Origin of the sequence: Alteribacter keqinensis (assembly GCF_003710255.1) — a bacterium.
GTDB classification, from domain to species: Bacteria; Bacillota; Bacilli; order Bacillales; family Salisediminibacteriaceae; genus Alteribacter; species Alteribacter keqinensis.
Window position 1 is genome coordinate 1 of record NZ_RHIB01000004.1, and the last position, 56608, is coordinate 56608.

Sequence of the window (56608 nt, forward strand, 5' to 3'; positions counted from 1 at the left end):
AGCATGGCAACATGCGGAGCTGAGAGATACTAATCGATCGAGGGCTTATCCAGAAAACGATGTTGTTTCAGTCTTCTAATGAAACTCATAAAGAAGTCGAAGCTGTTATCCAGTTTTGAGAGAGCATTCCTTTCTCTAACTTAAAATTTGTCCAGTGACGATAGCGAAGAGGTCACACCCGTTCCCATGCCGAACACGGAAGTTAAGCTCTTCAGCGCCGATGGTAGTTGGGGGCTCTCCCCCTGTGAGAGTAGGACGCCGCTGGGCAATAAGAAAAAGCACCCGTTTTTAAAGCGGGTGCTTTTTTGTGCTGTTTGGGGAGGATGTAAAAGCAGGCCGTGGACCGGGTTTCCTGAACAATCGCGCCTTTATCCTGACAAATTTTTATTTATCCTGAAAACCTGGTCTCTGTAAAAAAGAAGGCGGCCTGGGCGGCTGCCAGGATCATTATTTTCCATTCATACCCCTCCTTATCCAAACCATCCGCTGTTTAAATATAAAAAATCTACTGCCTGATAACAAAATGTCACACCGAAAAACAATAAGAGGACACCGGCCGCGATGTTAATAAGATAAATTGTTCTATCATTTATACTTGTCCTTAATCCATGAACCAAAGATGCAATAAGAAGGTTCCAGAGGAGTACGCCAAGCAGGATATAAAAACTGTCGATGAGCACAACTGCTGTTGTGTGGTTCTGACTCAGGTTAGTTAAAGTGGATCCGTAAATGCCAAACCAAAACATTAAATTTAACGGATTCAAAATAGCGATGCCAAAACCGATAAAATAGCTTTTTAAACAGGTAACATCCGTTTCAGAACGCTCAGCCAATGAAGAAGAAACAGGCTTGCTAAATGACTGAAAACCTAAAAACAAAAGCATCGCAGCTCCTGTGATCATCATCCCTCCCTGGAGGAGAGGGTGGGTGAACAGCGTAGCAGCTCCTGCATAGATAACGCTCATAAAGACAAAATCTGCCGACAGTCCTCCAAGTCCAACAGCAATTGCTCCGCAGAATCCAAGAAAAAGTCCCTTTTTAAGCATCTCCAGACTGACCGGCCCGATTGGAGCAGCGAGACTTATTCCCAGCAGGATAAAATAAAACCAGCTTTCACTCATGAAACGGCCTCCAGTATCGTATTCATTATTAAGAGTACATGCTTTAGGGTAATGAAATAGAATAACAGACTTTAAAGTCTGTCAAAATTTTAAAGGAAGAGGGGAAGAATAATTGAAAGAAACATACCTGTTTACTCGTCAGCAAATGAAGAATCAAGAGCTTGTTCCCTCCTGGATTACAAAGGAATTCGCTACATTTGAAAAATTAGTATCGGAACCTTCCTTTCCTTGTTATTTTGGAAAGCATGGATTGATCCAGGATGAATTGCGGTACTCTTATATTGAAAAGGACAATTGGGCCCATCTGCCTGATACTATGCGCTCTTTTCTTAGTCTTTTGAAAAGGGATCCCTCTGTAAGAAGAGGTCTGTTTTTATTTGCAGAGCAAGGGGAAAACGAGACAATAGAAGAGTTTCGTAAAGAGTTTTGGGACATTTTGCAATATCTTCACAAAGAAGATCATAAACCATGGCCGGAGCACATTCCAGAAGATCCTGATCATCACTTGTGGACATTTTGTTTCGATGGTGAGCCTATTTTTGCTTTTGGAAATGCCCCGGCATACGTTCAGAGAAAGACGAGAAACCTGGGGAATGCTCTGGTAATAGGCTTTCAGCCTCGATTGATCTTTGAAGGTCTTGAAGGGACGGAGCCAAACGGCATTAATTCGAGGGAAGCTGTAAGAAAGCGGGTAGAAGTTTGGGATCAACTTCCCAAACATCCTGATATCAGTCATTACGGTGATGAAACACATCATGAGTGGAAGCAGTTCTTTATTGGAGATGATTGTGAGCCGATTAAAAGTAAATGCCCTTTTCATCATATCCAGAAAAACAAATCAAGTATATGGTAAGGGTATTTCTTAACCCTTTTATTACTGAGAAAAAGGGTTTCAGAGGTCTTTTGAAGTAATTAACAAGTTAAAGATCAGCTTGAGAATCCTTAAGACAGGGTATAACGACTTCTTGCTTTCATTTATCGCAATGAAGGGAAGGGGAAAAAAGAAAGTAAACAGAAGCGAAATTTACAACTGAAGAAGGGGTTTAGGGGGATGTACGACGCATTCATAGAAGCAGTTACAGCAGGTACGTTGATAAAAATGAGTTTTGCGGCTCTGGCAGGGTTGATTATCGGGCTGGAGAGAGAGTTGAAAGGAAAACCACTTGGCTTAAAGACGTGTTTAATTGTTTCAGTTACAGCATGCTTACTCACCATTGTTTCCTATGAGTCAGCGATGCTGTATTCAGAAGCGTATTCGAGACCGATGGATCCGGGTCGGATTCCTTCATATATTATCAGTGGTATCGGCTTTCTCGGAGCCGGGGTCATCCTGCGGAGAAACAACGATGTTATCTCCGGACTGACTACTGCTGCTCTTGTACTGGCATCTGCAGGCCTTGGGATAACAATAGGGGTCGGTTTTTATATGGAAGCCATCTTCGGGGTCTTTTTCCTGATTCTCGGCGTTCGGATTCTTCCTGACTTTCTTGAGTGGGTCGGGCTGAAGAAACTGAATGAAATCGAAGTAAGAACGAAGATTGTGGTGAAAAGCGGGACCGACTTAACGAACCTGCTTAAGAATATTAAACAGAAGGAGATGGGTCTCAGGCGGGTCAAAGTAAAGGAAGAAGGAGAAAAGACAGTACTGACTTGTATCATCGTAACAGATAAAAAAATGTACACCACGGATGTGTTCTATACATTAAAGTCACTGGATTTTGTAGAGCAGGTGGAAGTGGAAAACGTTACGTAATGAAACGGTACAAAGATATGGCCTTACATCTTGGCTGTGTTAAAGAGCATTGTTGATTTATTAAGAATGTTGATTCCAGCGAATGCGCGACACTCCTGCGGGAGAAATGAGCGTTTACATTACGAATGAGCTTCGGTTTGCTTCTACGCAGAAAGTTGCGAAGCATAACTGACAGAGGAAGAAACAGGGCCACCTCTTATGCAGGCAAGTGCCCCTGCAATGAGTGGAATTAACATAGCAAATATAAAAAAGCGGTATTCAGTCGTGAACGAATGATTGAATATCGCTTTTATGTGGAATATGGATAAAAGGAAGAAAAAAGTCGTTGTTATGACGGCTTTTTATTCTTAAGGAACACGGTTCTTCGTATTTTCAGAATGAATGGAAAAAATGAAGGCAATAATGGGGAAGGCAGGAGCACAGTTATTTTAATGCGGAAATTGTCATTATACATATAGATTTGTCTCCTGAAACTGCACGTAAAATTTCTGAGCAAAACGATTGCAAACGAAGGGAAAATGGGTATAATAAAATTAAAGTCAAAGATAGTCAAAGTCAAACTATCTGCAGGCTGCAAACCCATGTCACAAGTGCAAGGAGGCTGATGCGATGCGCAATATATCAGATGTAATTGAACATTATCTGAAGGAAGTCATTGATCAAAGTGAGGACGAAATCATCGAGATTAAACGGAGTGAACTGGCCGAGCATTTTCAATGCGTCCCCTCGCAGATCAACTACGTAATCAGTACCCGTTTCACACTTGAAAAAGGGTATATCGTAGAAAGTAAACGGGGCGGGGGCGGTTACATCCGCATTACAAAAGTCCAGATTGATAACCAGAAGGAGCTCTTTGATCATGCAGTATCCATGATCGGGAACAGAATTGCCCAAAGCCCCGCCTCCAACATGGTAAGGCGGCTCATGGAAGAAGAAGCGGTAACAAAGCGTGAAGCGAACCTGATCCTCAGTGCGTTGGACAGAACCGTGCTGGTGCTGCCTCTCCCGGCGAGGGATGAAGTAAGGGCAGCGATATTAAAAGCAATGATCACATCTTTAAAGTACAGGTAAATTAACCTATAGAATCAGGAGGGGTGGCTATGCTCTGTCAGGAATGCAAAGAGCGGCAGGCTACACTGCATTTTACAAAGATCATTAATGGCGAAAAAACGGAAATTCATATTTGTGATGTTTGTGCGAAAGAAAAAGGCGAGCATATCCCGGGTTCGAAGAGTTTTTCCATTCACCAGCTCTTATCGGGTCTGCTTGATTTTGACCAGACGGTTTCACCGGTACATTCAACAGGCCACACACCAAGCAGGGAAGCTTTATCCTGTCCTTCCTGCAGCATGACCTATGAAAAATTTGCCAAGGTCGGCAGATTTGGTTGTGCGGAATGTTACAAGGCATTTCAGTCAAAGCTCGATCCTATTTTTAAACGGATTCACAGCGGGAATGTCGTGCACGGCGGGAAAGTGCCGAAACGTATCGGACAGGATCTGCATTTGCATAAAGAAATCGAGAAGCTTAAGCAGGAACTTAAGGTATTGATTGCGAAAGAAGAATTTGAACAGGCTGCTGAACTTCGGGACCGCATCCGGTCTCTCGAAAAATCGCTGGCGGAAAAGAAGGAGGGATAGACCGTGTCACTGCAGCAATTTATCAGTCAGGCTATCAGCCCCTGGATGAAAAAGGAGGGCCCGAACTCCGATATTGTCTTAAGCAGCAGGGTTCGGCTGGCCCGTAATATCCAGAACGTTCCGTTTCCGATGCTTGCAGCTACTGAAGAATTATCAGCTCTTTCCGATAAAATTAACACCCATTACAGCAGACAGAGTCATCATCGTTTCGGGACGATTGAGCTTTTAAAAACAGAAGATATGAAGCAAAACGAAAAGCGTGTCCTTGTTGAAAAGCATCTGATCAGTCCTGCGCTGTCGGATGAATCCAGAGCAGGTGCAGTTCTTCTCAGTGAAGATGAATCTTTAAGTGTCATGATTAACGAGGAGGATCACATCCGAATCCAGTGTCTGCTCTCAGGTTTTCAGCTCACGGAAGCTTTAAAGCTGGCCAATGAAGTTGATGACTGGCTTGAAGATAAGCTGGATTTCGCCTTTGATGAAAAGCGGGGCTATCTGACGAGCTGTCCGACCAATGTAGGAACTGGTCTTCGTGCCTCAGTTATGATGCACCTTCCCGCACTCGTGATTACCCGACAGATGAACCGGATACTTCCGGCGGTAAATCAGCTTGGCCTGGTCGTCAGAGGGATTTACGGTGAAGGCAGTGAAGCACAGGGGAATCTCTTCCAGATTTCCAATCAGATTACGCTGGGGAAAACGGAAGAAGATATTGTCCAGGATTTGCAGAGTGTCGTACTTCAGCTGATCCAGCAGGAACGGGCAGCGAGAAAAACACTCATGGAACAGTCAAGAATTCAAATGGAAGACCGTGTATACCGTTCATACGGTGTACTGGCATACAGCAGAACGATGGAATCAAAGGAAGCAACAAAACGGCTGTCAGATGTAAGGCTCGGGATTGATATGGGAATCATCAAAGACGTAAGTGCGAATATATTAAATGAACTTATGATTCTCATACAGCCGGGGTTTTTACAGCAATATGCCGGTGAAGTGTTATCTCCCGAACAGCGGGATCATAGAAGAGCCATGTTAATTCGCGATCGATTGCATTTGGAGACAAAAAAGAACAACTAATAACCGGAGGTGGAGGAATATGATGTTTGGACGATTTACAGAGAGAGCACAAAAAGTACTAGCACTGGCACAGGAAGAGGCAACAAGACTGGGACATAACAATATCGGCACAGAGCATATTCTGCTCGGACTTGTACGTGAAGGGGAAGGAATTGCTGCCAAGGCATTATCTGCTCTTGGCCTGAGCCCTGAAAAGATTCAGACAGAAGTAGAGCAGCTGATTGGAAGAGGAGAAGAAGGATCAAAGACGATTCATTATACTCCACGGGCAAAAAAAGTCATTGAATTATCAATGGACGAAGCAAGAAAGCTTGGCCACTCTTATGTAGGCACAGAGCACATCCTCCTCGGATTAATCCGTGAGGGTGAGGGTGTAGCAGCCCGTGTACTCAATAATCTCGGTGTAAGTCTTAATAAAGCACGCCAGCAGGTGCTGCAGCTTCTCGGAAGCAGTGAATCTTCCAACAGCCAGCAACAGAGCGGCGGGGCCGGAGCAAACGTAAATACGCCAACCCTCGACAGCCTGGCACGTGATTTAACAGCTATTGCAAAAGAAGAGCAGATTGACCCGGTAATCGGGCGTTCAAAAGAAATCGAGCGTGTGATCCAGGTTCTGAGCCGCCGTACGAAAAACAACCCGGTTCTGATTGGAGAGCCTGGTGTTGGTAAAACGGCGATTGCGGAAGGACTGGCGCAGCAGATTGTGAATAATGAAGTGCCGGAAACACTCCGTAACAAACGTGTAATGACTTTGGATATGGGAACCGTTGTGGCCGGTACAAAATACCGTGGGGAATTTGAAGACCGCTTGAAGAAAGTGATGGAAGAAATCCGTCAGGCCAACAACGTAATCCTGTTTATCGATGAGCTGCACACGCTGATTGGAGCCGGGGGAGCAGAAGGTGCCATTGATGCATCAAACATCCTCAAGCCGTCCCTTGCCCGGGGTGAACTTCAGTGTATCGGAGCGACAACCCTCGATGAGTATCGCAAATATATCGAAAAGGATGCAGCTCTGGAACGTCGTTTCCAGCCAATCCGCGTTGAAGAGCCGACAAATGACCAATCAATTCAGATTCTGAAAGGACTGCGTGACCGGTATGAAGCTCACCACAGAGTAACGATTACGGATGACGCCATCGATGCGGCTGTCAAGCTGTCAGACCGCTATATCGCAGATCGTTTCCTTCCCGATAAAGCCATTGACCTGATTGATGAAGCAGCTTCAAAAGTGCGCCTTCGTTCCTATACGGCGCCGCCTAACCTAAAAGAGCTGGAGCAGAAACTTGAAGAGACACGTAAGGAAAAAGATGCTGCTGTACAAAGCCAGGAATTTGAAAAAGCCGCATCCCTTCGTGACAGCGAACAGCGTGTAAGAGAAGAGCTTGAAGCCATGAAGAAAGAATGGAAGGAAAAGCAGGGTCAGGAGGACTCTGAAGTGACCACAGAGGATATTGCCCTTGTTGTAGCAAGCTGGACAGGAATTCCTGTAAGCAAGCTTGCTGAAGAAGAGACAGAGCGACTCCTGAAGATGGAGGAGATCCTTCACAACCGTGTGATCGGCCAGGAGGAAGCAGTTAAGGCTGTGTCCAAGGCGATTCGCCGTGCAAGAGCAGGATTGAAAGATCCAAAACGTCCGATCGGGTCGTTTATCTTCCTCGGACCTACAGGCGTAGGTAAAACCGAACTGGCAAGAGCAGTGGCCGAATCTCTGTTCGGTGATGAAGATTCCATCATCCGGATCGATATGTCCGAGTTTATGGAGAAGCACACCACTTCCCGGCTTGTAGGTTCACCACCGGGATATGTGGGGCACGAAGAAGGCGGACAGCTTACTGAAAAGGTACGCCGCAAACCGTATTCGGTTATTCTTCTAGACGAAATTGAGAAAGCGCACCCTGAAGTGTTTAACATTCTTCTTCAAGTGCTTGAAGACGGGTTCCTTACTGACTCCAAAGGGCGTCGTGTCGACTTCCGTAATACGGCGATCATCATGACTTCCAACGTTGGTGCCAGCACTCTCCGTCAATCGAAGAGCATGGGCTTCACAGCAGAACGTGACGGCCAGAACTATAAAGATATGAAAGGCAAAGTGATCAGTGAACTGAAGAAGAGCTTCCGTCCCGAGTTCTTAAACCGTATCGATGAAACGATTGTGTTCCACTCTCTTGATAGAGAACATATCAAAGAAATCGTGACACTTATGGCTGACCAGCTTACAAAGCGTCTGAATGAGCAGGAAATCGGATTTGAAATTTCCGATGAAGCGAAACTGAAAATTGCCGATGAAGGCTACGACCCTGACTACGGAGCCCGTCCACTGCGACGTGCACTCCAAAAGCAGGTTGAAGACCGTCTGTCGGAAGAACTGCTCAGAGGAAACATTCATAAAGGGCAAAACGTTAAGCTCGATGTAAAAGACGGCGATTATGTCGTAGAAAAGGTTGGCTCTGGAAGTAAGGCAAAATAAATACACAGCCTTTTATGCCGGGGAAGTCTGTTTTGAGGACTCCCCGGTTTTTTTCCATACATATTCCCTCTGCCGGTTTTACCCTGAGAAAAGGGTACCTGGTAACGCCGGATCCTTATTCTGTGCGCCCTTATACCTTGTTGAAAGAAAAACATGATAAAATAAAAGTAATACATACAGAATTAAAGGACGGGGAAAAATATGGCAAAGCGAAAGACGAAATACGTTTGTCAGGATTGTGGTTACGAATCAACGAAATGGATGGGAAAATGCCCTGGCTGTCAGAACTGGAACACGATGGTGGAGGAATTTGAAGAAAAGCAGACAGCGGCTAATTCAAGAAGTTTCGTGACCAGTGCCAGGGGCGGCGTATCCAAGCCTGAGCCGATTACAAAAATTGAAAGAAAGCAGGAGGCCCGGATCAGCACCAATATGAAAGAGCTGAACCGCGTTCTCGGCGGCGGAATTGTACCAGGTTCTCTTGTCCTTGTGGGGGGAGACCCGGGTATCGGAAAATCAACACTTCTCCTTCAGGTTTCGTCACAAATGGCAAAGCAGGAAGAGCGGGTTCTCTACATATCCGGTGAGGAAAGCGTGAAGCAGACAAAGCTTCGTGCCGACCGTCTTGGAGTAGCAGAAGATAATTTGTTTGTTCTTGCCGAAACCGATGTGGAATATATTGAAAAAGTAATCGAAGAAATGAATCCTACCCTTGTAATCATTGACTCCATACAGACCGTCTATCTTGACGGAGTCACGAGTGCACCGGGAAGTGTTTCCCAGGTCAGGGAATGTACGGCAGCCTTTATGAAGATTGCAAAAACGAAGGGGATTGCTATATTCCTCGTCGGCCACGTAACGAAGCAGGGAGCAATCGCAGGACCACGGCTTCTTGAGCATATGGTAGACTCCGTTCTCTATTTCGAAGGAGAACGTCACCATACTTTCCGCATATTACGGGCGGTAAAAAACCGGTTTGGTTCGACAAATGAAATGGGCATCTTTGAAATGAAAGAAGAGGGGCTCACAGAAGTGCTCAATCCTTCTGAGATTTTCCTGCAGGAACGGACGGCAGGTTCGGCAGGCTCCACTGTTGTTCCCTCCATGGAAGGGACACGGACTGTCCTGGTAGAGATTCAGTCACTCATTTCACCAACTAGTTTCGGTAATCCAAGAAGGATGGCCACAGGGCTCGATCATAACCGGATCTCACTCCTGATGGCAGTGCTCGAAAAGCGCGTGGGAATGCTGCTGCAGAACCACGATGCGTATGTGAAGGTAGCAGGCGGAGTGCGGCTTGATGAGCCTGCTATTGACCTGGCTGTAACGGTAGCTATTGCATCAAGCTTCAGGGACGTGCCTACAAGGCCTGCGGATGTTGTTATCGGTGAGGTCGGTCTCACAGGCGAAGTGCGCAGGGTGGCAAGGCTTGAACAGCGGATTATCGAAGCTGCAAAGCTCGGCTTTGAAAGAGCCATTATTCCTAAGAAAAACATAGGCGGCTGGACCGTTCCCGATGGGATTGAAATTATCGGAGTAAATACAGTAAACGAAGCGTTAGAACAATGTTTAGGAGGTGCATCTTCAGGTGGATCCACGTTCAAACTATGACACGAATTTTATCAGCAATGTCCTGCAGCTTGTCGCTCCGGGGACTCCTCTGAGGGAGGGGATAGATAACGTTTTAAGAGCAAAAACAGGAGGACTGATTGTTCTCGGATATAATAATGAAATGGTGCATATTGTAGATGGAGGTTTCTTTATTAACTGCGAGTTTTCACCTGCGTACTTGTATGAGCTTGCGAAGATGGACGGTGCCATCATTTTAAGCGAAGACGGAAGACGGCTCCTTTATGCCAATACACAGCTTGTTCCAAACAATGCAATTGATTCCACAGAAACAGGGATTCGTCACCGGACCGCACAGCGTGTGGCCCGTCAGACGGGGAACCTGGTGATTTCCATCTCCCAAAGACGAAACGTAATCACCCTGTATCAAGGTGAATACCGTTATTCGTTAAAAGACATCGGTGTTATTTTGACTAAGGCAAACCAGGCTATTCAGACATTGGAAAAATACAAAAGTGTTCTCGACCAGAGTGTGACGAATCTCGGAGCTCTGGAATTTGAAGAACTGGTAACGATACAAGAGGTATCTCAGGTGATGCACCGGGTGGAGATGGTTCTCCGGATAAAAAGCGAAATTCTGAACTATGTCAATGAACTGGGGAACGAAGGCCGTCTGATTTCCATGCAGCTTGAAGAACTTGTCTCCAACACTGAAAAAGAAGCCGTCCTTCTTATCAAGGATTACATGAAAGAGCGAACGAGCGATCCGATTCAGATTTTAAGGCAGCTTAAGAAGCTTTCGAGTGATGAATTGCTGGACGATCAGATTATCGTGAAACTTTTGGGCTATAGTAAAAGTCCGAATCTCTCGGAATTTGCCGTTTGTCCAAGGGGCTATCGTATTCTCCATAAGATCCCGCGGATACCTCCGCTTGTTGTCGAGAATTTGATTCAAAAGTTTGAAGATCTTCCCCATATTATGCGTGCTTCAACTGAAGAACTGGATGAAGTGGAAGGAATCGGGGAAGCCAGAGCACGTAAAATCAAGGAAGGCTTGACGAGGATTCAGGAACAGCTGTTTATCGACCGCCATATTTAAGGTGTCTAATAAAATCACACCTTGACGAATATCCTTTATTGACGATATAATTATTTGTTTTGCTTTCATTGACAACAAAAAGGCCCTTTGATATTGTTAATTTATTGCAATTTATAAGTATGTAAGTTTTTGTGATTTTTTTAGAATAACGTTTCAAATTTTGTGACTTGTCTATAATGGTTAAAGGAGGTGAAGGCGATGCTTAGACGAGTAGTTCAGTTGTTTATTATCATTGTCGGTGGCGCGGTCGGATTTATATTTATACCTGATTTGTTGGAATTGCTAAATATTGGAAATGTTGCGTGGCTTGAAAGCCCGTATATTGGCGCAATTATAGGTGCACTCATTTTATTTTTAGCGACCTATTGGTTTACAGATGATCTTGTCGGCCTGATCAGGCTTGTAGAGGAATCGTTGGTAAAGGCACCGGTCACTGATTTATTGTTTGGTACGATGGGTCTTATTGTAGGTTTAATAGTAGCCTTCTTAATCGGCCTGCCTCTTGATGCACTCGGAATTCCGATTCTGAGTACGTATCTGCCTCTTTTTGCTACGTTTTTCCTGGGTTATCTCGGGTTCCAGGTGGGCTTTAAGAAACGGGATGAACTAATGGGACTGACTGCAATCTCCAGCCGGTTAGGTTCAAAGGATGCCAAGAAAAAAGAAGATGAAGATGAAGCCCGTAAAGGCTCACTTAAAATACTCGATACTAGTGTAATCATTGACGGACGGATTGCAGATATCTGTCAGACCGGTTTTCTTGATGGGACGCTCATCATCCCTGAATTTGTTCTTGAAGAACTGCAGCATATTGCTGATTCTTCGGATGTGTTAAAAAGAAACCGCGGGCGGAGAGGCCTGGATATCCTGAATAAAATTCAAAAAGAACTCCCGATTAACGTTGAAATCTATGAGGGAGACTTTGAAGAGATCCAGGAAGTCGACTCAAAGCTTGTCAAACTGGCGAAGGTCATTGGCGGCTATGTAGTAACAAACGATTTTAACCTTAATAAGGTCTGTGACCTTCAGGGTGTTTCAGTACTGAATATAAACGATCTTGCCAATGCCGTTAAACCGGTTGTGCTGCCGGGTGAGGAAATGGCTGTACAGGTTATAAAAGACGGCAAGGAACAAAATCAGGGTGTTGCTTACCTTGATGACGGTACGATGATTGTTGTCGAAGAAGGACGTAATTACATTGGTAAAGAGATTGAAGTCATTGTGACAAGTGTGCTTCAGACGTCAGCGGGGCGGATGATTTTTGCCAAGCCGAAGCTGATGGAGAAAGCACTCTGATGTACTGAAAGTTATTATGACGGGGGAAGAGAAGCTATGAAGAACTATACGGTGATTATCCCAGCCGCCGGACAGGGAAAGCGGATGGGTGCCGGGCATAACAAGCAGTTTCTTCTCCTTCACGATAAGCCGCTCATTGTGCATACCCTGACTGTATTTGCACAGGACACTCATTGCCGTGAGGTCATTCTTGTGGTAAACGAACAGGAAATAGAAGACATGTCTGCTTTAATCAAAACATACGGCATTCAGAAAACAGTCCGTATTGTTCCGGGCGGACGTGAGCGTCAGCAGAGTGTTTTTGAAGGACTGAAAGCTGTGTCTTCTGATGAGGAGATTGTGCTCATTCACGATGGAGCCAGGCCGTTCATTAAAGTAAGTGATATTCAAAAACTTGTCCGATCTGCTGTACAGGATGGTGCTGCCATCATTGCCGTTCCGGTAAAAGATACGGTAAAGCAGGTTGAACAGGGCGAGGTCACAAATACAGTGGACCGATCAAGCTTGTGGGCAGTTCAGACCCCGCAGGCTTTTCGTCTTTCAGGTATTTTGAAGGCACATAAAAGAGCGGAACGGGATGGATTTTCGGGCACGGATGATGCAAGTCTTGTTGAGTGGATTGGAGAGAGAGTCCGCGTCGTAGAAGGAGATTACCAGAATATTAAGCTGACCACACCGGAAGATATGTGGTTTGCAGAAGCGATTATAAAGATGAGGAAGGAAGAAACCAATGCTTAGAATCGGACAAGGTTTTGACGTACACCAGCTCGTTGAAGGACGCCCGCTCATTCTGGGAGGGATTGAGATCCCCTATGAAAAAGGACTGCTCGGACACTCGGATGCCGACGTCCTTTTACATACCATAGCAGACGCATGTCTTGGCGCTGTTGCTGAAGGCGATATCGGTAAGCACTTCCCCGATACTGACCCTGCGTTTAAAGATGCAGATTCAAAGGAATTACTAAAACATGTATGGAAGATCGTAAAAGAAAAAGGGTACGTTCTAGGTAACGTTGACTGTACGATAATGGCCCAGATGCCTAAAATGGCCCCCCATATCGAAGACATGCGGACTCAAATCAGTGAGCTTTTGGAAGCGGACAAGTCCCAGGTTAACGTAAAGGCGACAACAACGGAGAAACTCGGCTTTACTGGACGCGGCGAAGGAATAGCAAGCCAGGCAGTCGTCCTTTTAACGAAACAATCCTAGTTAAAGCAGAAAATAAGCTTATGTGGAATGGTGAGACCCGGTTGCACGAGCTGCTTCATGAATAAGCTTCGAGTTGCTTCAATGCATATTGGAACGGAAGCCACCACCAATATTGCAGTAATTAACAAAAGGCTGATTTTTGTAAACATTGTTCTTCTGCTGAAAAAGGTAATGAAGCCGAAGTGCCTGAGACTCCTGTGGCCGTGGGGGCCAGGCAAGACCCCGCAATGCTTTAAGAAGGCACTGAAAAAGTTTGATCTTTAACTTTTGTAAGTGCCTTCCAAGCAATGAGCGGAACGGTTGCATGTTTTAAAAAGCCTGTTATGAGTGGGTTTCTCGTAACAGGCGAGCAACCGAATGGAGCCATTGCCACTTAAATAAAAGGCAGTGAAAAAGTTGTTTTTTACTTTTTTAGTGGCCTCCTTTTAGCTTGAGGAGGCTTGCCGGCACCGCCACGGAAAGCGAAAGGCACGCAGGCTTCATCTGAAACTTCTGTATTCTGAAGGAAGTACGGATAACACCATTTATACGTTCAAAAAGAATCAGAGTATGAAAGTCATGCCGGCATGAATAACTCCCTGTTTCAGTCCTTGACCAATAGTGATAAAATAATGAGCGGAGAACAGCAGAAACGCAGACAGCGTTTTTGAACAAAAGAATGGAAGGTGTCATACAATGAGTCAGGAAATCCGTGTGCGCTTTGCGCCATCGCCTACCGGGCACTTGCATATTGGAGGAGCACGATCTGCTCTTTTCAATTACTTATTTGCACGTAATCAAAACGGTAAGTTTATCGTAAGAATAGAAGATACAGACCAGGCACGCAATGTGGAAACAGCGACAGAAAAGCTGATGGAGAGCATGAAGTGGCTCGGCATCGACTGGGATGAAAGTGTCGATGTGGGAGGTCCTTATGCCCCGTATCAGAGCATGGAGCGTATGGATATCTATAAACAGTACCTGGATCAGCTGCTTGAAGAGGGAAAGGCATACTACTGCTATATGACCGAAGAGGAACTTGAAGCAGAGCGGGAAGCCCAGCGTGCCCGTGGAGAAACACCGAAGTACTCCGGCCGTGACCGTAATTTAACTAAAGAGCAGCGCGAAACGTACGAACAGGAAGGTAAAAAACCAGTTATCCGTTTCCATGTACCTGAAAACGATTCTGTTGTTATCGAAGATATCATTCGAGGTAATGTTACATTTGAAAATGAAGGTATCGGTGACTTTGTAATCGCTCGTAAAGATGGCGTTCCGACCTACAACTTTGCGGTTGTTATTGATGATTACCTGATGAAGATTTCCCACGTGATCCGTGGTGAAGAACACTTGTCAAATGCGCCCCGCCAGGCACTGATTTATCAGGCTTTGGGATGGGATGCACCAACGTTCGCCCATGCGTCTCTTATCCTGAATGAAGACCGTCAGAAGATGAGTAAACGTGACGAGTCTATCATTCAGTTTGTAGAACAGTACCGTGACCTTGGCTATCTTCCTGAAGCCATTGTAAACTTCCTTGCTCTTCTCGGCTGGTCTTCAGGACGTGAAGAAGAGGTATTTACAAAAGAACAGCTGATCGAAGAATTCAGCCTTGAGCGTGTATCAAAAGCGCCGGCTGTCTTTGATACAGACAAACTTGCCTGGATGAACAATCAGTACATGAAAGAGGCAGACCTTGACCACGTCGTTGAGCTTGCCCTGCCTCACCTTGTTAAAGCAGGCAGGCTTCCTGAGAACATGACAGAGGAACAGCATGAGTGGGCGAAGAAGCTGATTGCTCTTTATCAGGAGCAAATGAGCTTTGGAGCAGAGATTGTTGAGCTTACAGATTTGTTCTTCAAGGATGAAATCGAGTATAATGAAGAAGCTAAAGAAGTATTGGCTGAAGAGCAGGTGTCTGAAGTAATGGCAGCATTTAAAGAAGAAGTGCTCGCTCTTGAAGACTTTGAGCCTCAAACGATCAAAAAAGCCATCAAGTCTGTACAGAAAGCCACGGGACACAAAGGGAAGAAGCTGTTCATGCCGATTCGCGTTGCAGCAACAGGCCAGACACACGGCCGTGATCTTCCTGATACCATCTCTCTACTTGGCAGAGATGTTATTGTTACCCGTTTAAACAGTGTTTTAAGTAACTAATGAGTGAATCATACAGCTAAAGTAATGACGAGGAAAAGTAAAAAGCAAAGTTTTTTATCAGAGAGAGCTGCCCCGGCTGAAAGCAGCTTAAAAGACTTGCTTTTGAACATGCACCTCAGAGCCCCTTGTTGAAAGTAAAGTAGGTAAGGGCGGTACCCGCCGTTAACGGGTTAAGCGGAGCTGTTACAGCTCAAGCAGAGTGGAACCGCGCAATGAGAAGCGTCTCTGAGTCAGTAATGACCCAGAGGCGTTTTTTTAGCTTTTTTCTACGAATAGCTGCAGTATTTACGTTAGAGTTGAAGATTTTAATGTTGCCTTCATGCCCTTCGCTTTCTTCGGAGGTGCCGGCCTCCGCGGGGCTTTGCGAAGCAACTGAAAAAGGCAAAGTCCGAAATGAATGTTACCGCTTTATACTATGTTTTCGCAAAAACAGCTTATAAATGGGCTATGTTAATTATGATGCTTTAAAAGTCATTGTTGATTTAAAAGACGTTGATTGTAGTGATATGGCGACACTCCTGCGGGAGCAACGAGTGGTTACACCAGGAATATGCTGCGAGTTGCTTCGACGCACATATCTGCGTAGCGTTACTGGTAGAGGAAGAAGCAGGAATAAACCTCCTGAAGGCTCACCGGCGCTCCCGCGGAAAGGGAGCCAAAGGAGCGAAAATCAACATCTACCTTTAAAAGAGCCAAACTCTAAAAGGTGACGATAAAGAAGAAAGGACCATAAGTATTACTAGACAAGAACAAAAGGAGGTTTGACCATTGTTTAAAACACTTAAGAATGACATCGACGTGGTGATGGATCAGGATCCGGCCGCGAGAAACAGACTGGAAGTAATCTTTAACTATTCCGGAGTTCATGCGATATGGAGCCACCGTCTCGCCCACAGTCTCTGGAAGCGTCGGTTTTATTTTCTGGCCCGTTTTCTGTCTCAAGTCAGCCGTTTTCTCACAGGTATCGAAATTCATCCGGGTGCTAAAATCGGTCAACGCCTTTTTATTGATCATGGCATGGGTGTTGTTATCGGGGAAACTTGCGAAATCGGGGATAACTGTACGATCTATCAAGGAGTAACATTAGGCGGGACGGGAAAAGAAAAAGGGAAGCGTCATCCGACTCTTGAGGATAATGTCCTTATAGCTACAGGAGCAAAAGTACTCGGGTCCATGCGGATCGGGGAAAATTCGCGGATCGGTGCAGGGTCGGTCGTTTTAAAGGAAGTGCCGCCAAACTCTACTGTAGTCGGAATCCCCGGGAAGGTCGTCATCCAGGACGGCGTGAAGATCGGCCATGATCTCGACCATATTAATTTACCCGATCCGGTGTCGGATAAGTTCAGGGAGCTTGAAGAAGAAATGGCCCGCATGAAAGAAGAATTAGCTGAGCTGAAAAAACAGGATCAACCAAGCCTAAAAGGAGGCGTCTCACATGACAATTAAGCTCTATAATACGCTCACCAGACAAAAAGAAGTGTTCGAGCCCATAGAAGAAGGCAAGGTAAAGATGTATGTGTGCGGACCGACTGTATACAACTACATTCACATTGGTAATGCCCGTCCGCCGGTTGTTTTTGATATGATACGGAGGTTTTTTGAATACCGGGGTTATGATGTGAAGTATGTGTCGAACTTTACAGACGTAGACGATAAAATTATTAAAGCTGCAGAAGAGATGGGCGAGGACGTAACCGCTGTTGCGGAAAAGTTCATTCAAGCCTATCACGAAGATACCGGCGCTCTCGGTGTGAAAAAGGCAGACGAACATCCACGGGTTATGGATACGATGCCTGAAATTATCGAATTCATTGAAAGGCTCGAAGAAAAAGGATATGCCTATGAATCCGGGGGAGATGTCTATTTCAGAACCCGTAAGTTTGATGGCTACGGCAAGCTCTCTCATCAGTCGGTAGATGATCTTCAGCTCGGTGCACGCATTGAAGTCGGAGAGAAGAAAGAGGACCCTCTTGATTTTGTACTCTGGAAAGGGGTTAAACCGGGGGAAATCTTCTGGGAAAGCAAGTGGGGCAAAGGTCGCCCCGGCTGGCATATTGAGTGCTCGGCTATGGTAAAGAAGTATCTTGGGGATACGATCGATATCCACGCCGGCGGTCAGGATCTGTCATTCCCGCACCACGAAAATGAAATTGCCCAGTCTGAAGCATTGAATGAAAAGCAGATGGCCAATTACTGGATTCATAACGGCTATATTAATATCGACAATGAAAAAATGTCCAAATCACTAGGGAATTTTATTCTTGTTCACGATATTATTAAGAAGTTTGATCCTGAAGTGGTCCGTTTCTTTATCGTAAACAATCATTACCGGAGCCCGATTAATTTCAGTGATGCACAGCTTGCCAGTGCGAAAACGAGTCTTGAACGTATAAAGACCACGTACCAGAATGTCTCCCACCGCCTTACTGAAACTGCCGATCTCGGTATCGATGCAGAAAAGTGGAAGGGGCAGGTTGATGTACACCTTGAAACGTTCAATCGTGAAATGGAAGATGACTTTAACAGTGCGAACGCTGTCGCAGCGATGTTTGAGCTGGTCAAGACAGCAAACCTTTACCTTCGTGAAAAACAAACGAGCAAAAACGTTCTCTCTCATATTACAGAGGCCCTGGATAACATGGCGTATGTTCTGGGAATTAAGCTTTCGGGGAAAAACGAAATGCTGGACGAGGAAATTGACGCTTTGATTCAGGAAAGAATCGATGCACGGAAAAACCGTGATTTTGCCCGTGCCGACGAGATCCGGGATGACCTGAAAGAAAAAGGAATTATTTTAGAAGATACACCTCAAGGTACGCGCTGGAAGAGGGTGTAGGCAGTGAAACTCAATGCATCCGTTCAAGACGTGGATCAGTTAAACGGGCTCACCCTGGCATATATGGGGGATGGGGTTATGGAGATGTACGTCCGCTACCGCCTCATCGCCTCAGGTCAGGTGAAGCCCAATCAGCTTCATCGTGAAGCTACAAAATTTGTATCGGCCAAAGCACAGGCTAAAGTGATTATTGTCCTCCTTGAAGGGGAGGCTCTTTCGGAGAAAGAGCGTTCAGTCGCAATGAGGGGCAGGAATGCCAAGTCGGCAACGGTGCCTAAAAATACAGATGTATCAACGTACCGCTACAGTACTGGTTTTGAAGCCCTGTGCGGCTATCTTTACTTAAAAGAAGAACACGGACGTCTTGATGAAATCATGGTTCAGGCATTTGAAATCCTGACAGCAGACGAAGAAAGGAGGTAACAACATGTCAGAAAAACACGATATGATTGCGGGAAAAAATCCCGTCATTGAAGCATTGAAATCGCCCCGGCCCATTCATAAAATCTGGATTGCCGAAGGTTCCCAGAAAGGGCAGATGGGGAAGGTGATGGACCTTGCCAAGTCCAGAAAGGTCAATGTTCAGTTTGTGCCGAAAAAGAAGATTGACCAAATGGCTGACACAGCTCAGCACCAGGGGGTAATTGCCCAGGTCGCAGCTTACGAATATCAGGATATGGATGATCTATTTGCAGCAGCAGAAAAAAGCGGAGAACCTCCGTTCTTTCTCCTCCTGGACGAGCTTGAAGACCCTCATAACCTGGGATCTATCCTCCGGACAGCGGATGCGGCCGGTGCACACGGGGTCATCGTACCGAAACGCCGTTCTGCAGGACTGACTGCGACAGTGGCAAAAGCCTCAACAGGTGCAATTGAGCACATTCCGGTGGTCAGAGTAACAAACCTTGCCCGGACGATGGATGAGCTGAAAGACCGGGGGCTGTGGTTTGTAGGAACAGATGCTGCCGGAAATGAAGATTACCGGGAGACCGATTTTGATATGCCGGTCGGGCTCGTTATCGGCAGTGAAGGAAAAGGGATGAGCCGGCTTGTGAAAGAAAAGTGTGACTTTCTCGTCCAGATTCCAATGGCCGGTCATGTGACGTCATTGAATGCTTCTGTGGCAGCTGCTTTACTGATGTATGAAGTGTACCGCCGCCGTCATCCAAAAGGACAAGCATAAATGCGCCGTTTTTTACTTGTCGACGGGTATAACATTATCGGAGACTGGCCTGAGCTTAGGGTTATGCAGGGGAGCGACCTGGCAGGGGCGAGAGATGTCCTGATTGAAAAGATGGCTGAGTATCAGGCTTATACAGGGACAAAGGTCATGATCATTTTCGATGCCCATATGGTACCGGGTCTCGGTAAGAAATACTCCAATTACCGTCTTGATATTGTTTATACCCGGGAAAAAGAGACAGCAGATGAACGGATCGAAAAGCTGGTAAGATCTCTCAAACGCGTAGATACAGAAATTTCTGTGGCTACCTCCGATTTTGTAGAGCAGCGGGTCATTTTTGCGAGCGGAGCTCTAAGGAAATCTGCAAGGGAACTGAGGACAGAAGTGGCTGCTATTGAGAAAGGCATTGCAAAAGAGGTATTAAGTGTAAAGAAGAAAACGGCCAGGTCAAAACTGCCTATTACGGACGAAATGGCTGAAATTTTCGAAAAATGGCGTCGAGGTGAGCATTGAGCACCTTGACGCCATTTGTTTTTGTTTAGTATAATGTTTCTATATTTAGACAATTCAATCTGTTTAAAGAGGTTTAAGTGTGTTTGTTCAAACAGTGGCTGGCTTACAGGGAAACGAACCGGATTTATCCGGATGGTACCCCCGGATGGGGCGGAGCTATTCAACATAGCACCATAGCTTCTGTGATGAACGGCAACTTAAAAATTTTATGCGCTTACATCAAGATGGGTCGGTGCAGTCAACTCCCCTTTTTAATACAGACAAAAAGACAGGGTCGGAGGGATCGCGGTGGCTTTAGACCTCATGGAAGCTGGACGAAATGTCAAGTTTGAAGGAATGGACGACGAAACCCTGGTGGAGTATGTCAGGGAGGGTGACAGCTCGGCACTTGAGTATTTAATTAATAAATACAAGAACTTTGTACGGGCGAAAGCGAGATCATACTTCCTGATCGGGGCAGACCACGAAGATATTGTCCAGGAAGGGATGATTGGTCTTTACAAGTCCATACGGGATTTTAAAGGAGACAAGCTTTCCTCTTTTAAAGCCTTTGCTGAGCTTTGCATTACGCGCCAGATCATCACAGCTATTAAGACAGCTACGCGGCAGAAACATATACCTCTAAATTCTTACGTATCACTGGACAAGCCTTTGTACGATGAAGAATCGGACAGGACATTGCTGGATGTAATCTGCGGGTCAAGGGTGAGTGACCCCGAAGAACTGCTGATCAATCAGGAAGAATTTGACGATATTGAAGTGAAGATGACGGAGATCCTCAGTGAACTCGAACGTCAGGTGCTCATGCTTTATCTGGACGGGCGCAGCTATCAGGAAATTTCAGCGGACCTTAACAGACATGTAAAGTCCATTGACAATGCCCTTCAACGGGTGAAAAGGAAACTGGAACGCTATGTAGAAATCAAAGGCGTGAAGTTATAAAAGCAGGGGTAGAATCCGACCCCTGCTTTCTTTACAAAAGCCAGTTTTCGCATCTTTTTCTGAAGGCTGTTGTTTTAAAAGCTTTTGTGCCTCTCAGGATTAATTCAGCAGATCCAGGCGGACGCTTTCCGCTGCCTTATGTTACATATACAAGGGCATTGTATATTGTTAAATCGACATGACTTTCAGATTTCTCTTTTATAAACACCATTCTTATTTTTATCAATGAATGTTGATGTAGCGGGAATGCCCGCAGACTCCTGGCGGTTGCTGGGGGCGAGGAGAGAACCCGCAACGACGAGCGCTTACTTCCAGGATAATGCTTCGAGCTGCTTCGACGCAGGTAGCTTGGAACCCTTACTATCAGAGGAAGAAGCACAAGGGGGTGGGCTCGCTGCGCAGGGTATTACGGCTGCATCCTGTATTTTCAGCTGGAAATAACGGTAAGGATACCACATTACTATAAAGACGATCACTTCTCACAATCTCTTAACAGAAAAGCGGCAGACATTCTCTTACTCTTGTTATGAAATCGTTGAATCAAGGCGACAATGAAAAGGAAGGGACATTGACATCCCTTCTTTTATTATGATAAATTTATTAGGTATGTACATCTGTGCACATAGCTTTGTCATGCTAAGGAGTATACTATGTCAGCTAAAGTCGTTCTCTCATGTTCGGAATGTAAATCCCGAAACTATTCAACCACAAAAACGAAAGGTATTCATGCCGAACGTTTGCAAATGAAAAAACACTGCAAAACTTGCGGAAAGCATACAACCCATGTGGAGACGAAATAATTGTATATAAGTATAGATGAAGGTTGGAGGTGGCTTGTATGGCAGAAACAACAACATCAACAGCAAAAAAACCTGTAAAGTTCCTGAAAGAAGTTTCAACAGAAATGAAGCGGGTAACATGGCCGACGCGTAAGGAACTCGTTCGTTACACAGGCGTCGTTATTGCAACGGTTGCGTTCATCGCAGTATTTTTTGCAATTGTCGACCTTGGTATTTCTGAATTGATTCGTTTGATCCTGAACTAAAAACATTTCAGAGTAAGATAGGTTTTAAGTTGCGTTTAGAGGAGGGAAGGACATTACGTCCTGATCGTCATGGAGAAAAATTGGTATGTTGTCCACACCTATTCAGGGTACGAGAACAAAGTTAAAACGAACCTGGAGAAGCGTGTGGAGTCGATGGACATGACTGACAAGATCTTCCGGGTTCTCGTTCCTGTAGAGGAAGAGACAGAAGTGAAAAACGGAAAGAGCAAGCAGGTAACAAAGAAAGTCTTTCCGGGTTATGTAATCGTAGAAATGGTAATGACAGATGACTCCTGGTATGTTGTCCGTAACACGCCTGGAGTTACAGGATTTGTAGGATCTTCCGGAGCGGGTTCGAAGCCGACGCCGCTTCTTCCTGAAGAAGTAGACGCAATCCTGCGTCAGATGGGTGTAGAACAGCCGAAAGCGGAAGTTGACTTTGAGCTCAAAGAGCCTGTTAAAGTAAAAGAAGGGCCATTTGCTAACTTTATTGGTACGATTGAAGATATCCATGTAGAGAAGCAGAAGCTCAAAGTACACGTTAATATGTTCGGTCGTGAAACACCGGTTGAGCTTGAATTTACTCAAGTTGAAAAGATTTAAATCGATTCCTTTAAATGGAATATTAATTTCGACTTGATATTCATTTTCATAAGTGATAAAATTTGAATGTTGTTAATGACGTGAACATCATGTTCACGTTTTTTCCTGCAAACATGCAGGCATATGAGTGGGAGGGCATCATGCCCGGTATACCACATCACGGACTTAAGGAGGTGTGTCGCGTGGCTAAAAAGGTCATTAAAGTTGTAAAACTTCAAATCCCAGCTGGTAAAGCAAACCCAGCACCACCTGTTGGTCCAGCACTTGGTCAAGCAGGCGTGAACATCATGGGATTCTGTAAAGAATTTAACGCTCGTACACAGGAACAAGCGGGCTTAATCATTCCAGTTGAAATCACGGTATTTGAAGACCGTTCATTTACATTTATCACTAAAACTCCACCGGCTGCAGTGTTACTGAAGAAAGCAGCAGGAATTGAAACGGCTTCTGGTGAGCCGAACAAGAACAAGGTGGCAACGTTAAGTCGTGATAAAGTTCGTGAAATCGCGGAAACAAAAATGCCTGACCTGAACGCAGCTGATGTTGAAGCAGCAATGCGTATGGTTGAAGGTACTGCCCGTAGCATGGGAATCGTTATCGAAGGTTAATAGTACCCATGAAATGTAAGTAAGGTTGCGAAGCGGGGATTTCCTCCCGCCTGGAAAGTGTTGGGCGATCAGGGTGGCTAAGCCAATCTTATCGATTCCACGCCTCCGGGCTCGCAACCTTTATTAGTGGGAGGTCTAACCGCTAAAACCACAATCAAGGAGGAAATAACATGGCTAAGAAAGGCAAAAAGTTCGAAGATGCTTTGAAGCTCGTTGACCGCGAAAAAGCGTACGACGCGCAAGAAGCAATCGAGTTAGTAAAGAAAACGGCAACAGCTAACTTTGACGAAACTGTTGAATTAGCTGCGCGCCTTGGCGTAGATCCAAAGAAAGCAGATCAGCAGATTCGTGGAGCAGTCGTACTTCCAAACGGAACAGGTAAAACACAACGTGTACTTGTTTTCGCTAAAGGCGACAAAGCAAAAGAAGCAGAAGCTGCCGGAGCAGATCACGTAGGTGAAGAGGAGCTCATCAACAAAATCAACCAAGGTTGGTTCGATTTTGATGTAGTTGTAGCTACACCTGACATGATGGCTCAAGTTGGTAAACTGGGCCGTGTGCTTGGACCAAAAGGTCTAATGCCGAACCCTAAAACTGGCACAGTAACTTTCGATGTAGAAAAAGCTGTGAACGAAATTAAAGCTGGTAAAGTTGAATACCGCGTTGATAAATCCGGTAACATTCACGTACCAATCGGAAAAGTATCCTTTGATACAGACAAGCTCCAGGAAAACTTCCAAACAATGATCGATACATTGTTAAAAGCGAAGCCTGCAGCTTCTAAAGGAACTTACATGCGCAATGTTTCCGTTGCTTCTACAATGGGGCCTGGCGTAAAGGTAAACTCTTCCGCATTTAAACTTTAATCTTAGTGTTGACTTCTCTTTAGGGGAAGGATATACTGTTCAATAGTGATTTTCATAAAACACTCATACCGTAGACAGTAGGAGCGACTTGTCGCTTAATATCCTGCCGAGGTGAAATCATGATCAGATCCCTGCATTCCTGCAGGTTTTCGATACGTGTGCCTCCATGTCTGCGACGTGGAGGCCTTTTTATTTCTCCGGTATGAACCATTGATTCTATAGGAGGTGTCAGAACAGGATGAGCAAAGTAATTGAGCAGAAACAAGCTGTTGTCAGCGAAATTGCTGCGAAACTGAAAGAAAGCCAGTCAACAATTGTTGTTGATTACCGCGGACTTGACGTTGCTGAAGTAACTGAACTTCGTAAGCAGCTTCGTGAAGCAAACGTAGACTTCAAAGTTTACAAAAACTCTATGACTCGTCGCGCGGCTGCTGAGGCTGGTCTAACTGAGTTGGACGAGCAGCTGGTAGGACCGACTGCAATTGCATTTAGTAACGAGGATGTTATCGCTCCTGCGAGAATTCTTAACAAATTCGCGAAGGATCACGATGCATTGGAACTAAAAGCAGGTGTCATTGAAGGGCGCATTGCATCTCTTGAAGAAGTTAAAGCACTCGCGGAACTACCATCCCGCGAAGGGTTGCTTGGAATGCTTCTCAGCGTTATGCAAGCTCCAATCAGAAACTTTGCATTGGCTACAAAAGCTGTTGCAGAACAAAAGGAAGAACAAGGCGCGTAAATTTTACATGCCTGAAGTCAGCGTGACTTAAATTGAGAAACTTATAATAAATAGGAGGAAAGACAAATGACTAAAGAGCAAATTATTGATGCGATTAAAGAAATGTCTGTATTAGAACTAAACGATCTTGTTAAAGCGATCGAGGAAGAATTCGGAGTAGAAGCTGCTGCGCCTGTAGCTGCAGCTGGTGGCGGAGCTGGAGAAGCTGTTGAAGAGCAAACTGAATTCGACGTAGTACTTGAGTCTGCTGGAAGCTCTAAAATCGGTGTGATCAAAGTGGTTCGTGAAATCACTGGCCTGGGTCTTAAAGATGCGAAAGCTCTTGTAGACGGCGCTCCTGCAGCAATCAAAGAAGGCGTTGCTAAAGACGAAGCTGAAGAAGTGAAAGCTAAGCTTGAAGAAGCTGGCGCTTCTGTCGAAGTTAAATAATACCGCTTGAATTCTTAAAAACTCGCTTTGGTTTTCCAAAGCGGGTTTTTTTACACTCAATAAATACGACTCTCCTGTAACAGGCTGGCGGATTTCCTTTGCTGAAAGAAAGTCGTGTTAAGGAGAATGTTAATACTTCCCGGGAATCACTGGAAGTGATGCTCCCCCCCCCCACAGCTTCACATGGGTACTGGGGAAAACCAGAGACTCCTGCAAAAGGCGTGTTCTGTCCGGAGCATTTCCGTGAACAGGAATCAGGTCAAAAATTGTATCAACACGTTGTTTAGCAAGGCCGGAAGAAAAAAACAACAGAACAACAGGCAGGTGATTGAAAATGGGTCACTATTATTCTGAAAAGCCGGATGTGGCAAGCGAACCTGAGAAGGTAGTGGTAACCGTCCGCGGACAAGACCTCTCTTTTAAATCTGATCGCGGTGTTTTTTCAAAGGGAGACCTCGATTATGGAACACGTGTACTTTTGGAAGCTTTTGAGTTTCCTGAAGAAGAAGGACCGATTGCTGATATCGGATGCGGCTGGGGGCCGATAGGGATTTCACTGGCGAAAGAAGCTCCCGGACGCACCTTTGTAATGGTGGATATAAATGAGCGGGCCGTTAACCTTGCCAGAGAAAACGCAAATCAAAACCAGGTTGATAATGTCAGAATAAAAGAAAGTATGCTTTTCTCCGAAATTAAAGATGAGAGATATGCTGCAGTTTTAACCAATCCGCCTATCCGTGCCGGAAAGCAGACTGTTCACCAGCTTTTTGAGGAAGCTTACGAACAACTGAAAGAAAACGGCGAGTTATGGGTTGTGATTCAAAAGAAACAAGGAGCCCCGTCTGCAAAAAAGAAGCTTGAAGAATTGTTTGGAGCAGGGGAAGTAGAGGTTCCAATAAAAGATAAAGGCTACTTCATTTTGCGCTGTAAAAAACATTGACTCGGATTTTTTATTATGTTAATGTTATTTAATGCGTATGTAAATGAAAAATAGGGTCAATGCGTTTAAATATAGGAGCTGTGTATAAAAAGGGTTATTTTGGACAAACTAGTAACGTCTTTTATGCTTACGGCATAAAAGGCTTTGAAAATACCCTTTTTTGTTTTTTCAACTTTACTGTTTCAGTAAAACATGCACCTGTAAATTGACCTATTTGAAGCTCGGAGGGTGTCAAACGTATGCCCTTTGACTCATAGATGGGAATGTATTTTCATGTCTATGTTTAGCAATTGCGTCCCGGGGGCGAGGATAGCAGTATACAAGTTATTTTTGTGCTGCGCCGCAACCGGAAAAGTTTGGCGCTGTTGCTTTTCTTAATAAAAACGTTAGGTTTGAGGGGTGAATCAGTTGACAGGTCAACAAGTTCAGTATGGACGTCACCGCCAGAGAAGAAGTTATGCACGAATCAACGAAGTTTTGGAACTACCAAACTTAATCGAGATTCAGACAGCTTCTTATCAATGGTTTCTTGATGAGGGTATTCGCGAGATGTTTTCAGACATCTCCCCGATCGAAGACTTCACGGGTAATTTGGTATTAGAGTTTATTGATTACAGCTTAGGAGAGCCAAAATATTCTGTCGAAGATTCAAAAGAGAGGGATGTTACTTATTCTGCACCTCTTAGGGTCAAGGTTCGCTTGATCAACAAAGAGACAGGGGAAGTAAAAGAGCAGGAAGTATTTATGGGAGATTTCCCACTTATGACCGAAACAGGGACATTCGTTATTAACGGTGCAGAACGTGTTATCGTGTCTCAGCTCGTTCGTTCTCCAAGTGTCTACTTTAACGACAAAATTGATAAAAACGGTAAAAAAGGCTTCGGCGCTACTGTGATTCCAAACCGCGGTGCGTGGTTGGAGCTTGAAACCGACGCAAAAGATGTCGTTTATGTGCGTATTGACCGTACACGAAAAATCCCGGTTACGGTATTACTCCGTGCTCTCGGGTTTGGAACTGATCAAGAGATCATTGACTTACTGGGAGAAGATGAATACTTACGTAACTCACTTGACAAAGACAATACGGACAGCTCAGAGAAAGCGTTGCTTGAAATCTATGAGCGCCTTCGCCCAGGAGAGCCACCAACAGTCGACAATGCCAAGAGTCTTTTAGAGTCCCGCTTCTTCGATCCGAAGCGTTATGACCTTGCCAATGTTGGTCGCTACAAAATGAATAAGAAACTCCATATTAAGGAACGTCTTTTCAACCAGCGTCTCGCTGAAACGCTTGTTGATCCGGACACAGGCGAAGTACTCGCGGAAGAAGGGGCTATGATTGACCGCCGTCTTCTCGACCGCCTTATTCCTTATCTGGAAAATAACGTTGGTTTCCGTCACTATACCCTTAATGGCGGTGTAGTGGATGAGGAAGATGTAGAACTTCAGTCTGTTCTTATTCACCCTCAAAACGGTAAAGAAGACGCTGAACCGATTCGCGTGATCAGCAATGGGGTTGTTGACCGCAGTGTGAAGAACATTACACCTGCTGACATCATCTCTTCTATTAACTACTTCTTTAACCTGCTTCACGGTGTCGGAAACACAGATGACATTGACCACTTAGGTAACCGTCGTCTGCGCTCTGTCGGCGAACTGCTTCAAAACCAGTTCCGTATCGGATTATCCCGTATGGAACGTGTCGTTCGTGAGCGTATGTCTATTCAGGATGCAAACATGATTACACCACAGGCGCTAATCAACATCCGTCCGGTTATTGCATCAATTAAAGAGTTCTTCGGAAGCTCTCAGCTTTCTCAGTTTATGGACCAGACAAACCCGCTTGCAGAACTTACCCACAAGCGTCGTCTGTCTGCACTCGGACCTGGTGGTCTGACTCGTGAACGTGCCGGCTTTGAAGTACGAGACGTTCACTACTCCCACTATGGCCGTATGTGTCCGATCGAAACACCTGAGGGTCCGAACATCGGTTTGATTAACTCCCTTTCCAGCTTTGCGAAGGTAAACGAGTTTGGCTTCATGGAAACACCTTATCGTAAGGTTGACCACGAACGTGGTGCTGTGTCTGCCCAAATCGACTACCTGACTGCTGACGAAGAGGATAACTACGTTGTAGCCCAGGCTAACGCGAAACTCGATGATGAAGGTTACTTTATCGATGACAACATCATCTGTCGTTTCCGTGGTGAAAACATCGTTGTACCAAAAGACCGTGTTGACTACATGGACGTATCGCCTAAGCAGGTAGTATCTGCCGCGACAGCATGTATCCCGTTCCTGGAAAACGATGACTCCAACCGTGCCCTTATGGGAGCAAACATGCAACGTCAGGCCGTGCCGCTTCTTAACCCAGAATCCCCGATCGTGGGAACAGGAATGGAGTATGTGTCTGCCAAAGACTCCGGTGCTGCCGTTATTTCAAAATCAAAAGGCCGCGTAGAGCGCGTGTCCGGTAACTATATTCAGGTTCGCCGTATCGAAGAAGTGGACGGAAAAGAGATTGAAGGGGACGCAATTCGCTATAACCTTCAAAAGTTCATCCGATCCAACCAGGGAACCTGCTATAACCAGCGTCCGATCGTAAGTGAAGGTGACATCGTAACAAATGGTGAGATTCTTGCTGACGGACCATCAATGGAAAAAGGTGAAATGGCCCTGGGTCGTAACGTCGTAGTCGGATTTATGACTTGGGACGGTTACAACTATGAGGATGCGATCATCTTAAGTGAGCGTCTTGTAAAAGACGATGTCTACACATCCATTCATATTGAAGAATACGAGTCTGAAGCCCGTGATACGAAGCTCGGACCTGAAGAAATCACAAGAGATATTCCAAACGTCGGTGAGGATGCCCTTCGCAACCTCGATGACCGTGGAATTATCCGCGTGGGTGCTGAAGTGAAAGACGGAGATATTCTTGTAGGGAAAGTAACACCTAAGGGAGTTACCGAACTTACTGCAGAAGAGCGTCTCCTTCATGCGATCTTCGGTGAGAAAGCACGTGAAGTACGTGATACATCCCTGCGTGCGCCACACGGCGGTGATGGAATTGTTCTTGATGTGAAGATCTTTAACCGTGAAGACGGAGATGAGCTGCCACCAGGTGTGAACCAGCTTGTACGTGTATACCTCGTACAGAAGCGTAAGATTCACGAAGGGGATAAAATGGCCGGCCGTCACGGTAACAAAGGTGTTATCTCCAAGATCCTTCCTGAAGAAGATATGCCTTACCTTCCGGATGGAACGCCGATTGACATCATGTTAAACCCACTGGGTGTACCATCTCGTATGAACATCGGACAGGTACTTGAAATGCATATGGGTATGGCTGCAAAAGCCCTCGGTATCCACATTGCATCTCCGGTATTTGACGGTGCCCGTGAGGAAGACGTATGGTCTACGATCGCTGAAGCCGGTATGGCTGAAGATGCGAAGACGGTACTATATGATGGAAGAACCGGTGAACCGTTTGATAACCGTGTTTCTGTCGGTGTTATGTATATGATCAAGCTGGCACACATGGTTGATGACAAGCTTCACGCCCGTTCAACGGGACCATATTCACTCGTAACCCAGCAGCCGCTCGGTGGTAAAGCACAGTTCGGTGGTCAGCGTTTCGGTGAGATGGAGGTATGGGCACTTGAGGCATATGGTGCTGCTTACACCTTGCAGGAGATCCTTACTGTGAAATCCGATGACGTTGTCGGACGTGTGAAAACGTACGAAGCGATCGTGAAAGGTGAAAACGTACCGGAACCAGGTGTTCCTGAGTCGTTTAAAGTTCTTATCAAAGAGCTTCAGAGTCTTGGTATGGACGTGAAGATGCTTACCAGTAATGAAGAGGAAATCGAAATGCTGGAGCTGGATGACGAAGATGATCAGAACAACGACAAGTTGAATTTGAACCTAGAGTCCACTGAATCAAACGGTTAATGGCAGATCTTGAAAGTCGAAAGGGAGGTTGGCCCCTTGATAGATGTTAATAACTTTGAGTATATGAAAATTGGCTTGGCTTCTCCGGATAAAATCCGCTCATGGTCAAGAGGGGAAGTCAAAAAGCCAGAAACAATCAACTACAGAACGCTTAAGCCTGAAAAAGACGGTTTGTTCTGTGAGCGCATTTTCGGTCCAACAAAAGATTGGGAATGTCATTGTGGTAAATATAAGCGTGTCCGCTACAAAGGTGTCGTATGTGACCGATGTGGCGTAGAAGTAACACGTGCAAAAGTACGTCGTGAGAGAATGGGGCACATCGAGCTTGCTGCCCCTGTATCTCACATCTGGTACTTTAAAGGAATCCCAAGCAGAATGGGGCTTGTCCTGGATATGTCCCCACGTTCTCTTGAGGAAGTAATCTATTTCGCATCGTATGTAGTTACTGAAACAGGAGACACACCGCTTGAACTCAAGCAGCTGCTGTCTGAGAGAGAATACCGGACGTACCGTGAAAAGTACGGCCGTTCTTTCACAGCCTCTATGGGAGCGGAAGCAATCCGCAAGCTTCTTCAGGACATTGATCTTGATAAAGAAGTAAATATGCTGAAAGAAGAATTGCTTACAGCTCAAGGTCAAAGACGTACACGTGCGATCAAGCGCCTTGAAGTTCTTGAAGCATTCCGTAACTCCGGCAACAAACCTGACTGGATGATCCTTGATGTTCTTCCTGTCATCCCGCCGGAATTGCGTCCGATGGTTCAGTTAGACGGAGGACGCTTTGCGACTTCCGACTTAAACGACCTTTACCGCCGTGTAATTAACCGTAACAACCGATTAAAGCGTCTCCTCGACCTTGGTGCTCCAAGCATCATCGTTCAAAACGAGAAGCGTATGCTTCAGGAAGCAGTCGATGCCTTAATCGATAACGGACGCCGCGGCCGTCCTGTAACAGGACCTGGTAACCGCCCGTTGAAATCTCTTTCCCACATGCTTAAAGGTAAGCAAGGACGTTTCCGTCAAAACCTTCTTGGTAAACGTGTTGACTACTCCGGACGTTCTGTAATCGTAGTAGGTCCTCACCTTAAGATGTACCAGTGCGGTCTTCCAAAGGAAATGGCTCTTGAACTGTTTAAGCCTTTTGTAATGAAAGAGCTTGTAAGTAAAGGTCTTGCCCACAACATCAAGAGCGCCAAGCGTAAAGTAGAGCGCGTTCAGCCGGAAGTATGGGATGTTCTTGAGGAAGTCATTAAAGAGCACCCGGTTCTTCTTAACCGGGCACCTACCCTTCACAGACTGGGTATCCAGGCATTTGAGCCGACTCTGGTTGAAGGTCGTGCAATTAAGCTGCACCCACTTGTGTGTACAGCTTACAACGCCGACTTTGACGGAGACCAAATGGCCGTTCACGTACCTCTTTCTGCTGAAGCACAGGCCGAGTCACGCCTTCTTATGCTTGCAGCGCAAAACATCTTGAACCCTAAAGATGGCAAGCCTGTTGTTACTCCGTCCCAGGATATGGTGCTGGGTAACTACTACCTTACACTTGAGCGAAAAGATGCAGTAGGCGAAGCGAACGTGTATTACGGACCAAATGAAGTGCTGACAGCATATCAAAACGGTTATGTACACCTTCATACCCGTATTGCCGTTCCGGTTGATTCTCTTGGCGATAAGCCATTTAAGGATCACCAAAAAGGAAAACTGATTCTAACGTCAGTAGGTAAGGTTATCTTTAACGAAATCCTGCCTCCTGAGTTTCCTTATATTAACGAACCGACAGCTTATAACCTTCAGGAAGAAACGCCTGATACGTATATCGTGTCAACAGGCACAGATGTGAAAAAGGAATTCGCTGAGCGTGACGTTATTAAGCCGTTTAAAAAAGGATTCCTCGGCGATATTATCGCTGAAGTCTTTAAGAAGTTTAAAGTATCCGAAACGTCAATCATGCTTGATAAAATGAAGGACTTAGGATTCTACTACTCCACAAAAGCAGGTATTACCATCGGTGTATCTGATATCGTGGTACTTAAAGACAAACAGAAAATCCTGGACGAAGCGGAAGGAAAAGTAGACCGTGTCCTAAAGCAGTTCCGCCGTGGTCTGATCACGGAAGAAGAGCGTTATGACAAGGTTATTGAGATCTGGAGCTCGGCGAAAGATGTGATCCAGAGCAAGTTGATGGGCACACTTGATACCTCCAACCCGATCTTCATGATGAGTGATTCCGGTGCCCGTGGTAACGCGTCGAACTTTACGCAGCTTGCAGGTATGCGTGGTCTGATGGCAAACCCATCCGGGCGAATCATCGAGCTTCCAATCAAATCCAGTTTCCGTGAGGGACTTACAGTACTTGAGTACTTTATCTCCACCCACGGTGCCCGTAAAGGTCTTGCCGATACGGCCCTTAAAACAGCCGACTCAGGTTACCTTACACGCCGGCTGGTTGATGTTGCACAGGATGTTATTGTTCGCGAACAAGACTGTGGAACAGACCGCGGCTTGAAAGTGGCTGCCATTAAGGAAGGTACAGAAGTTATTGAACCATTATACGACCGCCTTGTCGGCCGTTTAACATTCCAGACGGTACATCACCCTGAAACAGGTGAAGTCCTTGCTGAGAAAAACCAGACTCTTGATGAAGACACAAGTAAACTCATCGAAGATTCCGGTGTAAAAGAACTAACTATTCGTTCTGCCTTCACATGTGACACAAAACACGGCGTATGTAAGGCCTGCTACGGACGCAACCTTGCAACAGGTGCAGAAGTAGAAGTAGGCGAAGCGGTAGGAATCATCGCTGCCCAGTCTATCGGTGAGCCGGGTACACAGTTAACGATGCGTACCTTCCACACAGGCGGGGTAGCCGGAGACGACATCACTCAAGGTTTACCACGTATCCAAGAGGTATTTGAAGCCCGTAACCCTAAAGGTCAGGCTGTCATTTCCGAGATTCAGGGTGTGGTCACCGACGTGAAGGAAGTAAACGAAAAGAAAGAGATTATCGTTAAAGGTGATCTTGAAACCCGTTCTTACACAACACCATACGGCTCCCGCATGAAAGTAGAAGTGGGTACTGAAGTTAAACCGGGGCAGGAACTTACAGAAGGTTCTATTGATCCGAAAGAACTTCTCACCGTATCCGGTGTTCAAGGTGTACAGGAGTACCTTCTTCGCGAAGTACAAAAAGTATACCGCATGCAAGGGGTGGAAATTGGTGATAAGCACGTGGAAGTAATGGTTCGCCAGATGCTTCGTAAAATCCGCGTTCTTGACGCAGGGGACACAGAAGTACTTCCAGGATCCCTTATTGAAATTCACCAGTTCAACGAAGCCAACAAAGATGTGCTCCTTCGCGGCGGCACACCAGCAACAGGTAAGCCGGTTCTGCTCGGTATTACAAAAGCATCTCTTGAAACAGATTCCTTCTTATCTGCCGCCTCCTTCCAGGAAACGACTCGTGTCCTGACTGACGCAGCAATTAAAGGAAAACGAGATGAGCTTGTAGGACTGAAAGAGAACGTTATTATCGGTAAGCTTGTTCCGGCTGGTACAGGCATGCAGCGCTATAGAAAGATCAACCTTGCTATGGAAGAAGATGCACAGTCTGAAATGCCGGCGATTGAAGAAGCGACGATCCAGGATTAATCATGGGCACCCGGAGTGGCTTTTCCGCCACTCCTGTCCTGCTCAATAAAAATTCGAACAGGTTGTTGACACATGTTATCCCTAGTGATAATATATAAAAGTGCGCCTAATACCTGATGCTTTGGAGGATTATTGATGTCTTATGAAAAAGTAGTGCAGGCCAATGAACGAATAGTGGGCACGAAACAAACTTTAAAAGCACTGGAAGAACAGCAGGTTAAAGAATTAATCATTGCCGACGATGCTGATCACGGTGTACTTTCCAAAGTCCTGGCGCTAGCCGAAGACCAGGGGGTACCGATTCAGACCGTTGATTCCATGAAAAAGCTTGGAAAAGCATGCGGAATTGACGTATCAGCAGCGATTGTAGCAATTAAAAAGTAAATGGGTTTTTGCTTAAGGGGTTCACCTTCTGCGGCAAAAACTTTACTTTTGTACTTTTATGAACCACCTGGACCAGTGGACTTGAACCAAGTTGATACGAAAGGAGGAAAAACCATGCCTACAATTAACCAGTTAGTACGCAAAGGTCGCGTATCTAAAGTTAGAAAGTCCGACTCACCAGCTTTAAATAAAGGTTACAACAGCTTCAAGAAAGTTCAAACGGACTTGAGCTCACCGCAAAAGCGTGGCGTTTGTACTCGTGTTGGTACAATGACACCAAAGAAACCAAACTCCGCATTGCGTAAATATGCTCGTGTACGTCTTACGAACCAAATTGAAGTGACAGCTTATATCCCAGGAATCGGGCACAACCTTCAGGAACACAGTGTTGTCCTCATCCGTGGTGGACGAGTAAAAGACTTACCGGGGGTACGTTACCACATCGTACGTGGTGCGCTTGATACTGCCGGAGTTGAAAACCGTGCACAAGGTCGTTCCAAGTACGGAACAAAGCGTCCTAAAAAATAATTGATTAAGACAGATATAAACTACTATTAATGGATGGAAGGAGGGGACCACATGCCTCGTAAAGGACCAGTACCAAAAAGAGACGTATTACCTGATCCACTTTACAAATCGAAGCTTGTTACACGTATGATCAACCGTATGATGATCGACGGTAAAAAAGGGAAAGCACAAACGACTCTTTACAAGTCTTTCGAATTAGTAAAAGAACGTACCGGCAATGATCCTCAAGAAGTATTCGAACAAGCACTTAAAAACATCATGCCTGTTCTTGAAGTTAAAGCACGCCGTGTTGGTGGTGCAAACTACCAAGTACCAATCGAAGTAAAACCAGAGCGACGTACTGCACTGGGACTTCGCTGGTTAGTAAGCTACGCTCGCCTTCGTGGTGAAAAAACGATGGAAGAGCGTCTTGCCAACGAAATTATGGACGCTGCAAATAATACGGGAGCCGCTGTTAAAAAGCGCGAAGATACTCATCGTATGGCAGAAGCGAACAAAGCATTCGCTCACTACCGCTGGTAAGAAAATACTTGCCCGGCTTACGGGCGGTATATTTCAAAACAGTTAATCGAGACGGGATACTGAGGAGGCCGGTCACCCGGCTTTCCCTCGGAACCATCTCCAACCCACTAACATCTTCACTTAAGGAAGGAGAAAATGACCATGGGAAGAGAATTCTCCTTAGAAAAGACGCGTAATATCGGAATCATGGCTCACATCGATGCCGGTAAGACGACGACGACTGAGCGTGTACTTTTCTACACAGGGCGTATTCACAAAATCGGTGAAACGCACGAAGGTGCTTCTCAAATGGACTGGATGGACCAGGAGCAAGAGCGTGGAATCACGATCACTTCTGCTGCGACAACAGCCGCTTGGAAAGAACACCGTGTAAATATCATCGATACTCCAGGACACGTAGACTTTACTGTAGAGGTAGAGCGTTCTTTACGTGTACTTGATGGTGCCGTAGCTGTACTTGATGCACAGTCCGGTGTAGAACCACAAACGGAAACTGTATGGCGTCAGGCAACTACGTATGGCGTACCACGTGTTGTTTTCGTAAACAAAATGGATAAGATCGGTGCTGACTTCATCTACTCACTAGGCACAATGCACGATCGTCTTGGTGCTAACGCACATGCGATCCAGTTGCCAATCGGTGCAGAAGATGACTTCGAAGGTATCATCGACCTTGTTGAAATGCACGCTTACTACTACTTAGATGATCTCGGATCACGTACTGAAGCACGTGAAATTCCGGATGAGTATAAGGATCAAGCGAATGAGTACCGTGAAAAGTTACTTGAAGCAGTTTCCGAACTTGACGAAGATTTAATGATGAAATACCTTGAAGGTGAAGAGCTTACGACTGAAGAGATCAAAGCTGCGATCCGTAAAGGTACTTGTGACGTTGAATTCTACCCTGTCATCTGCGGATCTGCCTTTAAAAACAAAGGTGTTCAGCTTATGCTTGATGCTGTTATCGACTACCTTCCATCTCCATTGGACGTACCTCCAATGACTGGAATGCTACCGGACAGCGAAGAAGAAGTTCTGCGTAAGCCAAGTGATGACGAGCCATTCTCTGCATTGGCATTTAAAGTTATGACAGATCCTTTCGTAGGTAAACTTACATTCTTCCGCGTATACTCTGGTACTGTTGACGCTGGTTCTTACGTTAAGAACTCAACGAAAGATAAGCGTGAGCGTATGGGACGTATCCTTCAAATGCACGCGAATCACCGTGAAGAGATTCCTACTGTTTACGCTGGTGATATCGCTGCGGGTGTCGGGCTTAAGAGCACAACTACAGGAGACACAATCTGTGATGAGAAGAACATGGTTATTCTTGAATCCATGGAATTCCCTGAGCCGGTAATCTCCCTTTCTGTAGAGCCTAAGTCTAAAGCTGACCAGGATAAAATGGGTATCGCTTTAGGTAAGCTTGCAGAAGAAGATCCAACATTCCGCACACACACTGATGAAGAAACAGGACAAACGATCATCGCAGGTATGGGTGAGCTTCACCTTGATATCATCGTTGACCGTATGAAGCGTGAATTCAAAGTGGAAGCAAATGTTGGTGCACCTCAGGTTTCCTACCGTGAGACAATCCGTCAAGCGGCGAAAGTTGAAGGTAAATTCGTACGTCAATCCGGTGGTCGTGGACAATTCGGTCACGTATGGGTTGAGTTCGAACCTAACGAAGAAGGTAAAGGCTTCGAGTTCGTTGATAAAGTTGTCGGCGGTGTTGTTCCTCGTGAATACATCCCATCAGTTGGACAGGGTCTTGAAGAGTCCCTTAAGAACGGGATGCTCGCCGGATACGAAGTTATCGACGTAAAAGCCACCCTTGTTGATGGTTCTTACCACGATGTCGACTCCAACGAGATGGCATTTAAAGTAGCTGCTTCCCTGGCTGTTAAAGAAGCGGCGAAAAAATGTAACCCGGCTATTCTTGAGCCAGTCATGAAAGTTGAAGTGGTTGTACCTGAAGAGTACATGGGAGACATCATGGGTGACGTAACTTCCCGTCGTGGACGAGTTGAAGGTATGGAAGCCCGCGGTAACGCACAAATTGTTAAGGCGATGGTGCCACTTTCCGAAATGTTCGGTTACGCTACTTCCCTGCGTTCCAACACGCAAGGACGCGGACAGTACACAATGCATTTTGACCACTATGAAGAAGTACCTAAGAGTATTTCTGAAGAGATCATCAAAAAACAGTCTGGTAAGTAATCTGTTATTGTCTCACAGGTCATTTTGTTGTAAGCTAAGTTTGTTGTAAGCTTAGAGTGATGAGAGGTACAGCTTTTCATCATTCTCCCTAATATAAAAATTCTATGAAATTCAAGGAGGAATTAGATCATGGCTAAAGAAAAATTTGATCGTTCCAAGACGCATGCCAACATTGGTACTATTGGACACGTTGACCACGGTAAAACAACACTAACTGCTGCAATCACTCACGTACTTCATAAGAAATCCGGTAAAGGTACTGCGATGGCTTATGACCAAATCGACGGAGCTCCTGAAGAGCGCGAGCGTGGAATCACAATCTCCACTGCACACGTTGAGTACGAAACTGACAGCCGTCACTATGCACACGTAGACTGCCCAGGACACGCTGACTACGTTAAGAACATGATCACTGGTGCCGCTCAAATGGACGGAGCTATTCTTGTAGTATCCGCTGCTGACGGCCCAATGCCACAAACTCGTGAGCACATCCTTCTTTCCCGTCAGGTAGGGGTACCTTCAATCGTAGTATTCCTTAACAAAACTGACCAAGTTGACGACGAAGAGCTACTTGAGCTAGTAGAAATGGAAGTACGTGACCTTCTTTCTGAGTACGACTTCCCTGGCGATGACATCCCAGTAGTAAAAGGTTCTGCTCTTAAAGCTCTAGAAGGCGACGCTGATCACGAGCAAGCGATCATCGACCTAATGGCGCAAGTTGACGAGTACATCCCAACTCCAGAGCGTGACAAAGACAAGCCATTCATGATGCCAGTAGAGGACGTATTCTCTATCACTGGCCGTGGTACTGTTGCAACTGGCCGTGTTGAGCGTGGACAGCTTAACGTTGGTGACGAAGTAGAAATCATCGGTATTGAAGAAGAGTCTAAGAAGACTACTGTAACTGGAGTAGAAATGTTCCGTAAGCTTCTTGACTATGCTGAAGCTGGTGACAACATTGGAGCACTATTACGTGGTGTATCCCGTGACGACATCACTCGTGGACAAGTTCTTGCAAAGCCAGGAACAATCACTCCACACACGAAGTTCAAAGCTGAAGTTTATGTATTATCTAAAGAAGAGGGTGGACGTCACACTCCATTCTTCACTAACTACCGTCCTCAGTTCTACTTCCGTACAACTGACGTAACTGGAATCTGTAACCTTCCAGAAGGCGTTGAGATGGTAATGCCTGGTGACAACATCGAGATGACAGTTGAGCTAATCAACCCAATCGCGATCGAAGAAGGTACTAAGTTCTCTATCCGTGAGGGTGGACGTACTGTTGGTGCCGGCGTTGTTGCTGAAATCACTGAGTAATAACTAAGCTAAGGCTTTACATGCAGCCCCCAGGATTTTCCCGGGGGCTGTTTTTTATTGGATTGATTTACGAGTTTCTTCTATCTAAGAGAGGAGGGTGATGTTTGTTTATGAGACAGGGGGGGCAGTGTCTAGGTTAAGGTATAATGGTTTATTTACAGGAATCCCACGGCCGAACTCAGGGAAAAAGTGCGGATTAAAGAATTAAGATCGTGATGGATTAAGGAATCTGCACGATAGATGGATTTTTCTGTTTCCGATTAAGGAGTTCCTGATAAATTACGGAGATTTACGTTAACCACCCAAGGATTCATGATATCTGATTCATGATAACCCAAAGATATACGATACCAGTAGGAGAATTAACGAAACCCCAACTGACTTCAAAATAAAGAAAATACCCCGATTTTCCCCGATATAACCTCCAAAACTAAAAGGAAACATTCCCACACCATCTAGCACTTGAAATCAGAGGAGATAATCTTTATAATAGTAAAAGTGTGATTACGTATATAAATTACAGAAATCACTTGATCTGCATTAGGCATTAATGTATAATGAATAATGTTGGTCACATGACAGGCGTTGATGTGGGAGGTTACCGACACACCAGCCCCCGTTGCCATGGAGCGGTGCTAGGAAAATTTCCACGGAGCAAGTCTATTTCCAAAATGGGCGAAAAAAGGAGGTAATCAAATGGCAAAACAAAAGATTCGTATCCGTCTTAAAGCGTACGATCACAGAACTCTTGATCAGTCTGCTGAGAAGATCGTTGAAACAGCTAAGCGTTCAGGTGCCAGTGTAGCTGGTCCTATCCCGCTTCCAACTGAAAAATCGATCTACACAGTACTTCGTGCGGTGCACAAGTATAAAGACTCTCGTGAGCAGTTCGAAATGCGTACTCACAAGCGTTTAATCGACATCATTGAACCAACTCCACAAACAGTGGATGCACTTATGCGATTAGACCTGCCATCAGGCGTTGACATTGAAATCAAACTATAAATGATTGTTTAATAACAGGAGGTGTGACTCATGGCCAAAGGAATCTTAGGTAAGAAATTAGGAATGACTCAAGTGTTCGCTGATAACGGCGAGGTCATCCCAGTAACAGTAATCGAAGCGACTCCAAACGTTGTTCTTCAAAAGAAAACGGTTGAAGCTGACGGTTACGAAGCTATCCAAGTTGGTTTCGGTGACAAAAAAGATCACCGCGCTAACAAACCTGAAAAAGGACACGCTGCTAAAGCAGACACTGCCCCTAAGCGCTTCGTTAGAGAAATTCGCGATGTGAACTTAGCGGATTATGAAGTTGGTCAGGAAGTCAAAGTAGATACTTTTGCAGCAGGAGATGTTGTTGACGTAACAGGACAATCCAAAGGTAAAGGTTTCCAAGGTGCAATTAAGCGCCACAACCAGTCCCGCGGACCAATGTCCCACGGTTCACGCTATCACCGTCGTCCTGGTTCAATGGGTCCTGTTGACCCGAACCACGTACGTAAAGGTAAAAACTTACCTGGACAAATGGGTGGAGAAACAAAAACGATTCAAAACCTTGAAGTTGTCCGTGTAGATACAGAACGCAACTTGCTCTTGGTAAAAGGAAATGTACCGGGTGCGAAAAAAAGCTATGTTACAGTAGAATCTGCTGTAAAAGCTAAATAAGTAGATCGACTAGGAAAGGAGGAGCCCTGATGCCTAAAGTTGCTTTATTTAACCAAACTGGCTCTCAAGTTGGCGATATCGAACTATCCGATAGTATTTTCGGTATTGAGCCAAATGAAAGTGTTCTATATGACGCTGTAATCATGCAGCAAGCATCACAAAGACAAGGTACGCACGCTGTTAAAGGACGTTCAGACGTTCGCGGTGGCGGTAAGAAGCCTTGGAGACAAAAAGGTACCGGCCGTGCACGTCACGGTACAATCCGTTCCCCACTATGGGTTGGCGGGGGTGTTGCATTCGGTCCTACACCACGTAGCTATGGCTACAAATTACCGAAAAAAGTTCGTCGTCTGGCGATCAAATCAGCTCTTTCTTCTAAAGTACAAGCCGAAGAGATTCGCGTACTGGAAGGATTGAGCCTTGAAACACCAAAAACAAAAGAGATGAAAGCTGTTTTAGCCGGCTTTTCTGCAGGAGAAAAAACTCTTGTTGTAACTGCTGACTACAACGATGCGGTCGCTCTTTCTACACGAAACCTTCCTGGAGTAAAAACAATTACTGCAGACGGTCTTAACGTGTTAGACGTCGTGAGCCACAGCAACCTTGTGATCACTCAAGACGCTGTTAAAAAGGTAGAGGAGGTGCTTGCATAATGGCAAACGCTCGTGATATTATTAAGCGCCCCGTAATCACTGAACGTTCTACTGACTTGATGGCAGAGAAAAAGTACACTTTTGAAGTGGACACTCGCGCTAACAAAACTCAGATTAAAGACGCTGTCGAAGAGATCTTCGGTGTGACAGTAGACAAAGTCAACACACAGAATTACAAAGGTAAATTCCGTCGTTTCGGACGTTATACAGGCTACAAAAGCAAGCGCAAGAAAGCCATTGTTCAGTTAACACCTGATAGCAAAGAACTAGACTTCTTTGAAGGTGTATAAAACATTTTTATAGAGAAGGAGGGAAACTCTGATGGCTATTAAAAAGTATAAACCAACCACTAACGGTCGCCGTGGAATGTCTGTTCTTGACTTCCAGGAGATCACTACAGATAAGCCGGAAAAATCCTTGCTTGCACCACTAAGCAAGAAAGCCGGTCGAAACAACCATGGTCGTATTACTGTACGTCACCAAGGTGGCGGACACAAACGCCAATACCGTATCATCGACTTTAAGCGTAACAAAGATGGAATTCCAGGCCGCGTTGCTACGATCGAATACGATCCAAACCGTTCTGCGAACATCGCTCTAATCAACTACGTTGATGGAGAAAAGCGTTACATCCTTGCACCTAAAGGACTTAAAGTAGGAATGGAAATCGTTTCTGGTAAAGATGCTGACATCAAAATCGGTAACGCACTTCAACTAAAGGACATTCCAGTTGGTACAATCATTCACAACATCGAGCTTAAGCCAGGAAAAGGCGGACAGCTGGTACGTTCAGCGGGTGCTGAAGCTCAACTTCTTGGTAAAGAAGGAGACTACGTACTTGTACGTCTTCGTTCAGGCGAAACTCGTATGATTCTTGCTACTTGCCGCGCTACAATCGGTCAAGTAGGAAACACAGAGCACGAGCTTGTAACAATCGGTAAAGCCGGTCGTTCCCGCTGGTTAGGCAAGCGCCCGACAGTTCGTGGTTCTGTAATGAACCCAGTTGATCACCCACACGGTGGTGGTGAAGGACGCGCACCAATCGGTCGTAAATCACCAATGTCACCTTGGGGCAAACCGACACTTGGCTTCAAAACGCGTAAGAAGAATAAAGACACGGATAAATATATTGTACGTCGTCGCAAAAAATAACGGGGTTGTGCTACGGTTCTATCAAGGAACCGTAGGGCAGTCACGAAGGGAGGTACACACATGGGTCGCAGCTTAAAAAAAGGACCTTTCGTCGATGATCACCTAATGAAGAAGGTTGAAGTACAAAACGAGAATGATGACAAAAAGGTTATCAAGACTTGGTCTCGTCGCTCTACAATTTTCCCACAATTCATCGGTCACACGATCGCAGTTTATGATGGTCGTAAACACGTACCGGTTTACGTATCAGAAGATATGGTTGGACACAAGCTTGGCGAGTTCGCACCATCAAGAACTTACAAAGGCCACGCTTCTGACGACAAGAAAACAAGACGCTAATAAAGAGGGGAGGTACTTTCCATGGAAGCAAAAGCAGTAGCGAAACAAGTGCGTATTGCTCCTCGCAAGGCACGTTTAGTGGTTGACTTAATTCGTGGTAAGGAAGTTGGCGAAGCCATCTCAATCCTTAAACACACTCCGAGATCAGCTTCTCCGATCGTTGAGAAACTCGTTAACTCGGCAATTGCTAACGCTGAGCATAATTACGAAATGGAACCAAACAACTTGGTTGTAAGTCAAGTATTTGTTGATGAAGGTGTAACGCTTAAAAGATTCCGCCCACGTGCGATGGGTCGCGCAAGCCGTATCAACAAACGTACGAGTCACATTACAGTTGTTCTTACAGAAAAGAAGGAGGGATAAGTAGTGGGTCAAAAAGTGAATCCTAATGGACTGCGTGTCGGCGTTATTCGCGGATGGGAGTCCAAATGGTATGCAGATAAAGACTATGCTGATCTACTTCACGAAGACATCAAAATTCGTGAGTATCTTGAGAAGCGTCTAAAAGACGCATCCGTATCCACTATTGAAATCGAACGTGCCGCTAGCCGCGTGAACGTTACGATTTACACTGCTAAACCAGGAATGGTTATCGGTAAAGGTGGATCTGAAGTAGAAGCTTTACGTAAAGCTCTTAACCAACTTACTGGCAAGCGTGTACACATCAACATTAACGAAATCAAGTCTCCGGACAAAGATGCTAGTCTTGTTGCTGATAACATTGCTCGTCAACTAGAAAATCGTATTTCTTTCCGTCGTGCTATGAAACAAACAATCCAACGCACAATGCGTGCTGGCGCTTTAGGTATTCGTACTCAGGTTTCAGGACGTCTTGGCGGAGCGGACATTGCTCGTTCTGAATCTTACAGCGAAGGTACTGTGCCACTACACACACTTCGTGCGGACATCGACTACGGTACTGCAGAAGCAGACACTACCTACGGTAAAATTGGTGTTAAGATCTGGATCTATCGTGGTGAAGTCCTTCCGACGAAAGGAACGAAACAAGAGGAAGGAGGAAAATAATCATGCTAATGCCTAAACGTGTAAAATTCCGTCGTGAGCACCGTGGTAAGATGCGCGGTCGTGCGAAAGGCGGTACAGAAGTTGCTTTTGGTGAATACGGCCTGCAAGCTCTTGAAGCGTCTTGGATTACAAACAGACAAATCGAGTCAGCTCGTATTGCTATGACACGTTATATGAAACGTGGCGGTAAAGTATGGATTAAAATTTTCCCAGATAAGCCTTACACTGCAAAGCCTCTAGAAGTTCGAATGGGTTCCGGTAAAGGTGCTCCTGAAGGATGGGTAGCAGTAGTAAAACCAGGGAAAATCATGTTTGAAATTGCGGGGGTTTCTGAAGAAGTTGCTCGTGAAGCGTTACGACTTGCTTCTCACAAACTACCGATTAAAACTAAGTTCGTAAAACGAGATGAAGTGGGTGGTGACGCAAATGAGAGCTAATGAGATCCGCAACCTAACCACTGCTGAGATTGAACAAAAGTCAAAGTCTCTTAAAGAAGAGCTTTTCAACCTTCGCTTTCAACTTGCGACTGGACAGTTAGACAATCCAGCCCGCATCCGTGAAGTTAAAAAAGCTATTGCACGTGCGAAAACAGTTTTGCGTGAAAGAGAGCTTGGAATTACAAACGATTAATACCTGAGAGGAGGTTTGCACAGTGGCTGAGCGTAATAACCGCAAGAGCTACACTGGTCGTGTTGTGTCTGACAAAATGGACAAAACGATCACAGTTCTTGTAGAAACGTACAAAATGCATCCGCTATACGGCAAACGCGTTAAATACTCCAAAAAGTTAAAAGCACATGATGAAAACAACACTGCAAAAGCTGGAGATATCGTCCGCGTAATGGAAACTCGTCCGCTTTCAAAAGACAAGCGTTTCCGTCTTGTAGAAGTTGTTGAAGAAGCTGTTATTATTTAATAGAAGTAAAGAATGACGTTTGCTTACCTGAAGGGAGGTAAATTGATCCATGATCCAACAAGAGAGTCGTTTAAAAGTAGCTGATAACTCAGGTGCCCGTGAAGTACAATGTATCAAAGTGCTCGGTGGCTCAGGCCGTAAAGTAGCTAACATCGGTGATATCATTGTTTGCTCGGTAAAACAAGCAACACCTGGTGGCGTTGTCAAGAAGGGTGAGGTCGTTAAGGCGGTAATCGTACGTTCTAAGAGCGGTGCGCGTCGTCCAGACGGATCTTACATTAAGTTCGACGAGAACGCAGCGGTTATTGTACGTGATGACAAGAGCCCGCGCGGAACTCGTATCTTCGGACCAGTTGCCCGTGAACTTCGTGAAAACCAATTCATGAAGATCGTATCTTTGGCTCCTGAAGTGCTTTAATCATAAATGGACGGAAAATGTCTGTTAAGGAGGTGCCCCTCATGCATGTAAAAAAGGGAGATAGCGTTAAGGTAATCTCTGGTAAGGACAAAGGCAAGGAAGGAACAATCCTTGAAGCATATCCAAGCAAAGACCGCGTCCTTGTTGAAGGAGTTAACATGGTGAAAAAACATGCTAAACCATCACAAGCGAACCCACAAGGCGGTATTTTGAACCAGGAAGCGGCTATTCACGTATCGAACGTATTGCCGATCGACCCGAAAACGGGCGAACCAACACGTGTAGGCTATAAAGTAGAAAACGGTAAAAAAATTCGTATCGCCAAGAAATCCGGCGAAGCGCTTGATAAGTAACAAGTTTTAGGTTGAAAGGAGGTTCACCACTATGAGTCGTCTTAAAGAAAGATACAATGGAGAGATTGCTCCAACTCTAACTGAGAAATTCAATTACTCTTCCGTAATGGCAGTTCCAAAAATCGATAAGATTGTAATCAACATGGGTATTGGTGATGCGGTTCAAAACTCTAAGGTTCTTGACAAAGCTGTTGAAGAACTTACAGAGCTTTCCGGTCAGAAGCCTGTAATCACTAAAGCGAAAAAGTCTATCGCAGGCTTTAAGCTTCGTGAAGGTATGCCAATCGGTGCGAAAGTAACCCTTCGCGGCGAGCGCATGTATGATTTCCTTGACAAACTTATCTCTGTTTCTTTGCCGCGTGTACGTGACTTCCGCGGGGTATCAAAGAAAGCCTTTGACGGACGAGGTAACTATACACTGGGAGTTAAAGAACAGTTAATTTTCCCTGAAATTGAGTATGACAATGTAGAAAAAGTCCGCGGTATGGACATCGTCATTGTTACTACAGCTGAAACGGATGAAGAAGCTCGTGAGCTGCTCACCCAAATGGGTATGCCGTTTCAAAAATAAGATCTCGCCGAAAAGGAGGTTTGAACCTTGGCAAAGAAATCCATGATCGCTAAATCTAAAAAGCCTAAGAAGTTCAATGTGCAAGAATATACACGTTGCGAACGTTGTGGACGTCCACACAGTGTAATCCGCAAATTTAAATTGTGCCGTATCTGTTTCCGTGATCTCGCGCACAAAGGTCAAATTCCGGGCGTTAAAAAAGCAAGCTGGTAATTCCGTGTAGGGAAGGAGGTAAATACGATGGTCATGACTGATCCTATTGCAGATATGCTAACTCGTATTCGTAATGCGAATACTGTACGTCATACAAGCTTGGAGCTTCCTGCTTCCAAGATCAAGAAAGAAGTTGCTGACATCTTAAAGCGTGAAGGTTTCATTCGCGACTTTGAATATATTGAGGACAACAAGCAAGGCATCCTTCGTATTTTCCTTAAGTACGGTGTAAATAACGAACGCGTTATCACCGGACTTAAGAAAATCAGTAAACCAGGTCTTCGTGTTTATGCTAAAGCTGATGAAGTACCACGTGTACTTGGCGGTTTAGGAATCGCTGTAATTTCTTCATCAACTGGCATTATCACAGACAAAGAAGCTCGCCAGAAGCAAGTTGGCGGCGAAGTACTAGCATACATTTGGTAATTTGAACGGAAGAATGGAGGTGTAAGGCATGTCTCGAATTGGTTTAAAACCTGTTGAGATTCCATCCGGTGTTGAAGTGAAGCAAGACGGTAATACCATTACGGTCAAAGGACCTAAAGGTGAGCTTACCCGTACACTTCACGCTGACATGGTCGTAAAACAAGAAGACAACCAGATCACTGTTGAGCGTCCAACGGATCACAAAGATCACCGCGCACTTCACGGTACTACTCGTTCCGTGATCAACAACATGGTCGAAGGTGTAACTAAAGGATTTGAAAAGACTCTTGAGCTTGTCGGGGTAGGTTACCGTGCTCAAAAGTCAGGGAATAAAGTAACTCTAAGCGTTGGATTATCTCACCCAGTTGAGTTTAATCCTGAAGACGGTCTTGAGCTTGACGTTCCTGAAAACACGAAAATCATTGTAAAAGGTATCGATAAAGAACGCGTTGGAGCACTTGCTTCTAACATTCGTGCTGTAAGACCACCTGAACCTTACAAAGGCAAAGGAATTCGCTACCAAGGCGAATACGTACGCCGTAAAGAAGGTAAAACAGGTAAATAAGGTTAAATTAACGGAATGAAAGGAATGACGTTCAATGATCACAAAAGCTGACAAGAACGTGGTACGTAAGAAAAGACACGCACATGTTCGTCGCTCGATCACGGGAACTGCTGAACGTCCTCGTTTGAATGTTTTCCGTTCTAATAAGCACATCTATGCACAGGTAATTAACGACGTCGATGGCGTTACAGTTGCTGGTGCTTCGAGCTTAGATAAAGAACTTAAACTTGAAAACGGCGGAAATAAAGAAGCGGCTCGTCAAATCGGCGAATTGGTTGCGAAACGTGCCCTTGAGCAAGGTGTTGAAACTGTGGTATTTGACCGCGGAGGATACCTTTATCATGGTCGAATCCAGGAACTTGCAGATGCAGCTCGTGAAGCTGGTCTGAAGTTTTAATTAACGACAAAAGGAGGGAAACTCATTGCGTAGTATCGACCCTAACAAACTTGAACTTGAAGAGAGAGTAGTTACTGTTAACCGTGTTGCGAAAGTGGTTAAAGGTGGTCGTCGCTTCCGCTTTGCTGCACTGGTTGTAGTTGGAGATAAAAACGGACACGTTGGCTTCGGTATGGGTAAAGCACTTGAGGTACCTGAAGCTATCCGTAAAGCGATTGAAGACGCGAAGAAAAACCTTATCACAATCCCGATTCAAGGTACAACAATCCCTCACCAGATTACTGGTGAATTCGGAGCAGGAAGCGTACTTCTAAAGCCTGCATCTGAGGGTACAGGAATCATCGCTGGTGGACCTGTCCGTGCTGTACTTGAGCTTGGCGGTGTAGGTGACATCCTTAGTAAATCCCTGGGATCAAACAACCCAATTAACATGGTGCGTGCGACCCTGCAAGGATTAACTGAACTAAAAAGCCCGGAAGAGGTTGCAAAACTTCGCGGCAAATCAGTAGAAGAGCTACTAGGTTAAGGAGGGAATTAACATGGCTAAAAAACTTGAAATTACCCTCACACGCAGCTTGATCGGACGCCCTGAAGATCAGCGCGTAACCGTAAAAACGCTTGGTCTTCGTAAAATGCACCACACAGTGGTACAAGAAGACAACGCAGCAATTCGCGGTATGGTGAACAAAGTATCTCACCTTGTTACTGTAAAAGAAATCGAAGCGTAACTTGAAGATAATGAGTTGAGGAGGTGCCGACATGAAACTTCACGAACTTAAGTCCTCAGAGGGTTCCCGTAAGGTTCGCAAACGTGTTGGACGTGGTATCGCTACTGGTAACGGTAAAACTGCCGGTCGCGGACATAAAGGACAAAACGCTCGTTCCGGAGGCGGAGTACGTCCAGGATTTGAAGGTGGCCAAATGCCAATCTTCCGCCGCTTGCCAAAGCGCGGATTTACAAATCCTACGCGTAAAGAGTTTGCTATTGTAAACCTTGAAACGTTAAACCGTTTCGACGCTGGAACGGAAGTAACTCCTGAGCTATTGATCGAGTCCGGTGTTGTAAGCAACGCTAAAGACGGAATCAAAGTTCTTGGAAACGGAAAGCTTGAGAATAAGCTTACAGTTAAAGCCCACAAATTCTCAGCTTCTGCAAAAGAAGCAATTGAGGCTGCTGGCGGAACTACAGAGGTGGTCTAATGTTTCAAACCATCTCCAATATATTTAAAATTGGTGATTTGAGACGTAAGGTATTATTTACCTTAGCCATGCTGATCGTGTTCCGTATCGGGGCACATATCCCTGCACCGGGTGTAGATGCTCAGGTTCTGAACTTTCAGGACGAGATGAATGCCTTTGGCTTTCTAAATACATTCGGTGGCGGAGCTCTTGAAAACTTCTCGATCTTCGCTACAGGGATCATGCCCTACATTACAGCATCGATCATTGTGCAATTACTAAGAATGGACGTTGTTCCTAAATTTGCCGAATGGGCAAAACAAGGTGAAGCGGGCCGACGAAAGTTGGCACAATTCACACGCTACGGGACAATTGTCATTGCATTCATGCAGGCACTTGGGATGTCTATCGGGTTTAACCGGATATTCCCTGGTCTTGTACCAAATCCAAGCGTTGTAACATTCCTGCTCATCGCTCTTACATTAACGGCAGGTACTGCCTTTTTAATGTGGCTCGGTGAACAGATCACAGCCAACGGTGTCGGAAATGGTATTTCGATCTTAATCTTTGCGGGGATCGCTGCTGCGATTCCAAACGGTGTCAACCAGATCTATTCAACACAGATTGCTGATGCCGGAGAAGCATTGTTTATTAATATCGTAGTAGTATTGCTGCTGCTCTTAGCCATGCTGCTTATCGTAGTAGGGGTAATCTTTGTTCAGCAGGCATTACGAAAAATTCCTGTACAATACGCTAAGCGTTTAGTATCAGGTAAGCCTCAAGGCGGTCAGTCCACTCACTTGCCACTTAAAGTGAACGCTGCCGGGGTAATTCCGGTAATTTTCGCTATGTCTCTCTTTATATTCCCGCCTACGGTCGCTGGATTTGTTGGAGATGATAATGCCATTGCCGGCTGGGTTACAACAAACTTTGATTACACGCAGCCATTTGGCTTAATCGTCTATGCTGCACTCATCATCGGATTTACGTATTTCTATACGTTTGTCCAGGTTAACCCGGAACAAATGGCCGACAACTTGAAAAAGCAAGGCGGCTATATCCCTGGAATCCGTCCTGGTAAAACAACGCAGGTTTATATTACACGAATCCTCTACCGTCTGACATTTGTAGGGGCCCTGTTCCTGGCAACTGTTTCAGTTATCCCGGTTTTCTTCACTGAGCTAGCGGGTCTCCCGCCAGCCGTTCAAATCGGAGGTACAGGTCTTCTCATCGTAGTAGGGGTTGCCCTTGATACGATGAAGCAGATTGAAAGTCAAATGATCAAACGTAGTTATAAAGGATTTATTAAATAAGGAAAGGGAGTTTCGGATAAAGTTTCTCCCTTTGCCTTCGATCGTGAATGAAGAACGATGGAGGGATAATCGATGAATTTAATCTTAATGGGTCTTCCGGGTGCGGGTAAAGGTACTCAAGCTGACAAGATCGTTGAAAAATACGGTGTTCCGCACATTTCAACCGGAGATATGTTCCGCGCAGCAATTAAAGGTGGAACGGAGCTCGGGTTGAAAGCAAAATCCTTTATGGATGCCGGAAACCTTGTTCCGGACGAAGTTACTGTAGGGATCGTCAAAGAGCGTCTTGCTAAAGACGACTGTAAGAAAGGCTTCTTACTCGACGGTTTTCCTAGAACAGTTGCACAAGCTGAAGCATTAGAAGAAATTCTCGCTGAACTCGATCGTCAACTTGACCATGTTGTTTACATTAAGGTTCCTGAAGAGGATTTGTTCAAGCGTCTTACTGGCAGATGGGTATGCCCGACTTGCGGCACCACTTACCATGAGATCTTCAATCCTCCAAAGGAAGCCGGCAAATGTGACAAAGATGGCAGCGAATTGATTCAACGAGAAGATGATAAACCTGAGACTGTCGAGAAGCGCCTGCAGGTGAACCTCGAACAGACACAGCCGCTTATCGACTTCTACGAGAATAAAGGTTACCTTCGCAATGTCGATGGTAAACAGGATATTCAAAACGTCTTTGAAGACCTCGATGTATTGTTGAAAGGAAGCAATCGATGATTATAGGCAAGACCGAGCGAGAGCTTGAAATCATGCGTGTTGCCGGAAAGATTGTTGCTTTAACACATCAAGAACTTAAAAAACACATCCAGCCTGGTATCACAACGAAGGAATTGGATAACATCGCAGACAAGTTTATTCGTCAACATGATGCGGTTCCATCTTTTAAAGGCTATAATGGATTTACTGGAAGCATCTGTGCTTCAGTAAATGAAGAGTTGGTACACGGCATTCCAGGCAACCGCGTATTGAACGACGGTGACATTATCAGCATTGATATTGGAGCCAAGTACAACGGGTACCATGGAGATTCTGCCTGGACTTACCCTGTCGGTTCGATCTCTGAAAAGGATCAAAAACTTCTTGACGTTACAGAGGCTTCCCTCTTTAAAGGTCTGGAAGAAGCAAAGCCGAAAGAGCGATTGTCCAACATCTCACATGCTATCCAAACGTACGCTGAATCTCATGGATTTTCTGTTGTCAGGGAATATGTCGGTCACGGAGTCGGTCAGGACCTTCACGAAGATCCGCAGATCCCGCACTTCGGTCCACCAGGGAAAGGCCCTCGTCTTAAACCGGGAATGGTACTTGCAATTGAGCCGATGATTAATGCAGGCTCGAGACATGTAAAGACACTTTCGGATAACTGGACAGTGGTCACAGCTGATGGAAAACGATGTGCCCATTTCGAACACACAATTGCTATTGTTGAAACAGGATATGAAATTTTGACAAAAGCCTAGTAAAGTGAAGGTGGTCGGTCACTAGATGAAAGATCCTGAATCTGTTCCGCAGCTCGGTGAGCTTGTGAGAATTATAAAGGGAAGAGACAAAGATCAGTACGCCTGTGTCATAGAAGTTCTGGATTCACGTTTTGTACGGATCGCCGACGGGGATAAACGTAAGGTAGACCGTGCAAAGAAGAAGAACATTCAGCACATTGAGCGAATGGACCTTGTTTCTCCTGAAGTAAAAAATAGCATTGTCGATACGGGCCGTGTCACCAATGCAAAGTTGCGATTTGCAATTTCATCATATATGAATGACAATTTACTGAAGGAAGGAGAGTAAATTCATGGCCAAAGAAGATGTAATCGAAGTTGAAGGAACGGTCATCGAGCCGCTTCCAAACGCGATGTTTCGTGTTGAACTAGAGAATGGACACAAAATTCTTGCCCACGTATCCGGTAAAATCCGTATGCACTTCATCCGTATTTTACCTGGAGATAAAGTGACCGTTGAATTGTCTCCCTATGATTTAACACGTGGTCGCATCACGTATCGTTATAAATAAGCTGATGGAAAGCGAAACCGCACTCCGTATCACAAGGAGGTAAAGAGCATGAAGGTAAGACCATCTGTAAAGCCAATGTGTGAAAAATGCAAAGTTATTCGCCGAAAAGGTACCGTCATGGTAATCTGCGAAAACCCAAAACACAAACAAAAACAAGGTTAATCCAACAGGAGGTGTAACGTAAATGGCACGTATTGCTGGAGTCGACATTCCTCGTGATAAGCGAATTGTCGTATCTTTGACTTACGTTTACGGTATCGGACAAACAAGAGCTGCTAAAGTTCTTGAAGAAGCTGGAGTATCTCAGGACACTCGCGTACGCGATCTTACTGAAGACGAGCTTGGCCGTATCCGTGAAGTAGTAGATAGCATTAAAGTAGAAGGTGACCTTCGTCGTGAGGTTTCCCTTAACATCAAACGTCTGATCGAAATCGGTTCATACCGTGGTATCCGCCACCGTCGTGGTTTACCAGTCCGTGGTCAGAAAACGAAAAACAACGCACGTACGCGTAAAGGACCTCGCCGTACTGTAGCGAACAAGAAGAAGTAAAGGAGGTAATGTACTGTTATGGCTAAACCGAAAACGACTCGTTCAAAGCGTCGTCAACGTAAAAATATTGAATCTGGAATTGCACACATCCGTTCAACGTTTAACAACACGATCGTAACGATCACAGACCCTCGCGGAAACGCAATCTCTTGGGCCAGTGCTGGTGCATTAGGCTTTAAAGGTTCACGTAAATCGACTCCTTTCGCAGCGCAGACTGCTGCTGAAACTGCTGCAAAAGCGGCGATGGAGCACGGCATGAAGAGTGTAGAGGTTTCCGTTAAAGGCCCTGGTGCCGGACGTGAAGCAGCTATTCGTTCCCTTCAAGCTACCGGTCTGGAAGTTAACATGATCAAAGACGTTACTCCAGTACCTCACAACGGATGCCGTCCACCAAAACGTCGTCGAGTATAATGACAATTCAGGGTATGTAATTTCATACCCGTGTCAATAATGGTTAAGAGTCATGAATAAAAGAAGACTCTTTTGGGAATATTGACGATTCATTGCAGATCGGAATGTGCCCATTGAGGGATTCCGGAAGACCTGATCCGGTCGTCCGGGGTTTCGACGTTTTGAAGGAGGGTTTGTGTAATGATCGAAATCGAAAAGCCAAAGATTGAACCGGTTGAACTTAGTGATGACGCATCTTACGGCAAATTTGTTGTAGAACCGTTGGAACGTGGATATGGAACAACGCTCGGAAACTCTCTGCGCCGGATTCTTTTATCCTCTCTGCCAGGTTCAGCGGTAACCAGTGTACAATTTGATACCGTTCTTCATGAGTTTTCAACGATTGAAGGCGTATCTGAAGATGTAACTGAAATCGTTCTGAATTTGAAGAAGCTTGCTCTTAAGATCTACTCTGATGAAGAAAAAACATTGGAAGTAGAAGCACAAGGGGAAGGAGTCGTTACGGCTGCTGACTTGATGCACGATAGTGACGTGGAGGTTTTAAACCCTGATCTTCACATCGCAACGCTGTCCAAAGGTGCGAATTTCCACCTTAAGTTAACAGCAAACACCGGTCGCGGTTATGTTCCTGCTGAAGGAATTAACACAAGCGAACTGCCAATCGGTGTCATTCCGATCGACTCTATCTATACACCTGTTTCACGTGTGAACTTCCAAGTGGAGAACACGCGTGTCGGTCAGATTACCAACTATGATAAACTGACAATGGATGTGTGGACAGACGGCAGCATTCGCCCGGAGGAAGCAGTTTCCCTTGGAGCTAAAATCTTAACGGAGCACCTGAATATCTTTGTCGGTTTAACAGATCAGGCACAAAACGCCGAAATTATGGTCGAGAAAGAAGAAGACCAGAAGGAAAAAGTGCTTGAGATGACGATTGAAGAGCTTGATCTCTCTGTACGTTCATACAACTGTCTGAAGCGTGCCGGAATCAACACTGTTCAGGAGCTAACACAAAAATCAGAAGAAGATATGATGAAAGTCCGTAACCTAGGACGCAAATCGTTAGAAGAAGTTCAGGAAAAGCTGGGCGAATTAGGCCTTGGCTTGCGCAACGAAGAATAGTCTCCGAAAGACTTCTTTTTCGCAGCAACTTCCTCTTCTATTAGATACGGACAACCTTTAGAGAAGGAGGGACTCACATGGGATACAGAAAATTAGGTCGTGACAGCTCAGCGCGTAAGGCGTTGTTCCGCGACTTGACTACTGACTTAATTATCAACGAGCGAATCGAAACTACTGAGCCAAAAGCAAAGGAGCTTCGTTCAATCGTAGAGCAAATGATTACTCTTGGAAAACGTGGTGATCTTCACGCACGTCGCCAGGCAGCTGCATTTGTTCGCAATGAAGTAGCTGACGAAGAAAGCGGTACTACTGCTGTTCAAAAGCTATTTGATGATATCGCAACACGTTATGAGGACCGTCAAGGCGGATATACTCGTGTACACAAGCTAGGACCTCGCCGTGGGGATGGCGCAGAAATGGCAATCATCGAACTTGTATAAGTGATTGTTGTAAAGGGCGAGACTCAGAATCTGGCATTCGACAGGTTCTGTTTCTATGCCCTTTTTTTGTAGAAGCTGTTCGCAGAAACAGTTTGAGTAAGGCAGTGTTTACAAGGGGCACCCTCTTGTAAACACAAGGGCCTGCTCTTATCAAAGATAGGTTTGTCAAGATCGGATTCCTGGCATTACTCATGCCGGGTTGTTATCCAAAGCAAGAAGACAACATGATGCACTCCAGAGATAGAAAGAGAGGAAGCCGGTACCATGGATAAATCAGATTATCACATCAAGGTTGAAAACCTGACTTTTCGATATCGTGAAGACGATGCTGCGGTCCTTGACGATGTGAGCCTTACTGTACCCCGTGGACAGTGGCTGGCTGTAACAGGCCACAACGGATCCGGCAAATCAACGTTGGCAAAAATGCTGAACGGCCTTCTCATCCCAGACCAGGGAGTCGTATCAATTGGAGAATGGACAACAGGAAATGACAGTCATATCACAATGATCCGGAAAAAGCTGGGGATGGTTTTTCAAAACCCGGACAACCAGCTGGTAGCACCAACCGTTCAGGATGATGTGGCATTTGCTCTGGAGAACAGCGGTGTAGAACCTCGGGAAATGAAACAAAGAGTAATGGCTCATATAAAAAAAGCAGGACTTGAAGGGCTCGAAAATGCTGAGCCTCATAAGCTGTCAGGAGGCCAGAAACAGCGTGTTGCAATCGCTGGTGCCATGGCACTGCAGCCTGATGTCATCGTCCTTGATGAAGCAACTTCCATGCTTGATCCAGAAGGGCGCTCAGAGATTCACAGCCTTTTGCATGAACTCAGACAAGACGGGAAGATGACGATTATCAGTATTACACATGACCTTGATGAGGCTATGTCTGCTGATCGTGTCGCGGTAATGAATCAAGGCAGGATTATTGCTGATGGAGCGCCATTAACCATATTCGAACAAACAGCATTATTGCAAGAAGCAGGACTTGATGTACCTTTTATTATTCAGTTGCGCCACGAACTGGAAAGTCAAGGTGTTGTTCTTTCTAAAAGCATACGTACAGAAAAAGAGATGGTGGATGCGATATGCACATTAAAGCGCAAGACCTAGGCTTTACGTATATGAAAAACACCCCGTTTGAAAAGAGAGCACTCCGGGGTGTAAACCTTGAGCTTAAAGAGGGCTCAAGAGTGGCAATTGTGGGCCATACAGGATCGGGGAAGTCAACCCTGGTCCAGCATATCAACGGTCTCCTTGTTCCTTCTGAAGGGAGCTTGACAGCCGGGGAGGTGGAAATCCGTCCCGGGACTAAACAAAAGACGCTGGCGAAACTGAGACAGCAGGTGGGCATGGTGTTCCAATTTCCGGAACACCAGCTTTTTGATGAAACAGTGGAGAAAGACGTGGCATTCGGTCCCCTTAATTTCGGCTATTCACGTGAAGAAGCGTTCCGTCTTGCCTGTGAAGCCCTTGGTAAGGTTGGGCTCCATGATAAAGAGCTCTATCAAAAATCTCCTTTCGACTTAAGCGGGGGTCAGATGCGCAGGGTTGCGATTGCCGGAGTCCTTGCTAGTAACCCGGACGTGCTCATCCTTGATGAGCCCACAGCGGGACTTGACCCCCAGGGACGGATAAACATGATGGAGCTGTTTTCTGACTGGCAGAAGGAAAAACAAGAACGATCCTATGTTCTTGTTACTCATCATATGGAAGATGCGGCAACGTACGCTGACTATATTTTTGTTATGCATAAAGGTTCCCTTGTTTTTGAAGGATCTCCTGAAGAGGTGTTCTCCGATGAAGCTCGGCTCAAACAATGGGGACTGGGTGTTCCGAAGAGTTCCAGTCTGTTAATGAACCTTTCAAAAAGGACCGGAGCACCACTGACTGTAACAGCGTTCACCCCTGAGGATGCAGCTTTGGAGATTGCCAGGTTTCTTAAGGGGGACGAAGGCAGTGTTTGATAATATTATTATCGGCCAGTACGTTCCCCGTGAATCAGTCATTCACAGAATGGACCCGAGAGCAAAGCTCATCTGTCTTTTCGTTTTTATGATCGTCTTGTTTGTCGGTAACCGGATCACAGCTCTTGTTCCCGGTATATTTTTTGTGATGGCAGCGTTTCTTCTGGCACAGATCCCTCTTCGTTTTTTTGCAAAAGGATTAAGGATCATTGCTATTATTATTTTTATTACTTTTATCCTTCACCTTTTTATGAC

Annotated in this window: 69 protein-coding genes, 1 rRNA gene and 2 other annotated features (1 of these 72 cut by a window edge); of the genes, 69 read left to right on the forward strand and 1 reads right to left on the reverse strand. The window is 45.4% G+C overall.

The window, feature by feature from the left end; genetic code table 11:
* Positions 1-150: 150 nt before the first annotated feature.
* A 5S ribosomal RNA gene (gene rrf, locus EBO34_RS18550) occupies positions 151-267 on the forward strand.
* Positions 268-470: 203 nt separating this feature from the next.
* On the opposite strand, the gene EBO34_RS18555 is transcribed toward rrf, so the two are convergent.
* Positions 471-1121 carry a LysE family transporter gene (locus tag EBO34_RS18555; RefSeq protein ID WP_122901452.1) on the reverse strand — a complete coding sequence of 217 codons (651 nt, stop codon included), beginning with the start codon at positions 1119-1121 and terminating at the stop codon, positions 471-473.
* Positions 1122-1233: 112 nt separating this feature from the next.
* On the opposite strand from EBO34_RS18555, the gene EBO34_RS18560 reads away from it, so the two are divergent.
* The 68 genes from EBO34_RS18560 to EBO34_RS18900 form a co-directional block, all read left to right on the forward strand.
* Positions 1234-1974 (forward strand): YqcI/YcgG family protein, encoded by a 741-nt coding sequence (locus EBO34_RS18560; protein WP_122901454.1) that lies wholly within the window; start codon positions 1234-1236, stop codon positions 1972-1974.
* 198 nt (positions 1975-2172) lie between these two features.
* A complete protein-coding gene (locus EBO34_RS18565) occupies positions 2173-2874 on the forward strand; it encodes an MgtC/SapB family protein (protein ID WP_122901456.1) in 702 nt (233 codons plus the stop codon).
* Positions 2875-3483: 609 nt separating this feature from the next.
* A complete protein-coding gene (locus EBO34_RS18570; protein ID WP_122901458.1) occupies positions 3484-3945 on the forward strand; it encodes a CtsR family transcriptional regulator in 462 nt (153 codons plus the stop codon).
* Positions 3946-3974: 29 nt separating this feature from the next.
* Positions 3975-4514 carry a protein-arginine kinase activator protein McsA gene (gene mcsA / locus EBO34_RS18575; protein ID WP_122901460.1) on the forward strand — a complete coding sequence of 180 codons (540 nt, stop codon included), beginning with the start codon at positions 3975-3977 and terminating at the stop codon, positions 4512-4514.
* Between the two features lie 3 nt (positions 4515-4517).
* The gene (gene mcsB / locus EBO34_RS18580; protein ID WP_122901462.1) at positions 4518-5594 is read left to right on the forward strand and encodes a protein-arginine kinase McsB; all 1077 of its coding nucleotides are present in this window, start codon (positions 4518-4520) and stop codon (positions 5592-5594) included.
* Between the two features lie 19 nt (positions 5595-5613).
* Entirely contained in the window at positions 5614-8064 is a 2451-nt protein-coding gene (clpC, locus tag EBO34_RS18585; protein WP_122901464.1) for an ATP-dependent protease ATP-binding subunit ClpC, read from the forward strand.
* A 201-nt stretch (positions 8065-8265) separates the two neighbouring features.
* Positions 8266-9675 carry a DNA repair protein RadA gene (gene radA, locus EBO34_RS18590; protein ID WP_122901466.1) on the forward strand — a complete coding sequence of 470 codons (1410 nt, stop codon included), beginning with the start codon at positions 8266-8268 and terminating at the stop codon, positions 9673-9675.
* The gene (disA, locus tag EBO34_RS18595) at positions 9653-10732 is read left to right on the forward strand and encodes a DNA integrity scanning diadenylate cyclase DisA (protein WP_122901468.1); all 1080 of its coding nucleotides are present in this window, start codon (positions 9653-9655) and stop codon (positions 10730-10732) included. The genes radA and disA overlap by 23 nt, the downstream gene beginning before the upstream one ends.
* 198 nt (positions 10733-10930) lie before the next feature.
* Positions 10931-12028, forward strand: a complete 1098-nt coding sequence (locus tag EBO34_RS18600) for a PIN/TRAM domain-containing protein (RefSeq protein ID WP_122901470.1) — start codon at positions 10931-10933, stop codon at positions 12026-12028.
* A 36-nt stretch (positions 12029-12064) separates the two neighbouring features.
* Positions 12065-12766, forward strand: a complete 702-nt coding sequence (ispD, locus tag EBO34_RS18605; RefSeq protein ID WP_122901472.1) for a 2-C-methyl-D-erythritol 4-phosphate cytidylyltransferase — start codon at positions 12065-12067, stop codon at positions 12764-12766.
* On the forward strand, positions 12759-13238 hold the full coding sequence (gene ispF / locus EBO34_RS18610; RefSeq protein ID WP_122901474.1) for a 2-C-methyl-D-erythritol 2,4-cyclodiphosphate synthase: 480 nt from the start codon (positions 12759-12761) through the stop codon (positions 13236-13238). Before ispD ends, ispF begins: the two co-directional genes overlap by 8 nt.
* 57 nt (positions 13239-13295) lie before the next feature.
* Complete coding sequence (locus tag EBO34_RS18615) at positions 13296-13502, forward strand: hypothetical protein (protein ID WP_142996815.1); 207 nt, start codon at positions 13296-13298, stop codon at positions 13500-13502.
* 411 nt (positions 13503-13913) lie between these two features.
* Positions 13914-15374 (forward strand): glutamate--tRNA ligase, encoded by a 1461-nt coding sequence (gltX, locus tag EBO34_RS18620; RefSeq protein WP_122901478.1) that lies wholly within the window; start codon positions 13914-13916, stop codon positions 15372-15374.
* A gap of 15 nt (positions 15375-15389) precedes the next feature.
* Positions 15390-15604: a binding site (T-box leader), on the forward strand.
* Between the two features lie 538 nt (positions 15605-16142).
* Positions 16143-16820: a serine O-acetyltransferase gene (gene cysE, locus EBO34_RS18625; protein WP_122901480.1), complete on the forward strand. Its 678-nt coding sequence runs from the start codon at positions 16143-16145 to the stop codon at positions 16818-16820.
* Complete coding sequence (cysS, locus tag EBO34_RS18630) at positions 16810-18210, forward strand: cysteine--tRNA ligase (protein ID WP_122901482.1); 1401 nt, start codon at positions 16810-16812, stop codon at positions 18208-18210. Before cysE ends, cysS begins: the two co-directional genes overlap by 11 nt.
* A gap of 3 nt (positions 18211-18213) precedes the next feature.
* The gene (locus EBO34_RS18635; protein ID WP_283234601.1) at positions 18214-18633 is read left to right on the forward strand and encodes a Mini-ribonuclease 3; all 420 of its coding nucleotides are present in this window, start codon (positions 18214-18216) and stop codon (positions 18631-18633) included.
* 4 nt (positions 18634-18637) lie between these two features.
* Positions 18638-19393: a 23S rRNA (guanosine(2251)-2'-O)-methyltransferase RlmB gene (rlmB, locus tag EBO34_RS18640; protein WP_122901484.1), complete on the forward strand. Its 756-nt coding sequence runs from the start codon at positions 18638-18640 to the stop codon at positions 19391-19393.
* Positions 19394-19906: an NYN domain-containing protein gene (locus EBO34_RS18645; protein ID WP_122901486.1), complete on the forward strand. Its 513-nt coding sequence runs from the start codon at positions 19394-19396 to the stop codon at positions 19904-19906.
* 303 nt (positions 19907-20209) lie between these two features.
* Positions 20210-20848, forward strand: coding sequence for an RNA polymerase sporulation sigma factor SigH (sigH, locus tag EBO34_RS18650; RefSeq protein ID WP_122901871.1), 639 nt, complete (start codon positions 20210-20212; stop codon positions 20846-20848).
* 650 nt (positions 20849-21498) lie between these two features.
* Entirely contained in the window at positions 21499-21648 is a 150-nt protein-coding gene (gene rpmG, locus EBO34_RS18655) for a 50S ribosomal protein L33 (RefSeq protein WP_122901488.1), read from the forward strand.
* A 38-nt stretch (positions 21649-21686) separates the two neighbouring features.
* Positions 21687-21893 carry a preprotein translocase subunit SecE gene (gene secE, locus EBO34_RS18660; RefSeq protein ID WP_122901490.1) on the forward strand — a complete coding sequence of 69 codons (207 nt, stop codon included), beginning with the start codon at positions 21687-21689 and terminating at the stop codon, positions 21891-21893.
* A gap of 69 nt (positions 21894-21962) precedes the next feature.
* Entirely contained in the window at positions 21963-22496 is a 534-nt protein-coding gene (gene nusG / locus EBO34_RS18665; RefSeq protein WP_122901492.1) for a transcription termination/antitermination protein NusG, read from the forward strand.
* 182 nt (positions 22497-22678) lie between these two features.
* Positions 22679-23104: a 50S ribosomal protein L11 gene (rplK, locus tag EBO34_RS18670; RefSeq protein ID WP_142996816.1), complete on the forward strand. Its 426-nt coding sequence runs from the start codon at positions 22679-22681 to the stop codon at positions 23102-23104.
* A 170-nt stretch (positions 23105-23274) separates the two neighbouring features.
* The gene (rplA, locus tag EBO34_RS18675; protein WP_122901494.1) at positions 23275-23970 is read left to right on the forward strand and encodes a 50S ribosomal protein L1; all 696 of its coding nucleotides are present in this window, start codon (positions 23275-23277) and stop codon (positions 23968-23970) included.
* 50 nt (positions 23971-24020) lie between these two features.
* Positions 24021-24169: a sequence feature (ribosomal protein L10 leader region), on the forward strand.
* A 39-nt stretch (positions 24170-24208) separates the two neighbouring features.
* Positions 24209-24709, forward strand: coding sequence for a 50S ribosomal protein L10 (gene rplJ / locus EBO34_RS18680; protein WP_122901496.1), 501 nt, complete (start codon positions 24209-24211; stop codon positions 24707-24709).
* Positions 24710-24775: 66 nt separating this feature from the next.
* Complete coding sequence (gene rplL, locus EBO34_RS18685; RefSeq protein ID WP_122901499.1) at positions 24776-25138, forward strand: 50S ribosomal protein L7/L12; 363 nt, start codon at positions 24776-24778, stop codon at positions 25136-25138.
* Between the two features lie 334 nt (positions 25139-25472).
* Positions 25473-26078 (forward strand): class I SAM-dependent methyltransferase, encoded by a 606-nt coding sequence (locus EBO34_RS18695; RefSeq protein ID WP_122901502.1) that lies wholly within the window; start codon positions 25473-25475, stop codon positions 26076-26078.
* Positions 26079-26486: 408 nt separating this feature from the next.
* Complete coding sequence (gene rpoB, locus EBO34_RS18700) at positions 26487-30029, forward strand: DNA-directed RNA polymerase subunit beta (RefSeq protein ID WP_122901504.1); 3543 nt, start codon at positions 26487-26489, stop codon at positions 30027-30029.
* A gap of 36 nt (positions 30030-30065) precedes the next feature.
* A complete protein-coding gene (gene rpoC / locus EBO34_RS18705; protein ID WP_122901506.1) occupies positions 30066-33680 on the forward strand; it encodes a DNA-directed RNA polymerase subunit beta' in 3615 nt (1204 codons plus the stop codon).
* 135 nt (positions 33681-33815) lie between these two features.
* On the forward strand, positions 33816-34064 hold the full coding sequence (locus EBO34_RS18710) for a 50S ribosomal protein L7ae-like protein (RefSeq protein WP_122901508.1): 249 nt from the start codon (positions 33816-33818) through the stop codon (positions 34062-34064).
* A gap of 114 nt (positions 34065-34178) precedes the next feature.
* Complete coding sequence (gene rpsL, locus EBO34_RS18715; protein ID WP_122901510.1) at positions 34179-34592, forward strand: 30S ribosomal protein S12; 414 nt, start codon at positions 34179-34181, stop codon at positions 34590-34592.
* Between the two features lie 51 nt (positions 34593-34643).
* Positions 34644-35114 carry a 30S ribosomal protein S7 gene (gene rpsG / locus EBO34_RS18720; RefSeq protein ID WP_026688629.1) on the forward strand — a complete coding sequence of 157 codons (471 nt, stop codon included), beginning with the start codon at positions 34644-34646 and terminating at the stop codon, positions 35112-35114.
* Positions 35115-35255: 141 nt separating this feature from the next.
* Complete coding sequence (gene fusA / locus EBO34_RS18725) at positions 35256-37334, forward strand: elongation factor G (protein WP_122901512.1); 2079 nt, start codon at positions 35256-35258, stop codon at positions 37332-37334.
* 129 nt (positions 37335-37463) lie between these two features.
* Entirely contained in the window at positions 37464-38654 is a 1191-nt protein-coding gene (tuf, locus tag EBO34_RS18730; protein ID WP_122901514.1) for an elongation factor Tu, read from the forward strand.
* Between the two features lie 696 nt (positions 38655-39350).
* A complete protein-coding gene (rpsJ, locus tag EBO34_RS18735; protein ID WP_026688626.1) occupies positions 39351-39659 on the forward strand; it encodes a 30S ribosomal protein S10 in 309 nt (102 codons plus the stop codon).
* Between the two features lie 30 nt (positions 39660-39689).
* Entirely contained in the window at positions 39690-40319 is a 630-nt protein-coding gene (gene rplC, locus EBO34_RS18740) for a 50S ribosomal protein L3 (protein ID WP_122901516.1), read from the forward strand.
* Between the two features lie 29 nt (positions 40320-40348).
* Complete coding sequence (rplD, locus tag EBO34_RS18745) at positions 40349-40972, forward strand: 50S ribosomal protein L4 (RefSeq protein ID WP_122901518.1); 624 nt, start codon at positions 40349-40351, stop codon at positions 40970-40972.
* A complete protein-coding gene (rplW, locus tag EBO34_RS18750; protein WP_122901520.1) occupies positions 40972-41262 on the forward strand; it encodes a 50S ribosomal protein L23 in 291 nt (96 codons plus the stop codon). The genes rplD and rplW overlap by 1 nt, the downstream gene beginning before the upstream one ends.
* 31 nt (positions 41263-41293) lie before the next feature.
* A complete protein-coding gene (rplB, locus tag EBO34_RS18755) occupies positions 41294-42124 on the forward strand; it encodes a 50S ribosomal protein L2 (protein WP_122901522.1) in 831 nt (276 codons plus the stop codon).
* Positions 42125-42184: 60 nt separating this feature from the next.
* A complete protein-coding gene (gene rpsS / locus EBO34_RS18760) occupies positions 42185-42463 on the forward strand; it encodes a 30S ribosomal protein S19 (protein ID WP_122901524.1) in 279 nt (92 codons plus the stop codon).
* A 21-nt stretch (positions 42464-42484) separates the two neighbouring features.
* Positions 42485-42826 (forward strand): 50S ribosomal protein L22, encoded by a 342-nt coding sequence (gene rplV / locus EBO34_RS18765; RefSeq protein ID WP_026688620.1) that lies wholly within the window; start codon positions 42485-42487, stop codon positions 42824-42826.
* A gap of 3 nt (positions 42827-42829) precedes the next feature.
* A complete protein-coding gene (gene rpsC / locus EBO34_RS18770) occupies positions 42830-43489 on the forward strand; it encodes a 30S ribosomal protein S3 (RefSeq protein ID WP_122901526.1) in 660 nt (219 codons plus the stop codon).
* 2 nt (positions 43490-43491) lie between these two features.
* Entirely contained in the window at positions 43492-43926 is a 435-nt protein-coding gene (gene rplP, locus EBO34_RS18775) for a 50S ribosomal protein L16 (RefSeq protein ID WP_026688618.1), read from the forward strand.
* Positions 43916-44119, forward strand: coding sequence for a 50S ribosomal protein L29 (gene rpmC / locus EBO34_RS18780; protein ID WP_026688617.1), 204 nt, complete (start codon positions 43916-43918; stop codon positions 44117-44119). Before rplP ends, rpmC begins: the two co-directional genes overlap by 11 nt.
* A gap of 22 nt (positions 44120-44141) precedes the next feature.
* Positions 44142-44405 carry a 30S ribosomal protein S17 gene (gene rpsQ / locus EBO34_RS18785; protein ID WP_122901528.1) on the forward strand — a complete coding sequence of 88 codons (264 nt, stop codon included), beginning with the start codon at positions 44142-44144 and terminating at the stop codon, positions 44403-44405.
* Between the two features lie 49 nt (positions 44406-44454).
* Positions 44455-44823, forward strand: coding sequence for a 50S ribosomal protein L14 (rplN, locus tag EBO34_RS18790; protein ID WP_026688615.1), 369 nt, complete (start codon positions 44455-44457; stop codon positions 44821-44823).
* A gap of 41 nt (positions 44824-44864) precedes the next feature.
* Complete coding sequence (gene rplX, locus EBO34_RS18795) at positions 44865-45176, forward strand: 50S ribosomal protein L24 (protein WP_122901532.1); 312 nt, start codon at positions 44865-44867, stop codon at positions 45174-45176.
* 31 nt (positions 45177-45207) lie between these two features.
* Positions 45208-45747 (forward strand): 50S ribosomal protein L5, encoded by a 540-nt coding sequence (gene rplE, locus EBO34_RS18800; protein ID WP_122901534.1) that lies wholly within the window; start codon positions 45208-45210, stop codon positions 45745-45747.
* 27 nt (positions 45748-45774) lie between these two features.
* Positions 45775-45960 carry a type Z 30S ribosomal protein S14 gene (locus EBO34_RS18805; protein WP_122901536.1) on the forward strand — a complete coding sequence of 62 codons (186 nt, stop codon included), beginning with the start codon at positions 45775-45777 and terminating at the stop codon, positions 45958-45960.
* 27 nt (positions 45961-45987) lie between these two features.
* On the forward strand, positions 45988-46386 hold the full coding sequence (rpsH, locus tag EBO34_RS18810) for a 30S ribosomal protein S8 (protein WP_026688611.1): 399 nt from the start codon (positions 45988-45990) through the stop codon (positions 46384-46386).
* Positions 46387-46414: 28 nt separating this feature from the next.
* Complete coding sequence (rplF, locus tag EBO34_RS18815) at positions 46415-46951, forward strand: 50S ribosomal protein L6 (RefSeq protein WP_122901538.1); 537 nt, start codon at positions 46415-46417, stop codon at positions 46949-46951.
* A gap of 34 nt (positions 46952-46985) precedes the next feature.
* Positions 46986-47348: a 50S ribosomal protein L18 gene (gene rplR, locus EBO34_RS18820; RefSeq protein ID WP_122901540.1), complete on the forward strand. Its 363-nt coding sequence runs from the start codon at positions 46986-46988 to the stop codon at positions 47346-47348.
* Positions 47349-47373: 25 nt separating this feature from the next.
* Positions 47374-47874, forward strand: a complete 501-nt coding sequence (gene rpsE, locus EBO34_RS18825; RefSeq protein WP_026688608.1) for a 30S ribosomal protein S5 — start codon at positions 47374-47376, stop codon at positions 47872-47874.
* Positions 47875-47887: 13 nt separating this feature from the next.
* The gene (rpmD, locus tag EBO34_RS18830; RefSeq protein ID WP_026688607.1) at positions 47888-48076 is read left to right on the forward strand and encodes a 50S ribosomal protein L30; all 189 of its coding nucleotides are present in this window, start codon (positions 47888-47890) and stop codon (positions 48074-48076) included.
* A gap of 31 nt (positions 48077-48107) precedes the next feature.
* Positions 48108-48548: a 50S ribosomal protein L15 gene (gene rplO, locus EBO34_RS18835; protein WP_122901543.1), complete on the forward strand. Its 441-nt coding sequence runs from the start codon at positions 48108-48110 to the stop codon at positions 48546-48548.
* Positions 48548-49840, forward strand: a complete 1293-nt coding sequence (gene secY / locus EBO34_RS18840) for a preprotein translocase subunit SecY (RefSeq protein WP_122901545.1) — start codon at positions 48548-48550, stop codon at positions 49838-49840. Before rplO ends, secY begins: the two co-directional genes overlap by 1 nt.
* Before the next feature lie 72 nt (positions 49841-49912).
* On the forward strand, positions 49913-50566 hold the full coding sequence (locus EBO34_RS18845) for an adenylate kinase (protein WP_122901546.1): 654 nt from the start codon (positions 49913-49915) through the stop codon (positions 50564-50566).
* Entirely contained in the window at positions 50563-51309 is a 747-nt protein-coding gene (gene map / locus EBO34_RS18850) for a type I methionyl aminopeptidase (protein WP_122901548.1), read from the forward strand. The genes EBO34_RS18845 and map overlap by 4 nt, the downstream gene beginning before the upstream one ends.
* 25 nt (positions 51310-51334) lie before the next feature.
* Entirely contained in the window at positions 51335-51637 is a 303-nt protein-coding gene (locus EBO34_RS18855) for a KOW domain-containing RNA-binding protein (protein WP_122901550.1), read from the forward strand.
* Between the two features lie 4 nt (positions 51638-51641).
* Positions 51642-51860, forward strand: a complete 219-nt coding sequence (gene infA, locus EBO34_RS18860) for a translation initiation factor IF-1 (RefSeq protein WP_010896341.1) — start codon at positions 51642-51644, stop codon at positions 51858-51860.
* Positions 51861-51908: 48 nt separating this feature from the next.
* A complete protein-coding gene (rpmJ, locus tag EBO34_RS18865) occupies positions 51909-52022 on the forward strand; it encodes a 50S ribosomal protein L36 (protein WP_026688601.1) in 114 nt (37 codons plus the stop codon).
* Between the two features lie 22 nt (positions 52023-52044).
* Positions 52045-52410: a 30S ribosomal protein S13 gene (rpsM, locus tag EBO34_RS18870; RefSeq protein WP_122901552.1), complete on the forward strand. Its 366-nt coding sequence runs from the start codon at positions 52045-52047 to the stop codon at positions 52408-52410.
* 18 nt (positions 52411-52428) lie between these two features.
* A complete protein-coding gene (rpsK, locus tag EBO34_RS18875) occupies positions 52429-52821 on the forward strand; it encodes a 30S ribosomal protein S11 (protein WP_122901554.1) in 393 nt (130 codons plus the stop codon).
* 180 nt (positions 52822-53001) lie between these two features.
* A complete protein-coding gene (locus EBO34_RS18880; protein ID WP_122901556.1) occupies positions 53002-53946 on the forward strand; it encodes a DNA-directed RNA polymerase subunit alpha in 945 nt (314 codons plus the stop codon).
* Between the two features lie 77 nt (positions 53947-54023).
* On the forward strand, positions 54024-54386 hold the full coding sequence (gene rplQ / locus EBO34_RS18885) for a 50S ribosomal protein L17 (protein WP_122901558.1): 363 nt from the start codon (positions 54024-54026) through the stop codon (positions 54384-54386).
* Positions 54387-54650: 264 nt separating this feature from the next.
* Entirely contained in the window at positions 54651-55499 is an 849-nt protein-coding gene (locus tag EBO34_RS18890; protein WP_122901875.1) for an energy-coupling factor transporter ATPase, read from the forward strand.
* The gene (locus tag EBO34_RS18895) at positions 55475-56353 is read left to right on the forward strand and encodes an energy-coupling factor transporter ATPase (RefSeq protein ID WP_122901560.1); all 879 of its coding nucleotides are present in this window, start codon (positions 55475-55477) and stop codon (positions 56351-56353) included. Before EBO34_RS18890 ends, EBO34_RS18895 begins: the two co-directional genes overlap by 25 nt.
* A protein-coding gene (locus EBO34_RS18900; protein ID WP_122901562.1) for an energy-coupling factor transporter transmembrane component T family protein crosses the window boundary here: on the forward strand, positions 56346-56608 show its start. Its footprint extends 535 nt past the window's final position; the window shows 263 of its 798 coding nt (coding positions 1-263); its start codon is at positions 56346-56348; its stop codon lies beyond the right edge, outside the window. The genes EBO34_RS18895 and EBO34_RS18900 overlap by 8 nt, the downstream gene beginning before the upstream one ends.

Excerpts from the sequence above, each read along its gene's own strand:
- EBO34_RS18555 (WP_122901452.1), bottom strand. The coding sequence starts at position 1,121 with ATGAGTGAAAGCTGGTTTTATTTTATCCTGCTGGGAATAAGTCTCGCT.
- EBO34_RS18565 (WP_122901456.1), top strand. The coding sequence starts at position 2,173 with ATGTACGACGCATTCATAGAAGCAGTTACAGCAGGTACGTTGATAAAA.
- EBO34_RS18570 (WP_122901458.1), top strand. The coding sequence starts at position 3,484 with ATGCGCAATATATCAGATGTAATTGAACATTATCTGAAGGAAGTCATT.
- mcsA (WP_122901460.1), top strand. The coding sequence starts at position 3,975 with ATGCTCTGTCAGGAATGCAAAGAGCGGCAGGCTACACTGCATTTTACA.
- clpC (WP_122901464.1), top strand. The coding sequence starts at position 5,614 with ATGATGTTTGGACGATTTACAGAGAGAGCACAAAAAGTACTAGCACTG.
- radA (WP_122901466.1), top strand. The coding sequence starts at position 8,266 with ATGGCAAAGCGAAAGACGAAATACGTTTGTCAGGATTGTGGTTACGAA.
- EBO34_RS18600 (WP_122901470.1), top strand. The coding sequence starts at position 10,931 with ATGCTTAGACGAGTAGTTCAGTTGTTTATTATCATTGTCGGTGGCGCG.
- ispD (WP_122901472.1), top strand. The coding sequence starts at position 12,065 with ATGAAGAACTATACGGTGATTATCCCAGCCGCCGGACAGGGAAAGCGG.
- ispF (WP_122901474.1), top strand. The coding sequence starts at position 12,759 with ATGCTTAGAATCGGACAAGGTTTTGACGTACACCAGCTCGTTGAAGGA.
- EBO34_RS18615 (WP_142996815.1), top strand. The coding sequence starts at position 13,296 with ATGAATAAGCTTCGAGTTGCTTCAATGCATATTGGAACGGAAGCCACC.
- gltX (WP_122901478.1), top strand. The coding sequence starts at position 13,914 with ATGAGTCAGGAAATCCGTGTGCGCTTTGCGCCATCGCCTACCGGGCAC.
- cysS (WP_122901482.1), top strand. The coding sequence starts at position 16,810 with ATGACAATTAAGCTCTATAATACGCTCACCAGACAAAAAGAAGTGTTC.
- rlmB (WP_122901484.1), top strand. The coding sequence starts at position 18,638 with ATGTCAGAAAAACACGATATGATTGCGGGAAAAAATCCCGTCATTGAA.
- EBO34_RS18645 (WP_122901486.1), top strand. The coding sequence starts at position 19,394 with ATGCGCCGTTTTTTACTTGTCGACGGGTATAACATTATCGGAGACTGG.
- sigH (WP_122901871.1), top strand. The coding sequence starts at position 20,210 with ATGGAAGCTGGACGAAATGTCAAGTTTGAAGGAATGGACGACGAAACC.
- rpmG (WP_122901488.1), top strand. The coding sequence starts at position 21,499 with ATGTCAGCTAAAGTCGTTCTCTCATGTTCGGAATGTAAATCCCGAAAC.
- secE (WP_122901490.1), top strand. The coding sequence starts at position 21,687 with ATGGCAGAAACAACAACATCAACAGCAAAAAAACCTGTAAAGTTCCTG.
- nusG (WP_122901492.1), top strand. The coding sequence starts at position 21,963 with ATGGAGAAAAATTGGTATGTTGTCCACACCTATTCAGGGTACGAGAAC.
- rplA (WP_122901494.1), top strand. The coding sequence starts at position 23,275 with ATGGCTAAGAAAGGCAAAAAGTTCGAAGATGCTTTGAAGCTCGTTGAC.
- rplJ (WP_122901496.1), top strand. The coding sequence starts at position 24,209 with ATGAGCAAAGTAATTGAGCAGAAACAAGCTGTTGTCAGCGAAATTGCT.
- rplL (WP_122901499.1), top strand. The coding sequence starts at position 24,776 with ATGACTAAAGAGCAAATTATTGATGCGATTAAAGAAATGTCTGTATTA.
- EBO34_RS18695 (WP_122901502.1), top strand. The coding sequence starts at position 25,473 with ATGGGTCACTATTATTCTGAAAAGCCGGATGTGGCAAGCGAACCTGAG.
- EBO34_RS18710 (WP_122901508.1), top strand. The coding sequence starts at position 33,816 with ATGTCTTATGAAAAAGTAGTGCAGGCCAATGAACGAATAGTGGGCACG.
- rpsL (WP_122901510.1), top strand. The coding sequence starts at position 34,179 with ATGCCTACAATTAACCAGTTAGTACGCAAAGGTCGCGTATCTAAAGTT.
- rpsG (WP_026688629.1), top strand. The coding sequence starts at position 34,644 with ATGCCTCGTAAAGGACCAGTACCAAAAAGAGACGTATTACCTGATCCA.
- fusA (WP_122901512.1), top strand. The coding sequence starts at position 35,256 with ATGGGAAGAGAATTCTCCTTAGAAAAGACGCGTAATATCGGAATCATG.
- tuf (WP_122901514.1), top strand. The coding sequence starts at position 37,464 with ATGGCTAAAGAAAAATTTGATCGTTCCAAGACGCATGCCAACATTGGT.
- rpsJ (WP_026688626.1), top strand. The coding sequence starts at position 39,351 with ATGGCAAAACAAAAGATTCGTATCCGTCTTAAAGCGTACGATCACAGA.
- rplC (WP_122901516.1), top strand. The coding sequence starts at position 39,690 with ATGGCCAAAGGAATCTTAGGTAAGAAATTAGGAATGACTCAAGTGTTC.
- rplD (WP_122901518.1), top strand. The coding sequence starts at position 40,349 with ATGCCTAAAGTTGCTTTATTTAACCAAACTGGCTCTCAAGTTGGCGAT.
- rplW (WP_122901520.1), top strand. The coding sequence starts at position 40,972 with ATGGCAAACGCTCGTGATATTATTAAGCGCCCCGTAATCACTGAACGT.
- rplB (WP_122901522.1), top strand. The coding sequence starts at position 41,294 with ATGGCTATTAAAAAGTATAAACCAACCACTAACGGTCGCCGTGGAATG.
- rpsS (WP_122901524.1), top strand. The coding sequence starts at position 42,185 with ATGGGTCGCAGCTTAAAAAAAGGACCTTTCGTCGATGATCACCTAATG.
- rplV (WP_026688620.1), top strand. The coding sequence starts at position 42,485 with ATGGAAGCAAAAGCAGTAGCGAAACAAGTGCGTATTGCTCCTCGCAAG.
- rplP (WP_026688618.1), top strand. The coding sequence starts at position 43,492 with ATGCTAATGCCTAAACGTGTAAAATTCCGTCGTGAGCACCGTGGTAAG.
- rpmC (WP_026688617.1), top strand. The coding sequence starts at position 43,916 with ATGAGAGCTAATGAGATCCGCAACCTAACCACTGCTGAGATTGAACAA.
- rplN (WP_026688615.1), top strand. The coding sequence starts at position 44,455 with ATGATCCAACAAGAGAGTCGTTTAAAAGTAGCTGATAACTCAGGTGCC.
- rplX (WP_122901532.1), top strand. The coding sequence starts at position 44,865 with ATGCATGTAAAAAAGGGAGATAGCGTTAAGGTAATCTCTGGTAAGGAC.
- rplE (WP_122901534.1), top strand. The coding sequence starts at position 45,208 with ATGAGTCGTCTTAAAGAAAGATACAATGGAGAGATTGCTCCAACTCTA.
- rpsH (WP_026688611.1), top strand. The coding sequence starts at position 45,988 with ATGGTCATGACTGATCCTATTGCAGATATGCTAACTCGTATTCGTAAT.
- rplF (WP_122901538.1), top strand. The coding sequence starts at position 46,415 with ATGTCTCGAATTGGTTTAAAACCTGTTGAGATTCCATCCGGTGTTGAA.
- rplR (WP_122901540.1), top strand. The coding sequence starts at position 46,986 with ATGATCACAAAAGCTGACAAGAACGTGGTACGTAAGAAAAGACACGCA.
- rpmD (WP_026688607.1), top strand. The coding sequence starts at position 47,888 with ATGGCTAAAAAACTTGAAATTACCCTCACACGCAGCTTGATCGGACGC.
- rplO (WP_122901543.1), top strand. The coding sequence starts at position 48,108 with ATGAAACTTCACGAACTTAAGTCCTCAGAGGGTTCCCGTAAGGTTCGC.
- secY (WP_122901545.1), top strand. The coding sequence starts at position 48,548 with ATGTTTCAAACCATCTCCAATATATTTAAAATTGGTGATTTGAGACGT.
- EBO34_RS18845 (WP_122901546.1), top strand. The coding sequence starts at position 49,913 with ATGAATTTAATCTTAATGGGTCTTCCGGGTGCGGGTAAAGGTACTCAA.
- map (WP_122901548.1), top strand. The coding sequence starts at position 50,563 with ATGATTATAGGCAAGACCGAGCGAGAGCTTGAAATCATGCGTGTTGCC.
- EBO34_RS18855 (WP_122901550.1), top strand. The coding sequence starts at position 51,335 with ATGAAAGATCCTGAATCTGTTCCGCAGCTCGGTGAGCTTGTGAGAATT.
- infA (WP_010896341.1), top strand. The coding sequence starts at position 51,642 with ATGGCCAAAGAAGATGTAATCGAAGTTGAAGGAACGGTCATCGAGCCG.
- rpmJ (WP_026688601.1), top strand. The coding sequence starts at position 51,909 with ATGAAGGTAAGACCATCTGTAAAGCCAATGTGTGAAAAATGCAAAGTT.
- rpsM (WP_122901552.1), top strand. The coding sequence starts at position 52,045 with ATGGCACGTATTGCTGGAGTCGACATTCCTCGTGATAAGCGAATTGTC.
- rpsK (WP_122901554.1), top strand. The coding sequence starts at position 52,429 with ATGGCTAAACCGAAAACGACTCGTTCAAAGCGTCGTCAACGTAAAAAT.
- EBO34_RS18880 (WP_122901556.1), top strand. The coding sequence starts at position 53,002 with ATGATCGAAATCGAAAAGCCAAAGATTGAACCGGTTGAACTTAGTGAT.
- rplQ (WP_122901558.1), top strand. The coding sequence starts at position 54,024 with ATGGGATACAGAAAATTAGGTCGTGACAGCTCAGCGCGTAAGGCGTTG.
- EBO34_RS18890 (WP_122901875.1), top strand. The coding sequence starts at position 54,651 with ATGGATAAATCAGATTATCACATCAAGGTTGAAAACCTGACTTTTCGA.
- EBO34_RS18895 (WP_122901560.1), top strand. The coding sequence starts at position 55,475 with ATGCACATTAAAGCGCAAGACCTAGGCTTTACGTATATGAAAAACACC.